The sequence below is a fragment of the Devosia sp. MC532 genome (assembly GCF_016461625.1).
In the GTDB taxonomy this organism is placed as follows: Bacteria; Pseudomonadota; Alphaproteobacteria; order Rhizobiales; family Devosiaceae; genus Devosia.
Window position 1 is genome coordinate 1 of the sequence record NZ_JAEMNZ010000005.1, and the last position, 57671, is coordinate 57671.

Sequence of the window (57671 nt, forward strand, 5' to 3'; positions counted from 1 at the left end):
CACCCCGATCCCTGACCAGCCTGACAGCCTCGAGCTTGAACTCCCGGCTGAACTTGCGTCTCTCCATAAAAACTCTCCAGTTCCAAAAACACCTTAACTCGGTGTCCTCAAAACCGGCAGCAGCTCACATATACTGAATCAAAATCGGCAGTACTGACACTCAAGCCCCAGTCACCGCAGAGCCATAACTCAGCCCAAGACCACCACCAGACTGCACTTTTGGGATGGAATTGCGAAAGGCAAGAACACTACAGACCACGTCTGAGAGTTCTAGAACGCAACAATTTCAATGAAAGAAAATGGCGCGAGAGACGGGCTCGAACCCGCGACCTCTGGCGTGATAGGCCGAAAATTAATCAATTGCAACAACGCAGTATTCAACTTTTTTTGCGGCTCACAAGCAGCATCAAAGACGTCAAAAGTTGAACCCGAATTCCATGCTTGCCATTCAGTCTTGCCTAAGCCTTTCGCAAACGTTTGATCTGTTGAAGCTCCGACCCGTATCAATAGCTGAGGCAAAGACCGCTAGCAGATGCTCATGATCGTCCACTAAAGAAATCTCCCTCCCGGAGCAGCTAGGCGCTTATTCCCGCTACATCACTGCCTGGAAACTGTGCACGACAATGCGGGCTCAGAACGTCAATGACACGCTAGATTTGGCATTAGCAGCTTCAGGGTGTGATCAGGCGCATGTGCGGCATCGGCCGCGCTTGCTGAGTGACAATGGCCCCAGCACCATCGCCCAGGAACTTGCCGACTATATCGCAGCCAATGACATGGATCATGTCCGAGGCGCTCCGCTTCATGCCCTGACACAGGGCAAGATCGAGCGCTGGCACCAGACGCTCAAGAACCGCATCCTACTCGAAAACTATTTCAGGTCCGGTAATCTCGAAAGTCAAATCGAGGCATTCGTCGAGCACTACAACCATCGGCGCAATCACGAGAGACTCAACAATGTGACACCTGCAGATGCCTAATTTGGCAGAGCATCTGCCATCATCAAAAATCGCCAAATCATCAAGCGCAAAACAATCCAGCATCGAGGCTTGATGCACCATAGGCTTGCCGCATAGCATCAACCGAATGACGAGCCGTGCTCTCTGCTAATCAAAGCCCAATCTGAGCCAAAGCATTTGACGACGGACACCCGTTTCAAAAAACCTGCGTGATTGATACCGTCGTGCCCATCGTCGGTCACCATATCTGCAGCGGTGCTACTCTCGTGCGGCCCATAGAAGGCCGCGTTTCAGGATGGTGCGCACGTGGGGCAATTCCAGCTCATCAGCCGTGTGCCCGAGCGAGGAATAGAACACGCGACCTTTGTCATGCGTGGTGGTGAAGACGACCGGCATGGTCACATCCTTGCGCCAATGATGCACTTCGCCGGAAAACACCGTCGTCGCCAGCACGTCTACGGCCGGATCGTAGTTGAGATAATACTGCTCTGAAGTGTGCTCAAAACTCTCAATCCCGGCCATGATGGGGTGATCGGGCCGCGTGACGTTCACCCGGTAGGTCATGATATTGCCGGGATGCTGTACCCAATAGCAGCTTGCTGCATAGCGAAACGGAACACTGGCGCGGAACGTCGTGGCGAGCCCCATGTGGTAGCCTGCCAAGCCCGTGCCCGCGCGAATGGCGGCGATCAAGACCTCCATCTTGTCGGGCGCAAGAGTACCGTCGGTAATGACCGGCACAATCAGATCATTGCTGCCGACGTCTGGATCGCCGAGCCTGTCGTAGTCATCGGTAACGACGACCAAAAAGCCTTCCTCCTCTAGTAGTGCCTTTACGACATGAGCCCCCCGTTCGGGCGTATGCAGCGGCAAGCCGCCCCAAACCACCAAAGCTTTTTTCTGTCTCATCTCATCCCTCACAGGCCCAGTCCAACGGCTTCAGTTCGGTGCACCCCACGCGGTACGAAGGCGAAGCTATCTTCAAGGCGCAACAGCTTTGCGGCAAGGTGCACGACGGAAAGCCACATCTCAGTTCCTTGCAGACCCGGCACATGGCCATCGGCAAAAGCCAATCCTTCGCCGTCCACCCAGCGCTCTGACACGCTGGAAATAATGATCCGCGCGATGGCCTCCGCTTCGACGCGCCTATGGTCGGTTTGAGCCAAGCACAAGAGGAGCGGATGAATGGTATCAAGAAGGTTACACGCCGTGTATGTTTCACCCGAGAAACCGTTATAGTTTCGGTAGTTGGCAATCACCGCATCGATCACCTGTTCGGCCCGTGGTACAGGAATGCCGAACTGAGCATAAGTGCCTCGCGTTAGACGATAGAAACCGTTGACCGGCTGCAGCAAGCCTTCGCTGGTGGGGTACCCCCAGAGGCCAGTAGCCCTATCCTGATGCAATGCGAGCCAACCAAAAAGCGTCTCATTGATGCGGGTGGCCTCGAAGTATCGCGCATTCAAATAGAGTGCGGTGCCAATCGCATCCACTGCCGCGCCACTTGACCAAGCGTGTGTGCGCCACGGCAGGTGATTGAGCCAATGGCTCAACTCCGGTGCCGAAAGGTCAACAGCACTGATCTCATGGCGCGGCTGACTGCCAAGAAGTTCTAGGGCGTAACCCACCGCCAGAACATTGTAGAGCGCCAGTCCATCTTCGCGGAGAGGGCGTTTGGGATCAGGATTCTGAAAGGGGTCAGGAAACAGTCCGGTTACAGGATCTTGTATCCGCTGCAACTGCTCAATCAGATCAGAACGATTGGCATCAGGAAGGTCTTCGCCAAAGGAGTTTACAATCTCGATGGCGTCGCAGAGGTGGCGAATACTACGCCGCTTTTGCCCACTTCCATCATAGGAGAGATATTCCCCGTCCTGCTGATTATGGAGTAGAACTTCGCGCCATTGATCCTGAGCGCGTCGGCTCAAAGCCTCAACTTGATCGCGTGTCTCGGCTCGCTTGCCTTGGCCCCGATACCGCAGAACTTTTGCCGGGACACCGCCAACAATAGCATTCGGTGGAACATCTTTGTTGACCACCGCCCCGGCGGCAATGACGGCCCCCCGGCCAATGGTTACGCCGTCAACAATGACGCAGTTCGCACCGATCCAGACATCATCCTCAACCGTGATGCCGAGGCTTTCGTGCTTTTGCAGGTAGATGGGCACTTGTGGGTCATCGTAGCCGTGATTGAACCCCACAAGACTGGCGTGACTGGCGATCCTTACCGCATTGCCACAATGCACCTTGCCGGAAATTGTCGCGAAGCTGTTGATCGTGCAATGGGCACCAAAGTGGACATCGCCGCGGACCAGGGCGTTTCCGGCAATCCAACTGTGTGCACCCAGCACGAGGTTGGTCGTGAAAATGGCTGCGGTGTCCGCGATATAGGCCGTTGGATCGACCTCTGCCCCTGCGTGGCGCTGTAGGTGAGCAATACGAGCCCGATGCTCATGGCTGGTGATGTCTTCCGGTGTCCGATCCCAAGTCAGATACTGAAGGCGATCGTAGGCCCACTTTGCGGCGATAGGATCTTCCTCTCGCCGCGACGCTGTATGTCCTCCCGAGTGCATGTGACTAAGCCGTCCGCTCTAGTAGGTCTTGAGTGATTTCGTATTGGAGCGGCTTGCCCAGCACGTAGCGCTCAACCTCATCGGCCACCATGATGCCGAGCCTCGTCCGTTCTGTACCAACGGCACCGGCGATGTGTGGCGTTAGGAAGACATTGGGCAGAGTGTAGAAGGGGCTATCGTCCACTGGAATTTCAGGATCGGTCACATCAAGAATAGCATTAATGCGCCCCGTCTTGACCTCCTCCAGAAGCGCCGCTTCATTCACCAAAGACCCGCGCGCAGTGTTGATGAAGGTGGCGCCGTCCCGCATGAGCGCGAACTGCTCCCTCCCCATCATCCCGGATGTCGAGGGCAATGCGGGAGCGTGCAGACTGACAACGTCCGAACGCGCCATCAGCGTATTGAGGTCGGTGAGTTCAACCTCCTGCGCAAGTGGGTCATTGGCCGAAACGAAGGGGTCGTAGAGCAAGACCGTCACGTCGAAGGGCTTGAGCAGTTGGATCACCCGCCTGCCGATGCGTGATGCGCCGATGACACCAACGGTACGCATAAAATTGCCAATAGGCTGATCTTGCAGGGCAAGGCTGGTGTTTCGCGAGTGGTCGTCTCGGTAGTAGTCGCGCAGATCGAAAACGCGCTTGTTAGCAAACAGAATGGCTGCCAGTGAGAATTCAGCAACCGGCACAGCATTCGCCTCGGCGGCGTGTGTAACCCGAATGCCGTGTTCGTAGGCGTAAGGGGCGATGGTGAACTTTACGGTCCCTGCCCCATGCGCAATGAGGCGCAAGTTCGGTGCTTGTTGCAACACTTCACGCGTCAAAAATGGTGTACCCCAAGCGGTCACCAGCACCTCGGCCTGCTTCAATACATTGAGTGCATCAGAGCTACTGAAAGTGGTCAGTGGCTCGTCATTGATTATGTCGCAACACGCTTCCAGTCGCCGAAGAGTTTCAAGCGTGAAAACGTGACGCGTTCGTGCCGGATCATATGCAAAGGCAAGTTTTGGACGCATTAGGACAACTCCACACCCACCGCGCTGACGTCAATACCGTCTTTGGCAAAGAGCGCATCGAGGTCAGCAATGTTGGGCGCCACTGGCGGATTGGCCAAGGCGTGGTCGGCAGCTGCCCCGACCGGCTGCGCCATAGCCGCCGTCACAAAAACAGTTTCACCTGCTGGCACTTCGCCCAGAAGTTGCGGCAAAATCGTTTTGGAGACGATGAGGTTACTGTTGGGCAATGCTTTGTGTGCTCGCCCTGCCCGTTGCCCGGTTAAATCAAGAATTACGGACACGTCCGTTTCGCTGCTCGCAAATCCCATAGCGGGGGCATCGACATATTTATCAGCGTTGAGATCGGCGCGCGCAATGGCGAACCCACCCTCAATGGTGCTCAAGGCACGAGGGGTGTTGATGCGATGCACGCGGACGTGCCAATCGCCCGATGGAATAAGCCAAGTGTCGACCGTAACGTCACCAAATGGCTTCCACCGCGAGTAAAGCGTTGTTCCGGCAATCTGAGCGCTCACATTGTGTTCGCGAACGCGATAGTGAAGTCCATCGTCGGAAAACGCCAAAGCGCCGTCGAACGCGCCTTGTTTAAAGTTTCGCTCGTCCGTTTCGACCGAAAACCCGTAGCGGCTGGAATAGACGAACTTAGCGTATTTCTCCGTGCCTTCGCGCATCATGAAGTTCTCTTGCCCGCAAGAGAGCGCCACGACATTTCCCGCGGTGTGCTGCATCACCATGCCCGGGTGCTTGAGCGGCACAGGATCATCGGTGAAATCCGCCTCGACCTCTTCTGCACTCCAGAATGGGTGGTCGGCAGGTAGTGCCAGTGGCAGAAAAGCCTTTAGCGCCCAGTATGGGGAGCCACCCGAATTGTAGTTCTCGGACATGAATAGGTTCGGATAACCGTAACCGACCGAAAGCACGCCATTCCCATGGGCAATCGGGAGCTTGCTCCACCAACGGAGGTGGCGCAGGTAATGGCCCTTGATGACGCCCCATGGGAGCGCCTCAAGATCGGCAAAAGCCAGCGCACCCCAGAACCCACCACAGGCGAAGCGATAGGTGAGGCTGCGACCAAAGGCGAGCGTGCCGCCGTCCTCGTCGAACCAATGCTGGATGTCCTGCGCAAAGCGCTCGGCACGAGCCTTGTAATTGGCGACACGCTCGTCGTCGCCGGTTTTGAGCTTGGCGTAGATCAGACCATAAAAGTGCATCGCGAAGGGGATGTAGTGATCCAAGCGACGCACATTTCCGTCGCGATACCAGCCGTCAGCTATGTAGAACTCTTCCAGCTCGCCAAGGAACTGCTCCGTGTAGGTGCGGTCAAATTCGACCCCAACCTCATCGAGCCCTAGATCGACCAAAATGCGGAAGAACTTCCAGTTGTTGGGCGCATAGTCGAACTTGCGCGCGTGCTTGAGATAGTTCGCAAGATTGTCCTTCGCCTTCTGCGGCAAGGGATCCCATACTAGGTGCGGCAACATCTTTAGGGTGAACCCTATCGCGGCCAACTCAACCTGGCGCTGGTCTATGCCATTCACCGTCCCCCAATATTCTGGGTGGTCCGGATCGGTGCCATTGGCTAGCCCCTGACGATAACGCTCCCAGTGATCAAACGCCCCGCCGCCAGCCGCGAGCGGCGTCAGGCCCCAGAGTGGACGCGCAAACCCTTCCAAGTCTGCGGCGGCGCGATCAAAGTGTGCACCCGCTCCATCAAGGCGCACGCGGGCATTGCCCTCCGAAAAATACGGCAGCAAGGGTTCGAAAAGATCACGCAGCGCGGTCTCAATATCGGTGCGCGTCTTCAGTGGGTTACCGAACAGCGGATTTGCAGTTGTTGGATCGTAAGTCATTACACAAAGGCCTTTTGCGGCGCGTCGTCATAAGCGCCTTGAAGTGTGAGCGTTTCAGCAAAATGGCAGGCCACCAGTTGTCCCGTGCCGTTGACGGCACGCAACTCGGGCTTGATTGCTCGGCATTGATCGGCGGCGTATTTGCACCTTGTATTGAACGGGCATCCCACAGGGCGATTGCCGAGATATGGGATTTCGCCGCGAAGCTCTTTGCTCGGCCCTTTGCGCCGAGTGGGATCAGCAACGGGCAAAGCCTCGAGCAGCATATCGGTGTAGGGATGGCGCGGGCGCTCAAACAGCTGTTCGGTTGGAGCGCTTTCAACGATGTGGCCAAGGTACATCACCACCACGCGGTCAGCGATGTAATTGACCACGCCAAGATCGTGGCTGATGAAAATATAGGTCAGCCCCAATTCGGCCTTCAAATCATCCAAGAGGTTCAGGACCTGCGCCTGAATGGAGACATCGAGCGCCGATACGGCTTCGTCAGCAATGACCAGCTGAGGGTTGAGCACCAGTGCGCGAGCGATGCCGATACGCTGCCGCTGCCCGCCGGAGAAGGCGTAGGGATAACGCCCGACAGCATCCGCCGCGATACCGACGCGAGCGAGGATATTGATAACCCGATCTTCCAGTTCTTGGCCTTTCGCCAAGCGATGCACGCGTAACGGCTCTGCTACAAGATCGAAGACGCGCATATGGGGATTGAGCGAGCTCATCGGATCTTGAAAGATCATCCGCATATCGCGGCGCCACGGTTTCATGGCGCGCTTGTCGAGGGCCGTAAGCTCAACCTTTTTGTCTTCAGATTGGTGGTAGTAAACCTTGCCGGTCGTGACCGGCTGCGCCTTGATGATGCAGCGGCCCAGTGTGGTTTTCCCGCAGCCGCTTTCCCCAACGATGGCGAGGGTCTCGCCTTTTTCGACCGTGAGGTTGATATCGTTGAGAGCCACGAGTTCACGCGGCGGGGCGAACATGCCACCGCCAAGCGTGTAGACCTTGGAGAGGTTTTCGACCGTAAGAAGCGAGCTCATGCTACTGCCTCCGAATTGACAGTGCTCAGCAAGTGGCAGCGAGCCACATGGTCCACGCCGATCTCCACCCGAGGGGGGCGAACATTGGCGCACGGACCGAACGCGTGAGGACAGCGGCTCGTAAAGCTACAGCCTTGCGGCCGGTCTTTCGGTGATGGCACGGTGCCTTTGACCGGGCTGAGCCGCGTTCTATCGGCTTTCCTCTGTAACTTGGGCACCGAATTCATCAGCGCCTGCGTATAGGGGTGCCTCGGCGCGGCGAAAACATCGTAGACACTGCCCTGCTCTACGACGTCTCCGAGATACATTATGGCGATATCGTCAGCGATTTCGGCAACGACACCCAGATCATGGGTGATGAAAAGCATAGCCATACCGTATTCGGCTTGCAGTTGGCGCATGAGATCGAGGATTTGAGCCTGCGTGGTCACGTCGAGGGCGGTGGTGGGCTCATCCGCGATCAGCAGCTTGGGGGTGCAAGCGAGCGCCATCGCAATCATGGCGCGTTGGCGCAGGCCGCCGGAGAGTTCGAACGGATAGGCATTTGCGCGTTCACGCGCACCCGGAACCCCGACCTGGTCGAGAATGCTAATCGTGCGTTCGCGAGCCTGTTTCTTATTCACCTGCTCATGCAACAGAATGACTTCGTCGATCTGATCGCCAATCGTGTGGACGGGTGAAAGAGAACTCATCGGTTCTTGAAAGATCATCGATATCTGCGCGCCACGGATTGCGCGCATGGGCGTGCTGTCGGGCCTGAGCTTGGCAATATCGGTCAGTCCGGTAGAACTATCGAACAAGATCTCGCCCGTCCGAATATCGGCGTTGCGGTCGAGAAGCCGTAACACGGCACGAGCGGTTACCGACTTTCCGCAACCACTCTCCCCAACCAAAGCAAGGGTTTTGCCAGGTGTGAGGGTGAGGTCCACTTGCCGAACGGCTTCGATGTCCGGATCGTCGGGTGAGGTGAAAACAATCGACATATTCTGAACTGAGAGAAGCGCTTTATCTGCCATGGGGATCAGCGGCGTCGCGTAAGCCGTCTCCGAAGAAGTTGAAGGCAAGAATGACCACCACCACGCAGACGCCCGGAACGAGCAACCACGGTGCAGAAGCCAAGGTGCGGATGTTTTGCGCTTCCTGGAGCAAGGTGCCCCAGCTGACGATCGGTGGCTGAAGGCCAAGACCGAGGAAGCTGAGCGCTGTCTCTGCCAAGATCATTCCGGGAATGGCGAGGGTCGCGGCGGCAATGATGTGGCTGGTAAAGCTGGGGACCATATGGCGGATAATAATGCGCCAATCGCTTGCGCCATCGAGTTGCGCAGCCGTGACGAAGTCCTCGGTGCGAAGGCTCAAGAACCGCCCGCGCACGACACGAGCCAGCTCAGTCCACCCGATCAACGACAAGATCAGGGTGATGGCAAAATAGGTTTGCAGCGCGCTCCAGTCTTTCGGCATAGCTGCAGCCAGACCGAGCCAAAGCGGGATGGTCGGCATGGAGCGGATGAACTCGATAATGCGCATTACCGCGCCATCAAAACGACCGCCATAATAGCCCGCAAATCCGCCAATAATGATGCCAAACACCAGTGAAAGCGTAACGCCAGCCAAACCGATCGAGAGGGAAATACGCGTTCCGTGGACCAAGCGGCTCAGGACGTCGCGGCCCAGCCGATCAGCACCCAAAATGTAGAACGGATCGCGCTTGTTCTCGACGCCCATGAGCTTGACGGACATCGGGATGAAGCCTGCAAGCTTATAAGGCTCACTCGGGGCAAAGAATTGAACCGGAATGACCTCTTCTGGGTCGAGTACAAAGGAACGACGCAAAGCTTTCGGGTCGACCTCCGTTTTGTAGCCGTTCACATGCGGCTGAAACTGCCAGTTACCATTCTCATCGGTCGTGATGAACTGCAGCCCCTGAGGCGGCGCATAGGTATAGCGTGCGCTATAAGCGGATGGATCAGTCGGAGCGAGAAACTCCGCAAGGGCTGCAATCAGGTAGAAGGCGACGACAACCCAAAGACTAACAACTGCGAGTTGATGACGGCGGAACCGCCGCCACATCAGGCTGAATTGGCTCTCACGGGTCCGAGGCAGTTTTCTTGTGCTGGGTACGTCGCTCATGGTTTCAACGGCCATCTCACTTGCTCCCATAGCGAATACGAGGATCGATCCAGGCCAAGAGCAGGTCTGAGATCATTGTTCCGATCACGGTGAGCACACCGAGGAGCATGATGATCGCGCCTGCGAGATACATGTCTTGGCTGGTCAGAGAGCGCAGCAGCAGCGGCCCTGCGGTTGGTAGGTTCAGAACCACCGAAACGATCACTGAGCTCGACACCAGCGCAGGGAGGAGCCAACCAATGGTCGAGACCAGCGGATTGAGCGCCAAGCGGACCGGATACTTCAGAATGACCTTCCACTCAGGCAGGCCCTTAGCGCGTGCCGTGACGACATACGGTTTCTTCAACTCATCGAGCAGATTGGCGCGCAAAATACGGATCAGCTCTGCTGTTCCTGCGGTCGCGAGCACTAGAACGGGTGCCCAGGCGTGAGACAGAAAATCCCAAACTTTCGGGAGGCTCCAGTGCGCCATCTCATATTCAGATGAGAACAAGCCGCCAATGGTGGTGCCGAAATAGACGAAGCTGAGATACATCAGGATCAGCGCAAGGAAGAAGTTCGGCACGGCAAGTCCGATGAAGCCAACGATCGTGGCGAGGTAGTCGCCGAGCGAATATTTCTTGACCGCGACATAGACCCCGATCGGCAAAGCGATCAGCCACATGACGATGACGGCCAAGCCTTCAACAAGGATCGAGTTTCCGAGGCGGCCCCAGATCAGCGACGTTACAGGGGCTTTCCACTCAAAGCTCTGGCCAAAGTCGCCACGGAACAGAATGCCGCTGATCCATTTCCAGTACTGGACATAAAAGGGTTCGCCGAAGCCATATTGCTGACGCAGAGCTTCGATCATGGCGGGATCGACGCGATCCCCATTGGCGTTCAGCGTTGCAATATACGTCGTTAGATAATCGCCCGGTGGCAGCTGGATGATGGCGAACGCCACAATGCTTACCGCAAACAGCGTCAGCACCATCGAAACCAGTCTCATGCCAATGAAACGCAGCATGGGCGTCTCCTCAGAATTTTGGCCTATTCCGCACGCAGGAACACGGCGGATCGAAAGTGTCCGAGGGAGATGTGGAGGCGCGTACACTCACCCACAGGCACTATGCGCATGTCCTATCCCATCTCTCGGAGGGCTCGCCTCCGTCGTCGGGAGCGAACAAGTTGCAAGATTTCATCGCCAAGCCCCTCGTCGGCTCCACAGTGTGAAGAACACACTGCGGAGCGCTGGGAGGTGACTATTTATCGCCGAAGTACCATTGGAATGGGTCGTAGGGCGCTGGTGTTGGGTAAAGGTATGCGTGCAGCATCGAGTCCGCGATATTCCGCACGTTATTCTTGGCAATGTAGTAGCCTTCGCCAGGCAGGCTGATGCCAATGACCGGGAAGTTTTCCTTAGCGATAGCCAAGATTTGCTTCATCATATCGTTGCGCTTGGCCGGGTCGCCTTCGGCGCGGATGGCCGTGTAAAGGTCCATCTGCTCTTGCGCCCAAGCTGGCGGCGCTTCAGCGATTTCAGGACGAGAGCCCTGGAAGTGCTGAGCCCAGCGATATGCCCAGACGGATTCATCGTTAGCAGCCATGTAGTAACGGGGCTCTTGGATGACATCAAGACCACCGTCGCCTTGCCAAATCTGCGCATCATAATCGCCGACGACGCGCTTATCGTAGTACAGGGTACGGTCGATGTTATTGAGCTCGATATCCAAGCCACCCGCTTCGAGCTGGAGCTGGATCAACTCCATCATATCGACCCATTCACTCTTGAATGAGGAGATCATGTCGATGGTAACGACCAGCGGTGAACCGTCCGCAAAGGTGTAAAAGTCTCCACTGCGCGTTAGACCCGCCGCTTGAAACGCAGCATCGGCAGCCTCAACGTCATATTCTGTGTACTGTTTGGCCATCTCCTCATCGTAGAATGGAGATTCGGGGCGAGGCGCTGCCTGGAAGGGTTCCCCCTGCCCGGTAAACACCACATCGATGATCTCTTCACGATCAAGAAGATGGCTCACGCCAATGCGGAAGTCCTTGCTTTCAAAGAGAGCACGGCGCTTTGGATCGATGTGGTTAAGGTTGAACTGTAGCATGAGCGTATTCATGCTTGAGGGCACATTGGGGCCGAGGCGGTAGTCGCCGGCTTCCTGGCCATCAAAGAACAATGGCTGGTTAGCGACCGTCGCAATGTGGCGATCCTGAAAGTCGATTTCGCCATTCAGCGCCATTAGCGTGATTTCTTCTAGGGAGTCCGATACGCGCATCTCGAGACGATCGATATACGGAAGCTGATTGCCCTCAGTGTCGACCTTCCAATAATACGGATTGCGCTTGAACGTGACACGGGTCGCATCGCCAGTCAGCGGCTCGTCGATCATCCACGCATTCATCATGGGCAGATCAGGGTTCGACCAGCGGATTGTTTCTGTGGCCCACGAGCAGCGATTGCCCATGTGCGCTTCCCAAGTTTCAAATCCTGCAGCCTTAGCGTTTGCTACTGCGTCAGGATTGTACTTTGGATAGAACTGGCCGCAGTAGTCTTTGCTCAGCGACGTAACGGTGAAGCCGTTAATACTGGCCAACTCGTCCATGATCAGCCCATTGGGCTCTTCAAAAACCAAGCTGAATGTCGTGTCGTCGATAACGTCCACCGTTACCTTGTTGGGCTGCTTGATAAAGGTACCGCCGCCATAGGTCGGCTCGCTCATGACCTCAACTGCGAAAGCGATGTCGGCGCTGGTGAATGGGGTGCCATTATTCCACTTCAACCCCTCGCGGAGCTTGAATGTGTAGGTGCGCGCGTCATCGCTTACCTCCCAGCTCTCGGCTAGGTTTGGAATGATTTCTTTCCACTCGCGATCGTAACGCACCAAACCGTCATAGGCGACGGTACGCCCGATCCATGCATTGTCGAGACCGCCACGAAGCGCGCTACGCCACGTTCCGCCATAAGTGCCAACGCTTTCGAATGGCGTGATCACCAGTGGGTTCTTCGGCAGGCGGTCTGCCACAGCGGGCAAAGCGCCACTCGCAACGTCAGCATCCAAACTCGGCGCTTGCTGCTGACCAAGGCTCGAACCCGCCATAGCGAACAGCGCAATCATCGCCACAGCGCCTGATAGGCGCACAGATGAGAGCATCTTCATATTACTTTCTCCCTTTTTCGGGCACCACCCGAAGATGTTGCAACCCAGCCGCCAAAAAGCTCACTGGGCATTTCACCCGCCTCCTCTGGCGAGTGCCTCGGTTTCCCGAGGGACGGTCACGAAACAGGCACTCCTCAACGCCAGTTTCAGTGCAAGCATGGGCTCGCTTTGTAATTCAGAGGGCTACAGCCCCCGGTCGTCCGCAGACCATTTGGAGCGCGGCAACATCGTTACGTTAGGGTTGATTTGCGCGAAAAACAAGTAATTTGCGCAAAGGGCGCAAATTACGCAAATTAGTGCAATTTGTGTTGTCACAAGAAAGCAATAGGAACAAAAAAAGCCGCCTTTCCGATGAAGAAAATGCGGAATTGGGAAATTTATTTTAAACCTATTTGGAGGTTACGAGCTGACTATGGCCCGAAAATCAGCCGCACAACGCAAGTCCAATAAACGCTGTTCTCCGGCTACTCGATGGCGGCGACGGTATCGCCTTCAATCAGCGTGACACCAATTTCCACCTGCTGCACAGCAGGCTCGCCATCGAATTTTTGTCCTAAAAGACGCATCACAGCGCGCCCCATGGCAACGCGATCCACCTGAACTGTGCTGAGCCGTGGGGTGGCCATGCTTGCGATCGGAAGATCATCAAAGCCGACAATAGAGAGGGGATGCCGCGCATGTCCCTCACCACCGCCCAGAGCATCGACCAAAGGCATTGCTGCGATGTCATTCCAGCAAAAAACTGCCGTGACGTCGAACTCCCCGTGCCTCAAGGCGGCCACCAATTCTGCATTTGTGTAGTCATTCGTCGTCACAATGGTCGGCACGGCATCCGCCACCTCCGCCATCGCCGCCTCATACCCCCGCTGGCGCTGTATAATCGTAGGGCGTACCTGATGGGTATAGTGCAGAATTTTGCGGTGGCCCGCGTTTAGCAGGTACCGGGTTGCCTGATAGGCACCAAAGAAATTTGCCGGCGTTACAGAGCTAACGACCATTCTCGGATCTAAGCCATTCGCCAGAACAAGTTTTATCTCATTCTCGTTACACCATTGTGCAAATTCAGGCGCTGGGTCGATGCCAGCCAAGACCAGGCCACTCGCCCCAGTACGCTGCAACTGCCGCTGAACAAACACATCATCAACGCTATCCTCGTTGACGAGACGCACATCCAGTTTGATCTCAAGCTCTGCAGCTTGTGCCCGCATCCCTTCAACAATGCCGTGATAAAAACTTGTCAGGTGGCCCGTCGCTCCGCCGAGCGGAACCAAGGCCAGAACATGCCGATCCAAGTTTTCGACGGAATAAACGTGCTTGCTCTTATATCCAAGCTGGCGAGCGACTTTCTGAACTTCCGCCCGCATGACCTCGCTAATACCAATCTCATTGGCGAGCGCACGAGACACTGTCGAAATCGACACTCCCAACTGAACCGCAATGTCAGCCTGGCTTGCACGCTTTGGGGACATAAGCTTGGCACCTCCTGCCGTATGCAATATTTGCGTTTTTTGAGTAATGCAAGAGTTCAAGTTGAGCCGCCCCAACCTCGGCGCGGAAATCCAAATATTACAGGAACTTACAAAATTCTTCGAGGGAGGGAATGAATTCGATTAACTACAGAGGAGTCTACAACTGTATGGCGTGGCCGGCTGACATTCAGACCTTAACTGTCCGGCAGCAGCACTTATGTCTCAGAAATGGGTTTGCAATTTAAGGAGAGTGCTGGTCACGCCTGAGTGACGAAAGACCCAGAATGACGACGGAAACAACAAAGACGCAATCATCCACATAGCAGGGGGTGAAGGACATTCGCTGTGCAACGCGGCAGCACTTTTCCGCCGAAGACGATGCACACAATTGCGCTTGTCGGGGGATTGCAGGAAGCCGGCGCTGTGATGGGCCGCGATTTCCACGTTGTCTATAAGCAGACATCGGGCATTTTACCTGCCTTTTTCCCGAATATGGACAGCCTACGCGAAGATGTTTTCAGCGCCGGACAAGAGCTCACGCGCATCCTGCTTGAACGGATAATTGGCGCAAAACCGTCTCTGCTGCAAACTCTCGCAAGCCCCCAACCTCATTGGCGGCCGCAGCCAGCAGAAGACCTCAGCAATCACGATCCATTGTGAGAGCATTTCTGCTGTACCGATCCCCATATGCGTCACAAGAATTGGTGTGCCCGTTCAACCCTTTACCGACGACCTAATTTCCCGAACACCGCCGCACTCCCAGGCTGCAACTACGCTGCACTCTCCACACCGCGTTCAAAATCACGGAACGGAGTAATCGATTAAATAGCAGCGCCGCAACACACCCAAACCCAGTTCATACAAAGTTCAAAGATCAAAAATTCTATCGAAAATAATTATCGAGAATATAGGCACAACTAATACCAACCACCCGATCCGACATAAACTTACCGATGCAGATCTGACCGCTCATCTACTCAAATGAATACGCTCTGCATCGTTCATTTCTCAGATATTCCAGAGACTTGAACACACCGTCAACGCACCATGCGGCAGGTTGACGCACTGCCATACAAGACTTAGGCTACTGCTGTTAGGACCGATTTTATTGCAAATATTCAAGCAGAATACGGACCGGTTCAGCAAACTGAGGAGGAGTGCTGATCATGAAGCGTGGTTTACGGCTTACTTTACTCGCGACACTAGCAACGACATTAACGTCGAGTTTCGCAATTCAGGCTGCAGTGGCGCAGTCCCCAATTGACTCAATCACCCCCGTAACGGACGAAATGCTGCTCAACCCGCCCGATGGCGACTGGTTGATGTGGCGCCGTACCTATGACGGCTGGGGCTATAGCCCGCTTGATGAAATTACCAAAGAAAACGTTGGTAAGCTGCAGCTGGCGTGGTCTTGGGGCATGTCCCCAGGTGGCCGCACGCAGGAAACACCATTAGTGCACGACGGCGTGATGTTCATCCAGAACTCCAATCACGTCATCCAGGCGCTCAATGCTGCGACCGGCGAATTGATCTGGGAATATGAGCATCCGCTGCCAGATGGCGTTGCCCCGAACGGCGAACGCAACAAGGCGATCTACGGCGACAAGCTGATCTTCGCGACCCGCGACGCCCATCTCGTCGCGATCGACATCAAAACCGGCCAGCTCGCTTGGGATCAGCAGGTTGCTGACCACAAGAAGGGTTACGCATTCACCTCCGGCCCTCTCGTGGCTGAAGGCGTTGTCATCCAGGGCATGACCAACTGCTCGAACGCTCAGCCGGGCGGTTGCTTCTACACCGGTCACGATGCTGACACAGGTGAAGAGCTGTGGCGCTTCCAGACAATCGCCCGTGGCGATACACCAGAAGGCAACAGCTGGAACGGCCTGCCACTCGAAAGCCGTCACGGCGGTTCGGCGTGGATTTCTGGTTCCTATGACCCAGCTCAGGGTCTGTTCTTTGCCGGCGTTGGCCAGCCTTATCCATGGCCAGCAGTGGTCAACGGCCTGCTGCCGAAGAGTGATGATCCAAACGTCACCAATGACGCTCTCTACACCAACGCCACCCTCGCGCTTGATCCTAAGACAGGCGATCTGAAGTGGCACTTCCAGCACATGCCAAATGACTCGCTGGATCTGGACTATGTCTATGAGCGCTTGATCATTGACGCCAATGTCGATGGCGAAGACCGCCAGATGGTCATCACCACCGGTAAGACCGGAATTATCGAAGCTCTGGACCGCACCACGGGTGAATGGCTCTGGCATAAGGAAACGGTTCCGCAGAACGTCGTTCTCGAAATCGATCCTGAAACCGGCAAGAAGACCATCAACCCAGACGTTATCCCGCAGATTGGTGAAACCACCTTCAACTGCCCGGCTGACCCTGGTGGCAAGGCATGGCAGGCAACGTCCTACAGCCCACGCACCGAAACCATCTATCTGCCGCTGGTTGAGTTCTGCTCGAACACCACACCGCAGCCGATCGATCCAGGCACCATCTACACCAGCGGTGGCCGCGCGATCTTCTCGCGTGTTCCAACCCCTGAAAGCGATGGCAACTACGGTCGTCTGGACGCTGTGAAGGTCGCCGATCAGTCGACCACTTGGTCCCACCGTCGTTATGCTCCACTGACCACCTCGACCCTGCCAACCGCTGGTGGCCTGGTGTTCGCTGGTACGCTGGATCGCAAGATGATGGCGTTTGACGACGAAACCGGTGACGTGCTGTGGGAATCCAGCACTCTGAGCAACGCTCTTGAATCCTTCCCGATCTCCTATGAAGCCGATGGCAAGCAGTACATCGCCGTGGTCTCCAACTGGGCATCGGGTCTGGGCCGTCTGCAGTCGCTCACTCCAGACATCAAGCTGCCTGCGCACAACCCGGCCACCGTCTACGTCTTTGCTCTGCCAAACGAATAAGACCTGACGACACGATCTCCGTTTGGGCGGACTTGGCACGCGCTAGGTCCGCCCAGACCACCTCAAGAGGTCCGGAACATGACTAAGACTAAATTGGCTTCGCACCTCGCTTCAGCCGTCTCTAAACTCCCCCGCATCGCTGCGATGCTTTTGGTATGCTGCACGCCTGTTGCCGCTCAACCCGAGCCTGAGTTTTTTGATAGGCCTTACGTCTACGGCCAGTGGGAAATCGGCCGCAAAACCGATGAATCCAAACTGCGTTACTGCGTTGATCCACGAGACGGCGAATGGCAAGTCGCTGCGGCCATTGGCGAGGCTATCGCCAACGCGCTTCTGCTAGAACCCGTCGAAATCGTGGTCGAAAGCGATTTCGAAACCGAAGACATCACCCGCGTCTATCGCCATTTGTTGGAACAATGCAGCCTCTACATGGGCTTTAAACTCCTGCCCGAAGGCTATGATCCGTGGTCCATGCCAACGCGCGGCTTCTACGATGCAAAATATGCCTTCGTCACTGACGACCCGAACATAAAAAGCCTGCAAGACCTCGCGCCTAAGCAGATCATTGGCGCGGCCCTTGGCACAACGGGCCATGTCCGCTTAGCCAATTACAACAACGCGCAGACCTCAGAGCGCCGCTGGCGGATATTCCCAATCGGCACCAATCCTCTGGCGCTCGACGCTGTACTGTCGGGCTCCGTCGATGTCGCTCTCGTCTGGGAGCCATCCTTGTGGGCACTCCAGCAGGCCGATGACAAATATAAAGCGCTCAGCGTGCTCTCATCTGCCCCCCTGCCCGAGACCTCGCTACCGGTCGGCGCACTGATGCTGTCGAACGAAACTTTCCTGCGCAATTCCATCGACGAAGCCGTAGCGGCCCTCGTCAGCGATGGGACAATCGATGCCATTTTGACTGAGTTCAATTTCCCCGGCCAAGGTTCGCGCTAATGACATCATCTCAAGAGGGCATTCGCGTTGCCGACGTGAGCAAACGTTATGGCCGCACGCTGGCGCTTGACGGCGTCAGTTTCGAGGTGAAGCCACGCGAGCTCTTTGCGCTGCTTGGCCCCAATGGCGCTGGCAAAACCACGCTCATGCATATTTTGAGCACTGTCCTGCGCCCCGATAGCGGCACAGCGGAACTGGCAGGCCACAATGTGGTCACCGCACCACTCGAAGCCCGCGACGCACTCGGCATCATCTTTCAGGAACCAAGCTTGGATGATCGCCTGACCCTGCGCGAAAACCTCAATTTGCACGGCTTGGTCTTTGGCATTCCCCGCCGACATAGGCTCAACCGCATCAACGAAATGCTCGCACTGGTGGAGCTGACAGAATGGGCCGACAAGCCCGCCCGTGCACTCTCATCAGGCATGAAGCGTCGCTTAGAAATCGCGCGCGCACTCATGCATGATTCAAAAATCCTGCTGCTGGACGAACCCACAGTGGGGCTTGATGCGCAAACGCGCGAGCGGATCTGGGGCTATATCCGCAAACTACAGGCCGATCGTGGCCTGACCGTTCTGGTTACAACCCACTATATTGAGGAAGTTGAGGCCTGCGACCGGGTCTGCATCATCGATCATGGCAAAGTGCTTGCGCTAGACACGCCCGATGCGCTGCGCGCGGCGCATGGCCAGCAAGTGCTGCATGTCACACCACGGTCCGAAACGGATCGTGCCGCCATCCTGAGCCAATATGCGGACCGGCTGATCTCCCAAACCCCCGTCGAAGTGACGCTGCGGTCCGACGAGGCCTTTGTTGAGACCTTCCTAGGCGCTTACGGCACGAGAGTGTCAAACTTCGTCAATGCCATCCCAAGCCTTGAAACCGTGTTTTTGACTCTCACCGGACGCGAGTTGCGCGACCGGGCGGCGACCGCGCGTGAGCGCACAGCAGCCTTTGGCAAGCGCGGCGGGGAGCACACACGATGAGCATGCAAGAAAAGTCACTGCCAACACGCTATTCCTCGCGCTTCCTGATCCAGCTCAGTGGGCTTTACGGTCTCTGGATGCGCGAGGTCATGCGCGCCTTTCGCGATAAGGGACAATTGATCGGTGGCGTCAGTCGCCCGATCTTGTGGGTGCTGATCCTCGGCATTGGCCTCAACCCCTATTTCCGCGGTGAAGTGTATGGCTCGGTTACGTTTGTCGTACCCTTCACCTATCTCCAGTTTATCTTTCCTGCCGTGGTCGCATTGAACATCATGTTCACCTCGGTCCAATCAGCTGTCTCGGTCATTTGGGACCGGGAGTTCGGCTATCTTCGCGAAGTGATGGTGTCGCCACTCTCTCGTGCCACCGTTCTCTTGGGCAAAATCCTCGGTGGGGCGACGGTTGCCGTTCTTCATGGCTGCCTTGTGCTCATTCTCGCGCGCTTTGCCGACGTGACTCTTACCTTTCAGCAAACACTCCATGCCCTTGGTTTAATGTGTCTTTTAGCTTTCACATTAACAACACTTGGGGTTGTCATCGCCAATCGCATCCGCACCTTTGAAGGCTTCGGCATCTTCTCAAATGCGGTGATCTTGCCGCTGTATTTCCTCTCCAGCTCGATCTTCCCGCTCGATCCGGCCCTCTCCCAGGCACAAACCAAAATCACCTATCCTGAGTGGCTCGTGACCTTGGTGCAGTGGAACCCACTCACCTATGCGGTGGACGCTTTGCGTGGCGCGCTGATCAATTACAACCAGTTCGACCCGCTGATCGGCATTTCGATCCTTGTGGGCAGCGGCGCTGTGCTCTTCGCTATCGCACTCTATGATTTCAGCCGGAACTAGCCGCCATGTCTCGCTATAAGCGTGCGCTGCAAACATTCGGCCCAGTCACCGCAGTGGTCGCTCTTCTGGTCGGCGTCTCAACGCTACCGCCAGACACCTCTCTGCGCGACATTCAAAACGTCGGCACGCTAAGAGCCTGCGTTCCCACCAACTATCCGCCGCTGGTCACGAATGATCCAGCCGCGCCCGGCGTTGATATTGAAATCCTCAATGCCGTGTCGGCGAAGCTGAATGTTACGCTTGTCTTGAGTCCCAGCGCTGAGATGGGCCGTGACTTCAATCCGCTGAATTGGAACCTCAACCGCGCTAAGTGCCAGATCGTAGCAGGCGGCGTGGTTGCGTCTAGCCAAACACGGTCCTTCCTCGAAACTTCGCCCTCTTATGCGCAAACCGGTTGGGCGATCGTTTCCAAGGAGCCACTGCCTACGCTTATGGGCAAAACCCTTGGTGCCCTAACCCTGGTCTCTGGCCTCAACCGCATCGAGTTGGCAGGGTATCTCCGCAATCAGCAAAGCACTGTGCGCGTTGTTCCCACCGAGGCGGCCTTCGCGGACAACATCAATAGTGGCACTTTTGATGGCGGTGTCACTGAGGCACTTCTCGCCAGCCAACTGGCGACCGAAAACAATTGGCATGTGGCACCAGTCTCAGATGCGCTCGCCAGCTACCCGATCGTTCTCGGCTTGTGGAAGGGTGATCTCACGCTCAAGCATCAGGTCGATGCAGCGATCTTGGATATGAAGGCCGATGGCACGATGGATGCCATTTTGGCCAAATATGGCGTCAATCAACAAACCACCGGTGCGTCTCTCTAAAACGAGACGCTCCGGTCACGTCCCCACAACAAAACTGACGACGGCGTTCCACGCTGGAGACAGCAGAAAACGCGTCACCCCGAGGGCCGTGATAGCAAACAGCGCCCAACTGCTGATCAGCGTCATGCGGTCAGAAAGCTGCGCCCCAAAAATCTGGAGGAGAAATCGCCCGGCCAAGCTCGGCAGCGGCAGAAGCGCCAGAACAGCCATCGCCAAATAAATCCGTGCCGCAGTGCGCAAAAACGCTGCAAACGTAATGCCGGCCGTGTGAGGCAATGAGAGCAAGACCGGGGTGATGAGCTGCATCGCCAGCCAAGCCAGCGCCACCATGGTCAGACTGCCGCACAGTGTCAGCAGGACCAAACCAAGCTTGCCGGATTTGAGCTCGTGCCCATTGACGACAACGGGCTTGGACCACCCAAACCCCGTCAACACGAGCGCTAACAGGCCCGGCAAATCCGTATGCACAGCGGGGTTGAGCGTAGTACGCCCGTCATAGCGCGGGCCCTTATCGCCCAGTTTGACGGCAAGATAGGCGACCGCAAAACCTTGGATTGGAAATGCGATCAGCGCAGCGATAATCCGCACAGCAATGAGCTGCAGGTTCAGTTCCCAAGCAATCATATTCTGGTCTGCCTACAGCCCAAGGATCGTAGCGGTCTTGGCTTACTTCTGCATCACCAGTTCATATAGCGCGTCGCTATTTGCTGGCAGGTCCATGCCATCCTTATAGCCATTCACCTTGAGGATATAGGCCATCAGATCAGCATAGATTGCTGGTGCATAACGCCCGGGCGAGCTTGGAGGCATCGTGCCGACCATGACGTCGAACAGTGCGCCGGCAGGAGCGCCGTCCGCATATTTCTCGTCAAAGCTTGGGCCACGCAGGACCGGACCACCGAGGAGACCGCCCTTGAGATCGTCGCCATGGCACTCGGCGCAATCTGCTTCATACTTCTTCTTACCGCGCGTTGCCTGCGCTTCAGAATAGCTAACGGGGCGCTCTGCTTGCGCAACGAGGATACGGTCCACGCTCACTTCGGTTGTGGCCGGGGCTGGCTTCAGGCTGGCTGGGGACCAGGCTGTAAGCAGTACGGCGGCGGAAGCGGCGATCCCAACGCCGACAACTCGACGCAAAATGCTTGATGATCCAATAGTCAAAACAACCTCCCTAGTCTGTGCAACCCGTCATTACGAAGCGCTGCCCGGATAGACTAGAATGGTAGTTTGCCTATGTCGAGCAATGTTTTAGCGAATTCTTGTGCTGCGCCAGAGGCATTTAAATGTATCCCCCCGCCGTCCCGGCCGACTAATATGCGCCCCAAGGGCAAGGCCCATTGAACACAGTTCATAGACCCGAGTTTCGAGGTTCTTACTGCCTCAGGCGACCCGACCCAGCCCAAAATCGCCGCAACCGCGCACTCGGCGTCACTATCGCCCTGCTCCTATTTAATTATCGGGATATCTCAGGCCACCAGACGCCCCTTGGCGGCCCCAGACTTGTACAACCAAATGCCCCCCATACGCCCATCGCGGCCCCACAAAAGCCAAGACAGGCCAAACCCCAATCCCATCTCATAAACGTGGCCCACAAAAACTCTTACGCGGAACTCCATAGTTTAGCTTGTCCCGCGACAGATTTCGTAAGCCTGCAGGCAATTTAATTGACAGTAAGAGCCCGGCCTGCCGCGTCGAACAAATGGACGGCGTCAGGCGGGATTTTGGCCGAAAGTGTTTGGTGCAATTCCAGCTCTGGCGCGCCATCAATTTTGAGCGTGACCAGATCGCCATTTGCAAGCTCGACATAGGCAAGAGCGTATTCGCCAAATTGCTCGATCACAGTCAACCTACCCGAGAGGTCGCCCTGCCCTTCGGCGGCCACCTGCAAATGCTCTGGCCGGATGCCAAAGGTTTTGGCTTCGCCGAGCTTGGGATGATCGAGGCGTACCGTTCGGCCCCCCGGCAAGCTAAACCCGCCAGATGTCGGGGTGATCTCGATAAAATTCATTCGCTGGCTGGCGATAAAGCCGGCGACGAAAGTGTTGACCGGATGGCGATAGAGCTCAAGTGGCGAACCAACCTGTTCGATCTTTCCGGCATTGAGCACGACGATGCGATCGGCCAAGGTCATGGCCTCAACCTGATCGTGGGTGACATAAATCATTGTCGCATCGAGCGCATCGTGCAGCTTGGCAATCTCAATGCGCGTTTGAGCGCGTAATGAAGCGTCGAGATTGCTCAACGGCTCATCAAAGAGAAAGACCTTGGGGTTGCGGACAATGGCGCGCCCGATGGCCACGCGTTGGCGCTGCCCGCCGGACAGCGCTTTGGGCATGCGGTCGAGATAGGGCTCGATTTGCAGAATGCGGGCCGCTTCGCGCACCCTTTGCTCGATCTCTGCCTTCGGCGTTTTGGCTAGTTTCAGGCCAAAAGCCATGTTGTCGAAGACGCTCATATGCGGATAAAGCGCGTAGGACTGAAACACCATGGAAATGCCACGCTGCGGCGATGGCACATCGTTGACGACTTTCCCACCGATAGAAATTTCGCCGCCCGAAATCGGTTCGAGCCCCGCGATCATCCGCAACAGCGTGGACTTACCGCAGCCCGAGGGGCCGACGAACACGACGAACTCACCGGACTTAATGTCGAGATCGACGCCATGGATGACCTCGAGACTCCCATAAGATTTCCGTACATTCCGTAGCGTAACGTCAGCCATATCGGCCTCCTTAAACTTCGATCAGCAGTGTTGCGATCTCGAAAGGTCGCAAGGCCAGTTTGACGCTATTGTTGGCGAGCGGCAGAGGCTTGCTGGGGCCTTCTTCCATAAGATTGACCGTGCGGACGGATTTCACCGGCAGGCCAAAACTGATGGTTGCATCGGCCCGGATATTGGCGTGCTCAAACAGCCGCAGGACCAAGCGATTGGACGCCTCGGCCTTTTTGACAGTTTCAAGCGCAACATTGGGCACGTCGACCGAGGCAAAGCTAAAGCTGTCCAATCCCTGCGCCGGCGCAGACGCAATGGTGCGAGCGCCAACGACAGCCAGAGGATTGTTGAAGCGTTCTGCGGCGCGGTGAACTTCGTGCAAATCGGCCACGCCATCATGCACGAGAAGTCCATAACGCAGGCAATGTTCACCCAGATCCGCATCGGGCGCGGGGAAGGTTGACCCGCGCACCAGGGTCAGCCGCACCGATTGCTCGTGGCAATCATAGGCATATTTGCAGTCATTGATCAGCGCCACGCCGAAGTCGGTTTCGCTGATGTCCACCCACCGGTGCATGGAGGCTTCAAACCGCGCGCGGTCCCATGTGGTGTTGCGATGGGTCGGGCGTTTAACGTGGCCGAACTGAATTTCCGAGCGAATTTCGGAGATATTGAGATCAAATGGGAACTGCGCCTTGAGAACCGTCTGGCGCTCCTGCCAATCGATATAAGTATCGAACTCGATCTGCCGCTCGCCGGCAACAAGGGAGATTACTTGCACAATGGTCGAGCTTTGATACTTGCGCTCGATGCGAAGGGCGGCGCGATGAGGACCGGTTTCCGCGACGGAAATCGTCGCAGCCGTATCGGCCAAGGGCCAGAACTGCTCTTCAAAATAGCGGTCTATGTCCCAGGCATCCCACTCCATCGGCTTGTCTTCATAGGCGATGAGGCGGTTGGCTTTCTCGCCTGCGGCCAGGGTATCGCGCTGGCGAGCCTTGTCGAAGATCGAGGTAATTTCGCCGGACTTGGCGAAAGTCACACGCAGAAGCTCATTTTCAAGATGTGTTTTTGTGGCTGAAACAGCCGACCGGTAAGCGCCTTGCTGAGCAACAAGCTGCGTCCGTGTCCACCCAAGCGCAGCCACGTTTGAGACCGGTGCGGCAAAGCTGGATGTGCCATCGGCACGGCTGATTTTCTGAAGAGGTGCGGAGCCAGAGGCTGAAGTGACAGCTGCACCAGCAAGCTGCGCATCGGAACCGAAATCAACGAGATCGCTGCGGATCTGACCGGTAAAGTTGAAAATGGAGAGCGCACCGTCGCCCGACTTTGCAAGGGTTTGGGCAGCGGTGTGCCAAGGCCCATTCTGCGAATTGAGCGTCGAGAAAATCTCGGCATACTCGCGGTCGCTATCGACATAGACTTCCGGGATCGAGGTGCCGGGCAGAATGTCGTGGAACTGGTTGATCAACACCAGTTCCCAGAATTTGGCCAAGGTCTCGCTTGGATACGCATGTCCAGATTGACTGAGGGCCAGCGCGCCCAAAAACTCCAGCTCGCGCAGCATGCGTTCGGCGCGGCGGTTGTTGGCTTTATTCTTGGCGACCGAGGTCAGCGTGCCCCGGTGGTATTGCAGGTAGAGTTCGCCATTCCAGGTCGGGAACTTGCTACCAGGCTTATCCATGGCCGCCCCGAGCCGGTCGAGATAGGGCACAATGCCTTCTAGCTTGACCCGTGGCGCACCGGGAATACCGCGTTCAAGGCGAATACCGCGTTCGATCATCGCCCGTGTTGGGCCGCCGCCGCCATCGCCATAGCCATAGGACATAACGACTTCATTGTGCACGGCTTTGGGCTCGTAACGCTTCCACGCCCCCATGGTCTCGCTCACCGACAGATCGCCATTGTAGGTCGTGAAAATCTGCTCGCTTTCGTATTTCTGAGCTGTGATCAGCTGGGCTTTGGTGACAGTGCCGTCGATGCCGCGCCAATGGAAACTGTCGTAGGGGTGGCGATCGGTATCGTTCCAGCTCAACTTGGAGGTGACAAAGTATTTGAGCCCGGATTTGTCCATGATTTGCGGGAGGTTGGCCGAATAGCCAAAGGTATCCGGTAACCAAACGGTTTTAGGATCGACGCCGAAATGCTCGAGGTGGAAGCGCCGCCCACGCATGATCTGGCGCACCAGACTTTCACCCGAAACAATATTGACGTCTGGCTCCACCCACATGGCGCCTTCGATCTCAAACTGGCCTGATTTCACGCGCTTGAGCATTCGTGCCCAGAGCTCTGGATAATCCTGCTTGAGGAAATCAAAGAGCACGGACTGATTGTACATGAAGATGAACTCAGGATACTCCTCCATGAGGTTCAACACGGTCGCGAAAGACCGACCGGTCTTGTCCCGCGTGTGCATCACGCGCCAGAGCCACCCCACATCAAGGTGGGTAGAGCCAACGGCCGTGATCTGGGGCTGTACCTCAGTATCGACGAGCGCATAAATCTCAGCAGCAATTTTCTCGGCCGCGCCCAGCGACGCCTCAAATTCGGGGGTAAATCCTGCGCGGCGATCCAGTGCCCGCAAAGCCCTGTCGATAATGTTGAGAATGGCTTGGCGGCGCGGGTCGTTTTGATAGAGCCGAATGGCAACGTCGAGTGGTGTTTTTAAGTCCCAATAGAGTTTTTCGGCACGCTCGCTACGGGTATAAAAATCGACGGTAAATCCAACGAGCGGGCGGTCGAAAAAGGTAAAGGCGTTGACCAGAAGCGTGTGCTTTTTACCCGGTTTGGCTTTGCGCTCGATCACCAGTTCTGTGTGATTGCCGTCGAGCGCCTGCGCGATTTGGCCATCAATATAGGCGAGGCACTGCGGATCAGTGGCCCCCGGCCGATCCTGCCACTGGCTCTTGAATTTGAGCACGAAGGTTTTGCCAGCTGCCGCCTCGGGCACGGTAACCTCAGCTGCGAACCACGTGTGGCCCTGCTTTTTCGCCCAGACGGAATGGGAGCCAAAAGTCTCCCATGATCGCCAATCTGCAGAAAGGGCGTCCCCCGCCGAAATATCTGCGCGCTGGATGTGCCACTGCCAACCGACATCGGAAACGGGCGTCAGAATTTTGGCTTCAAGATCTGCGCAGAGGCGGATGAGCTTGCCCTCCATTTTGAGGTCATCATCCAACAAGCCCAGCTTGGTCGATTGGGGATTGGAATAGGTCATCCTTTAACTCCGACACCGGCGAACCCTGTGTTCATGTTCCGCCTGAGAAGAAAATACACGCCGATCGCCGGCGCCGCGTAGATGATTGAAAACGCTGTAAGAAAACCGTAGTTGATCGCGCCCTGCTGGCCGAAGGCAGCGTAAAGGCCGACGGACATTGGGAAAGCATCCTGCACGCGGGCGAAGATGAGGGGCAGCAGGAACTCATTCCATGCGCCTGTGAAACTATAGAACCAGACCACTGCAATGCCCGCGCGAGACATGGGCAAAACAATTTTGGTGACGATCTGGAGGAGGCTCGCGCCCTCCACATACGCAGCTTCTTCCAATTCAATCGGCACTGTGTCGAAGAAGTTTTTGAGAAGCAGCAGCGTGAACGGTAAGTTCAAAATCGTCAGGGATATGATGACACCGAGCTGGTTGAGCAGGCCAGAGCGCTGAGCGGCAAAATAGAGCGGCACCAGCACGCCAACAGACGGCAACATGCGCAACAGCACGAGGGTCCACAAAAAGGCGTTGCGCCCCGGGATGCGGAGCCGCGAGAGCGGATATGCCGCCGCAATGCCGACGAGAACGCTCAGCGTTGCAGTACCCGCAGCGATGATCAAGGAATTGAGAAACTGTCGTCCAGCGTCCCCACTCACCGCCTCTGCGAAATTGTCGAGCCCAACAGACTTTGGAATTTCCAGAAGGCCGCTGGCATCCGGATTAAAAGCGTTCAGGATTAGCCAAGAAAACGGGCTGACCCAGATGACCGCCATAAAGCTCAGTGCGATGGCCGTCATGCGCGAGGTTGTGACGTTGGTCTCCATTATTTCGGCTCCCGCAGCAGGCGCAGATAGAACAGCGAGAGCACGCCAACAATAATCAACATGGCGACAGAAATGGCGCTGCCGAAGCCCAAGTTCCCGCGCGAAAAACTCTGATTATAGAGGAATAGCGCAAGGGTCTGGGTCTGTGTGCCAGGCCCGCCTCCCGTCATCGCGTAGATGAGCGGGAAATAGGTGAAGGTCCAAATGGTGATGAACAGCATATTGGTCGCAATGTGCGGTCGGATAATCGGCAATTGCACAAGCAAGACACGCTGAAGCGGTGTCGCCCCATCGACTTTGGCCGCTTCCACCACTTCGCGGCTGACGCTATCGAGCGCGGCAGAAAAGAGCAGATAGGACCACGCGGTGCCTTTCCACACATTGGCGATAGTGACGATGGGCAGCGCGTATTCATTGATGAAATTGATCGGCTTAAAGCCAAGCGGCACGACGATCAGCTGATTGATGAGGCCAGTCTGGCTTGTGGTAGCGGACCAGAGAAAGGCCGCCACAATGTCTGGCAGCAACCAGCCCAGCATAATCGACACTTCAATGATGGTGCGCAATTGCGAACGCGTACCACGCAAGACCGCAGCCAGCATAAATCCGAGGACGGACTGCCCCACGATGGCTGAGAAAAACACAAAGACAACGGTGGTCCAGAGAGATTCAAGAAAGCCGCGACGGGTAAACAGCCGCTCAAAATTTTGTAGTCCTACCCAGCTCCACTCGACCGATTTGCGCCCGACGAGGGCCAGATCCGTGAAGCTGAAGGCGATGGCCCAAGCCGTGAAATAGAGCAAAGCGCCAATCAGGAGAGCGGCTGGCAATAGCGCTAGCCCGAGCACCCAAATATTGCTCGTCAGCCAGGGATTGGATTGGTTGGTCATGGAGACACCAGCCCATGTCTAGGACGGAACTAAAGGGAAGTGCGACGGCATCCGGAGGTCAGGTGGATGCCGTCGTCTCGGGAAAAGCTTATTCGTAGGTAATCACATTCTCGGCGCCAAATTCATCGACGAGAGCATCATGATAGGTCGTGATCACCTCATCGACGCTTGCCCCATCGAGAATGTCAGATGTGGCCTGCTGGATAAGTGCGGATACGGTCTGATAACCCGGAATAGTGTCGCGACCTGTGGTGTCCGCTGCCAGCTTTGTGGCTTCGGCCAAGAACGGGTCGGCTGTGTATTCAGGCGATTCAGACACGTCGGTTCGCACCGCCATACGGTGGGTCGTTAACGTCCAAGCCTTAAAGTTTGCCTGATCAAAGATGGTGGTCAGGAGCTTGAATGCGAGTTCTTTGTCAGCGGCCTTAGAGCTGATTCCCATGGCCCAGCCACCGGAAATATTGGTAGTGGCTTTGGTGCCCGGCTCGCCAGAACCCGGCCATGGCGTCCAAGCCACGAGCGCATCACGTTCTTCGCGGCTAGGCGGATTGTTGCAGTCCCAGATACAGGCATCTTCCCAAGAACCAGAGGCCATAATGCCCATATTGCCGTCACGCAGTGCCTGACGCACGGCGACACCAATGTCGGTCGCGTAGTTCAAGTCTGCAGGCTGGAGTTGTTTTTCGACGAATATCTGATGGTAGAGATCGAATGTGCGACGCAGGGCCGGACTATCGCCAATCCATTGATTGGTTTCCCGGTTCAGAAGTCGATTGCGATCCCCCTCGGGGACGTCGGCACCCAGTAGGGCCATATAGACGCCCTGCATAGTGGTGGCTTCGCCCTGCTTTATCCCTGCCGGTATCTGAAACGGATACTGTACGCCTGCGTCTTTGAGTTTTTGTGCTGCATCGAGAATGTCGGCCCAGCTCTTAGGCTGCCACGGCAGGGCAATGCCCGCCTTTTCGAAATTACCCTTGTGATACCAGAGCATGCGCACGTCGGTATCGGTCGGGAATGCGAATAGCTTGCCCTGGTAAGAAGACACTTCCAACAGGCCGGGCATGTAATACTGATATTGGTCCCAAGTCTTGGCGAGATCATCCAACGGTTCGAGATAGCCAGCTGCAGCCAGTTCGGACACCATAAAGCTGTCCATCAGATTGACGTCAGCGGCGGTGCCAGCAGCAAGATCGAGCGCGATACGCTGATCATAACCCTGCCCCGGCAGTTTGATGGCGTTCACCGTCTCGCCGGTGGCCTCCTCAAATGCCTTGATGCCCGGCTCGACGAGTGCGCTGGTCCATTCTGCATACATGAAAGATACTTCCGCCTGTGCCGGCAAAACCGAGGCGGCCAGCAGTGACGCAGCGGCCACCGTGGTCAGAAACCTAGTCCTTAGCATCTACTCCTCCTCAGAAGCTGTCATCTCGTTGGACGACCGTGGACCAGGCCTCACCCAGCCACAGGCCCAGCAAAGCACAAGTATTGCAACGTTGCAATTTCTATTAAAGATTTTTATTTACACTCTATCGGGCGAGTTTTCCTCCTTTAACCTAAGGTCATTAGCGACTCATCTTGAATGTATGTTTGGCATCAGCTCTGTTATATCGTTGCAAAACGCAGGTTGATTTCAGGTCCCCTGCCCTAGACGTTTCGGATCTCACCTATGGCACCGCGCAAACCAACAACGCCCCCGCAGAGCGCCTCCCGCGTGACGCTCAAAACTATTGCCGAAATGACAGGATTAAGCCTGTCGACGGTGTCCCTGTCGCTGCGCGATGGCAGCAAACTCAAACAAGAGACGCGCGACAAGGTCGCGGAGGCAGCCAAGGCGCTCGGCTACGTGCCCGATCGCGCCGGGGTAAGACTGCGAACTGGGAAAACCAATGTCATAGCGCTGGTTCTTGATAGCGCTGAAGACTCAATCGATTTCGCCCGGCAGATGATCCAGGGCATAGGCCAGGGCATTAGGGGAACTCGCTACCACCTGACCGTTATCCCTGAATTTGAGCGCTCGAACTCAGACGAAACCATTCGCTATGTTCTGGAAAACAGAACAGCGGACGGCGTTATCATCACCCACACTCGGCCCCGCGACCGGCGCGTTCAAATGATGATGGACGCCAATTTCCCCTTTGTCAGCCACGGACGGACGGAGTTTTATGCGCCTCATCCCTACCACGATTTTGACTCCCATAGCTTCACGGTTATGGCCGTCGAGCGGCTCGTCGCCAAGGGCTGCCGCTGCATTCGTCTGGCCATGGGGGATGATCGCACGACCTACTTTCACACCGTTCAGACGGCATTTTTGCAGGCAACGGCGAAGGCGGGCGTTGAAGCTTTCGTCCATGAAAGCCTCATGGGACGATCGCCGAACGAGACGCGCGCAATTGGCTCGGCTCTGGCCAAAGAAAGCAAGACGCCCTTCGGGATAATCTGTGACAGCGAAATGCACACAATCGCGCTTGTCGGGGGAATGCAGGAGGCCGACGCTGTGATGGGCCGAGATTTCCACGTTGTCTATAAGCAAACATCGGGCATTTTGCCTGCCTTTTTCCCAAATATGGACAGCCTACGCGAAGATGTTTTTAGCGCTGGCCAAGAGCTAACGCGCATCCTGCTTGAACGGATAAATGGCGAAAAACCGTCTCAGCTGCAAACTCTCGCAAGCCCTCAACCCCATTGGCGGCCACAACCAGCAGAAGACCTCAGCAATCACGATCCGTCGTGAGAGCATTTCTGCCGTAACGAGTAACCCTTTCCCCCTTAGTCACGACTTTCTCGTTCGCGAGCAAATGAACATTACTCGAAGGCAAGAGAACGGCCCCCTGTCATAATTGACACCACAGCTGATACGCCACGTGCACCAACTTAAAAGCATCAATAATTTCAAGGAAATAAATGGCGCGAGAGACGGGGCTCGAACCCGCGACCTCCGGCGTGACAGGCCGGCGCTCTAACCAACTGAGCTACTCCCGCAGCGCTTGCGAACTCTCGTTCGGCGCAACGTGGGCTCTGTATAGGGGCGTGATTTGCCCCTGTAAAGCGGCCTCAAGAAAATTCGCAAAGCTTTTCAACATCTGTGGCGCCGATGGGCATATCGTGGGCACTTGGCTGGCACTTTTGGGCGCCGTGAAGGGCTTGGCCGAGGCCTTCTCGATGGCAGCGCCCGGCAGGAAACAAAAATGGCGCCTTCCAGTGGAGACGCGGTACATTTTCTACGCAGCTTGGGAATCGCGGAACGTGAATCAGATCACCGCCCTGTCCGCTGCGACGAGAATGACGGAGGCAAGAATCTGGAAGCGAGTTGGCAGAACCCCAAAAAGCAAAAAACCGCCGAAGCGGTTTTGTTTTGTCGTTCAGGAGAAGTGAATGGTGGGCGATGACGGACTCGAACCGCCGACATTCTCGGTGTAAACGAGACGCTCTACCAACTGAGCTAATCGCCCGTGCCATTATCACGGAGTGCTTTTTCTAACGCTGACTTGGTGGTCAGAGCACTGGCACCAAGTAAAGAAGACCACTCTTCTTCGCCGCTGGTGAGCGGCAATGGTGGGCGATGACGGACTCGAACCGCCGACATTCTCGGTGTAAACGAGACGCTCTACCAACTGAGCTAATCGCCCGTGCCATTATCACGGAGTGCCTTTTCTAACGCTGACTTGGTGGTCAGGGCACTGGCGCCGCTTGCAGAACCGTTGTTCTTCAGCGACGAGCCACTGAATATGCGGACACGGGTTTCAGGTCAACACCCGAAAAAGTTCTCCACATAACAAAAAGGCCCCGGCTGTGAAGCGCGGGGCCAAATGCCGAGAGGCGAAGTCGCAATCAAGCGTTGATCGCGTCCTTCAGGCCCTTACCGGGCTTGAACTTGGCCTGGTTCGAGGCCGGAATCTGAATTTCAGCACCCGTTGCAGGGTTACGGCCGGTCGAAGCCTTACGCTGCGAAACGGCGAAGGTGCCGAAACCAACCAGACGAACTTCGTCGCCGGCCTTCAGGGCTTCGGTGATAGCTTCGAACACTGCGTCAACCGCTTCGGCGGCCTGTGCCTTGGTGATCGTTGCCTTGTCGGCGACAACGCCAACCAGATCGTTTTTGTTCATAGCGTTTCCTCACAGTGAATGCTCGCCGCCACTAGCGGCTCTTGATGCCTGATAGCCTGCCGCGATCACTCGCAAATCCAGACTATCCGGCCGATCAGTGCCCCGACGGTAGTAGCAGTTAATGGACCGGAAATATGGCTCTCGCAAGCCCCATAACCCCGAAAAGCCCGGTTTCCGGGGGAATATGGTCCCATTTCCACGCCGACATCGGTTTTGCTCGGCTTACGCGCGCCAAATGAATTCGCAGAATTACCAAGGAGATAGGATGCATGGAACGCAGTCCATCCGAGCGACGATTGCCAGCCACGCAGTCAAAAGCAGCCTCGAATTTACGGGCAATTTTTGAAAACAAAATCCATTGAGTCCCTTGGATTCTGGCAGTTTTCGCAGACTCAGCAACACTATTGGAGCAAGGCCAAGACGAGGTCGATGATTCTTGGATTTGAGCCCTATTCCAAAGCCTCAACTGCCGTCTTGGTGCTCGATAGGCTTACTCTTGATTGTCAGCATCAGCGGCAAGGCTGCGAGATAGATCACCATGGCAACCAGCCAGATCCCGCCCGGCCAAGTTCCACGGATGGAATGATAGATATTGCTGAACAGCAATGGGCCAAAGACCGCCGCCAAGCTGACCACGCTCGCCAACACGCCCTGGAGCTGTCCTTGGAGTTCAGAGCTGACTTGGCGGGTTGTCAGAGACTGTAACGCGGGCATCCCAATGCCACCCAGTGCAAAGATCGGCGCCATAATAAAGAGGGCCGCTCCATGGGTGGCAAATGCGAGAGTGAGCATCGCGCCAATTTCAAACGCCATGCCGACAACCAAGGCCCAGCGCTCGCCGAGCTTGGCGACTGCGGGACCGGTGACGAAGGCCTGCGCCAAAGCGTGGAAGAGCCCGAATGCCCCAAGGGACAGACCAATCAGCATGCCGTTAAACGCATAGACGTCTTCAGAGAAGATGGCCCAGGTTGAGCCATAGACCGTGCCGACCAGATTCATAATCAGATAGATGGCGATCAGGGGCAGCAGGGCTTTGAAAGCAAAGGCCCATGCCAATGGCTTGAACGGATTGAGCGTATCCAAGGTAAAGCGCGTATCACGCTGGCCCTTGCGCGACTCGGGCAGGACGAACAGTGCCATCGCGAAATTGACAGTGTTGAGCAGCGCTGCCAGCAAAAACGGCGAGCGCAGCCAGATGTCACCCAGAATGCCGCCAACCACAGGTCCGATGATAAACCCTATGCCGAACATTGCATGGAACAGTCCAAAGCGTTTGGCGCGTTCCTCTTCGGTGGAAATGTCGGTGATATAGGCTGTGGCCACGGCCATGTTCGCACTGGTGATCCCAGCGATGGCGCGACCGAGCACGAGCAACCACAGCTCTGGTGCAAAGGCCATCACCACATAATCGATCGCCGCGCCAGCAAGCGAAATCAGCAGCACCGGACGGCGCCCAAATCGATCGCTCAACACGCCCAAAATCGGTGAGAACAAGAACTGGCAGGATGAGTAAAGCGCCAGCATTACGCCCAATATTGTTGAGATATCAGAAGTATGCCCAACTTCACGCAGCAGCGCTGGGAGAATGGGAAAGATGAGCCCAATCCCAATGGCGTCCAGCATGACTGTTAGCAAAATAACCAGAAGCGCTTTGTTCATCGAAAAGCTCCAGCTCTAGCGTCACCACTCAAACTGGAGTTAATGCAGCGCCAGATTTCTATGCGCTTCACAATTTCTGATCAAGCGGCTCCGCGGCCCTCAACTCTTCACTTTATCAGCCAGGGCCTGAACCACATTAGGGATGAGCCCCGGGAGATCTTCGCTGATCATGCCGGTGCCGCCAAAGGCACTTCCCGCAGCGCCGTGTATCCAGACTCCCGCTGCGGCAGCATCGAACCCGTTCATGCCTTGCGCCAACAGCCCCGCTATTATGCCAGCCAAAACATCACCTGAGCCCGCTGTCCCCAACCACGCAGGTGCGTTATCGTTGACGACGATTTTGCCATCTGGCTCGGCGATGAATGTGTCTGCGCCTTTCAGCACCACAACGGCTCCAGAGTCGCGCGCCGCCTGATGGGCTCGCATGGCCTTGGACGCATCGTTGGCGTCAAACAGCCGTGCGAACTCTCCTTCATGCGGCGTCATAACGACATGCCCAGCCGGTCTTGCCTTTATGGCTGCAAACAGAGTGTCTGGGTCTGATGCGAAAACGGTCAGGGCATCGGCATCCAGAACGATATTGGCCTTGGATTTTAAGCCCGCCAACACCCGCTCCCGAGTACCCTCGCCTACCCCAGCTGCCGGCCCAATCACCAAGGCGTTGATCCGCTCGTCTGCGAGCACCGTGGCAAAGTCCGCGGGAGTTTCAGCGATGCGCAACATAATTGCCGTGACATGGGCGGCGTGTACCCTCAGTGCCGCTTCGCTGCCGACCAGCGTGACCAAGCCTGCCCCGGCGCGGAAGGCACCATAGGCTGAAAGGCGCGAGGCTCCTGTTTGCAGTGGACTGCCGCTGAGGACGAGGACATGCCCACGGGTAAACTTGTGGCCCTCTGGATCAAGCTGCGGCAGTTGCCACAACGCCGGACCGTTCTGAACGGGCTGAACACCAGCGGAGGCGGAAGGCATTGAGTGTGGCAAGTGCTTTCTTCCCTATCATGCGGTCCGGTGCGTCGTGATGAGCACGAAACCCTACCAGCTTGGCAGTTTTACGCGGTCCTGTCCGTTCATTTCCCGCCGAGGGTCAGCACGAAGCGGAACTGAACCGTTCCGTCCCACCACATCGGGAAATTCGTGCCCCATTTATTGTTATAGAGATTGAACCGAAGGCCATGACTAAAATCAGGAATCTCCGGCTGGAACGGAATGAAGTCGCTGCCTGCGGGACAAACCAGTGCGCTATCAATGGGCTCAATTGTCAGATCGATCTGATCGAGCGTGGTGCGCGCCGCCTCGATGGCCTGCAATTGACCGCCACCGGCGCGAACAATATGCGCACTGTCCTTCCACGATGCCATTTTGCGCAGCGACCATGCCGCCGCGCCCGCAGGGGTGAACGCGAAAAATCCGGCTTCGGGCATGCGATTGGCCGGCTTGTCTCGTAGCGTCAGTGAGACCTCGACCGCCTTATGCGAAATGCGCCGAATGGCGATGTCGTGACGCGCCGGAATGCCGACATGCGCTGCCTCAGCCCGCGAAATGGCAGCAATAGCGACCTGCGCATTGGCATCGACACCGATATGAGTGGGCGCGAATGACGCGGTGCGGGCAGTTTTTGCGTTCTGCAGGCCCGGCTTGTCATGGTCGAGGATGGCCCATTCCTGCCGATGCTGAAGATAGCTATCGAGGTGCCTTTGTAGTTCAGCCCAATCATAGGTTTCGTGGCGGTAGCCAAAGAGCGCGCCATGACTGCCCGCGATCTCAATACCCTCCGGCGAGACCACACGAGCAATGTCGCCCGTCGACGGATCAAGATCGGCCACCCAGCCGCCGTCGCTGATTTGATTGCCGGCCCGTGGCGCACGCTGTGCGATCGGAACCAGTTCGGCGAGCGCCTGCGAGGCTGCGGCGCGATCTTCGGCAGACAGGGCCGAGAGCGCATCCTGCATATAGTCGCGCTGTTCCTGCCAAGATTGCTCGGCATATTGGAAGCGATAGTCAATTTTGCGGGCGTGTTCGAACTGGGCCTGATCAAAGGCCTGGTCGTCGCGCAGATAGGTTTTAATATCCACGCCCCAAGTGTGTTCAGCCACCATGGCGAGCCGCCGAGCGAAACTCTCGCGCTCTACAGTCGGCTGATCCAAATTCTCGTAAAATCTCTCTAGTGCTTTGTACTGGCTTAATTTTACCGGATCAGTTGCCGCGCCATGAATCCAACTATCGCCAATTTCTTTGTCGATAATTGGGAAGTCTTCGCGCCGATCCCACATGGCTTGGCCGAACGCATCAAGTGTAGAGGCTTTGATCAACGCCCCTGGGTTCGCATGATGAAGCTCGCGCAGGGCCTCGACGGTCTGCCCGACGCTCTGCGGCCCGACATTGTCATTGGTGTGCGCAAAGCTGAGGCCCAAGTCCGGACCGGCTGGGAAGTCCGTAGCGCCATAGGAATTCTGATACATGACGACAATCTCGCTGCCGTCCTCAGCGCGCCAGCGGAAAATTGGCGGCACGTCTGGGACTGGGCTCGCGGTGTTGACCCCAAGATGGAGGAAGCGAAGCCCTGCTTCGGCCATGAGTGGCACCATGCCCAGCGTGTGACCCGGCACGTCCGTCATTTTTGCGGCAATTGTCGTTTTGCCAAAACGCTTGTCGAGCTCACGCGAAAAGCTCAATGCCGCGCGGAACATTTTTGGGCTCATCAACTCCGTATGCGAGGTGAATGGCAAGCCATGCCAAGCGATGAGACCCTTTCTGATCGCGTCTTCTAGCCGTGCGACTTTTTCTGCGCTTTGGGTCTGGAGGTGATCCCAAATCAGCCAAGCGCCAGTGGTCCAGATGAATTTGGGGTTGGCAGGATCTTCGGCATAAAAATGCGCGCCGGTTGCGATCGCCTGCGGGATAAATTGCTCATGATACTGCTGGCGCACGCGCTTGGCATGGTCGGTGAAGCCAATGTCCAGATGGGTCTTGAAGATCAGATGGATCTGCTGCTCAGATGTTTGCGTCATGAAAATGCCCAGCTCAGCCCACCGTGCCACGCACGACGAGACGGGTGTTTAATGTTTCTTCTAAACTTGGCGCGTCCGGCGCATTGAGCCGCCGCAAAATCAGGCGAACGAGGCAGCGCACGCGCTCATCGAGGTCAAACTTGACCGTCGTGAGGTTGAAGCTTTTCCAGTGTGACTGGGCGATGTCGTCGAAGCCAACGACCTTCACATCCTCAGGGACGCGCAGGTTCAACTCGTGGCGCAATGCGTCTAAAACGCCAAATGCGCCGACGTCATTGGCCGCAAAAATTGCATCAGCGCCCTGCCCGATGCGGAATAGATCAACGGTCGAGCGATAAGCGGTGTCATAGGTGAAATCGCCTGGAATAATCTGCGGATCGCCGAGCCCGCGCTCGCGCATGACGCGCCGGAGGGTCCGTTCACGAGATTCATTGGCGCGCGACTTGCTCAGCCCAGAAAGATAGGCAATCCGCTTCGCCCCAAACCCCTGAAGCAGCGCTACGGCTTGATCAATGCCATTGTGCTGGAAGACGTTCAGGCGGTCGTACAGTGGCTCGGCAACCGGCGTATCGTCTTCATTTTCAAAAGGATAGTTGACGTAGATCGGCACCGCACGACCGAGGAAGCGCACGAGAGTTTTCGGCTTCACATTCTCGACGAAGGCGATCACCGAGTCTGGGTTGAAGCCACGCATATAGGCGAGCAACTGCTCATCCATTGAGTAGTCAGTGCGGGTCTTGAACAGGAGCGTGGCAAAACCCTCGTTCTGGAGCGCCGTCGTCAAAGCGTCGATCTCTTGAGATTCCCAATGACTGCACACGTCTGGAACGATCACGCCAACAAGGTGCGAGCGGCCGCTCACCAGCGCTCGCGCTGCGCGATCGGGGGTGTAGTCCAGCTCTTTGGCGATCCGGAGGATGAGCTCGCGCTTTTCCGGTTTCAACGAGGTGTGAGGATTGAACGCCCGTGAAACAGCCACCCGCGAGACGTTAGCCTTCGCAGCGACCATTTCGGCCGTCGCCCTACCCCGTCCCGGCTCGCCCGCACTACTCACAGACACACTCCACACAGATGAAATCGTGTTCATTTAAGAACAGAACCCTAGCTGAACTGTCAATGCAGACTATCGCAGGACCAAGTTCTCCACACCCCAAAGACGCGACAATGCGATAAAAACACAGCTTTTCCGCAAGTGAACCGGCATCACAAAAGTTAACACTACCATACCTGCCATTGACGAGCAGTGAAAACGTGTTCAATCTGACAGTGTCCGCAAGCCAAGGGAGGCGCGGGCCAACAGCGGCTACCGGAGAATCCGGAGCCACCACATGGGAGGAATCTGCGATGAGCAATCGCCTACGCGCACTTGCGCTCGGCCTCGTCTCTGCCACCGCTATGGCAGTGCCGGCATTCGCCGTTGATCTAGAAATCACCTGCCGCTGCGTCATCGGCGGCGTTAATAGCGCCACCGCGCAATGGATCGAAGAGAGCGTTATTCCTGGCTTCACGGCTGCCAATCCGGGCATCAATGTGAAGCTGAACCAGTTTGGTGGCGAAGACGCCCAGCTCACCCAGCAGCTAGCTCTCGACTTCTCGACCGGCGCAGGCCCAGACATCTCGGGCTTCGACGGCTTCCTGATCCCCTCATTTGCTGAAGGCGGCCTCCTAAAATCTCTCGATGAGCTGATTGGCGAAGATTACGCCAATTGGGAAGGCTGGGACCACATTTCGCCCGGCATTCGCTCCATCCTCTCCTATGACGGCGAAACCTATGGCGTCGGCCTTGGTACGGACGTGCGCATGGTCTTTCTCCGCAAAGACCTTTTCGACAAGGCCGGCATCGACGCCGCTACGTGGAACCCCACCTCTTGGGCCGATCTGATTGACGCTGCTAAGAAGCTCAAGGAAGCCGGTGTCGAAGCGCCACTGCAGCTGAACGCTGGTGTGGCCATGGGCGAAGCGACCACCATGCAGGGCTATTGGATGGCACTGCTGGGCACGGGCGAAGGCGTCACCGATGACGACGGCAAGTTCATCGTTGGCTCCCAGGCCATCCTCGACACGCTCAACCTCTACAAGACCATCTATGTTGATGACGGCCTAGGCGATCAGCGCGCGCAGCTTCTGGCAGACGGTCGCAACCGCACCTTTGCCAATTTCCGCGATGGCAAGACCGCCATGCTGGTGGAAGGCGACTGGTTCTATCGCTCTGTCACCGCGCCCGGTGCAGAGTTTGAAGTCAAAGACCGCGACAATGTCATGACTTGGAAGAAGATGCCCGCTCAAGAACCGGGTAAGGGCATTCGCGGACAAGATGCTGTCTCGATCTCTGGTGGTACGGGCTATGTGATCAACCCGAATACCGATAGCCCGAAAGAAGCTTGGCAGTTCTTGTCCTTCATGATGAGCCAAGAACAGATGACGGCCTTCCAAAGCTTCTCACCGGGCATTCGCTCGCGTGATGACGTGGCGATCCCGGACAATGCGTTCTTGACGGAAACCAGCCAGGCCTTGCTGCCGATCACCACCGCGCGTCCGAACAATGCGCACTACAACGCAGTCAGCCAAGAAATTCAGCGCATGACCGAAGCCGTGGTTTCGGGTGAACTATCGCCTGAAGATGCAATGGCTCAGTACCGCTCGGCAGTCATCGCCATTGTTGGCGAAGAGAACACTGTCTCCACGCTTTAGAACTCCCTAGTGCCCGGCGTCTTTCCTCGACGCCGGGCACACCAGCACATTTCACACTCCTCGCCTTGCCCCTAGGCGTTTTTATCCGTGCCTCGATCCATCGATGGCGGCCGTTTCTTGCCGTCCGCGCGAGGTATTTTGCTTAGCCTCACTCACCTGAGTAGGACCTAAATGACCACCGACGCCAGCGCATCACCACCTAAATCGAAGGGCAAAAACTTCGCCCTACTTTCCAATAGAACCGGAGCGGCATTTCTCGTCCCGGCGGGCCTTTTGGTGTCGGTCTTCGTCATCATCCCGTTTTTTTGGGTGATATGTGTTTCCTTTACCAACCGGACCCTGCTCGGCAAAACCGCCCTCAGTCCAGAGTTCGTTGGCCTCGCCAATTATTTGACGCTGTTCGATCCGGTGTCCTTTTTCCAGCGTGGTCAGTTCGGCTTCTCGCTGATCCTGACCACGCAATTTGTTCTCTGCTCTGCCCTCCTCGGCCAAGCGCTGATCGGCCTCATTCTGGCTTGGCTCATCCAGACCGTTCCTCCGGCCGTCAAGCGCATGGTCGAAACCTTCGTTATCGGCGCGTGGATCTTGCCTGAGGTTGTCATCGGCTTTGCTTGGTTTGCCTTTCTCGACTACGACAACGGCACGCTGAACATGATCCTCACGAGTCTTGGCCTGCCCAAGGGCGACTTCCTGTTACAGCAGCCATTCTGGGTCATCGTCATCTTCAATACGTGGCGCGGCGCAGCATTCTCGATGATGCTGTTCAACTCGGCCTTTGCCTCTATCCCGCCCAGCTATTTCCAAGCTGCTGACGTTGCGGGTGCAAGTTCATTCCAGAAATTCCGGGACATCGGCCTCCCGCTGATCAAGGGTCACATCATCACCGATTTGATCCTGATCACCATGTGGACGTTCAACGTGTTCACGCCGTTCCTGCTGACCAATGGCGGACCGAGCTACAAGACTGAACTTGTCTCCATCTACAATTACCGCGTTGCCTTCCAAGACTTCCAGTTCGGCAAGGGCGCGGCCGTTGGCGTGATCATGATGCTCATCAACCTTGCCTTCGCGCTGATCTATCTCAGCATCGGCAAGAAAAAGACGCCGAAGACGTGAGGAAAGCCACCATGAAAAACCTTCCGTTCCACGCCGTTCTGAGCCGTATCGCCTTCTCGGGCCTCGCCACGATCATCGGCATTGTCTTTGCGCTGCCGCTGGTCTGGTTCATCTTCTCGCCCTTCAACGCGAGGGCTGAACTGGGTCTCGAAATTCCAGATCCCTGGACGCTCTCGAACTTCTTCACCGTCTTTGGCAATGGCTTTGCCATGCAGGCGCTCTGGAACAGCTTTATTCAGGCCGTCGGTGGCGTGATCCTAGTCGGTTGCGCGGCAACGCTGGCTGCCTATGCGCTGTCGCGATCCTCGATCCCCGGCAAGGGCGCTGTGACCTATATCTTGCTGCTGTTCTCGTCAGTCGTATCGGGAACCGCAGCCATGGTGCCGATCTTCCTGATCGTTTCGGCCGCTGGATTGATGGACACCCATCTCGCGGTGATCCTCACCTTTGCTGGAGGCTTGCTCCCGACCGCCATGTTCATCCTGCGCGACTTCATCGATGGCATTCCAAAATCTTATGAGGAAAGCGCCATGGTGGCGGGTGCGTCGCCCGTGCAGGCTTTCTTTGACGTGGCCTTGCCGGTCATTCGTCCGGGCATTGTGGTTGTGGTCGTCTGGGCCTTCGTCAACATCTGGGGCTCGTTCCTCATCCCCTTCATTCTGCTGCGTTCGAGCGAGAACATGCCAGCGTCTGTGGCCATCTATTCCTTCTACTCCGAAGCGGGCACGCCGGTCGTGACCCTGTTGGCGGCCTATTCGCTGATCTACTCGCTCCCCGTTATCGCGCTCTACCTCTTCGTCAGCTGGAAGTTCGGCTTCCGGTTCTTCGGCGGCATCAAGGCTTAACTCCCATGGCATCTGTACAATTCAAGAACATCTTCAAGAGCTTTGGCAGCTTCAGCGCGGTCGAAGACGTCAGCTTTGACATTGCCGATGGTGAGTTCGTCTGTCTCTTGGGCCCCTCGGGCTGCGGCAAGACCACATCGCTGCGCATGATCGCGGGTCTCGAAACTCCGACCTCCGGCCAGATCTTTATCGACGGCAAAGAGGTGACGCACCTCCACCCGAAAGATCGCAACATCGCCATGGTGTTTCAGGACTATGCGCTCTACCCGCATATGAACCTGGCCGATAACATCGCCTACCCGCTCAAGGTGCGTGGCGAAGCGGTCGAAAAGCGCCATGCCCGCGCCAAGGAAGTGGCCAATGTGCTCAAGATCGGTCATTTGATGAACCGCGTCCCGAGCCAGATTTCGGGCGGCCAGCAGCAGCGTACCTCGCTTGCTCGCGCCCTCGTCTATCCGGCCAAGGTTTATCTCTTTGACGAACCGCTCTCCAACCTCGACGCCAAGCTGCGTCTTGAGGCGCGCGGCTTCCTCAACCACCTGCAACGCGACATGGGCATCACCGCCGTTTACGTGACCCACGATCAAGCAGAAGCCATGGCGCTTGCCTCGCGTATTGCTGTGATGGATGCGGGCAAGATCGTGCAGTTCGCCTCGCCCATCGAAATCTATCGTCGCCCAGCCACCACCTTTGTCGCGAACTTCGTCGGCAACCCGCCGATGAACCTTGTCGAAGTCGAAGGCGCGCAGGTCGATGGTCAATTGCGCCTCAAGGCCAGCGATCTCAAAATCGTCGATCTGCCAATGACCGACGCGATTGCCAGTGCCCTCAGCGCCAGCCCCAAGCTTACCCTCGGCATCCGCCCTGAGCACCTCCACATCGCCAAGGCCGGTGACGAAAACACTGTGACGGCAAAGCTCTTTGCCAATGAGAACATGGGCCCCGAAAGCCTCGTGACCTTGGATCGCGGCGATAGCGCGCGCATCACAGCGCGCATTTTCATCGATGATCATCTGGAGCTGAGTGACACGGTGAGCCTGAGCTTTGGCGTGGAACACACGCATTTGTTCGACAGCAGCGGCAAGCGCATTCCGGCCGTTGGGGAATAAGATGCTGACCATCACGCACCACATCACCCGCGCCGACCAAGAGCGGAACCCCTATTACTACATCCCCTATGAGGTGCCCGCAGCCACCTCACGCATCGACGTCACTTTGGCTTACGCCAAGGCGGAAGATGCCATTATTGATCTGGGCGCTTTCGATCCACGGGACACAGGCTATCCCACCGCCGCAGGGTTTCGCGGCTGGAGCGGTGGCGCGCGTGACACCTATTTCATTGCGACGGACGATGCGACGCCCGGCTATATCCACGGCACCATCCAACCCGGCACTTGGACTGTCGTTCTCGGGCTCTATAAGGTGCCGCTTGCTGGCCTTGATGTGACGATAACGATTACTCTAGACAGTAGTGCCCGCCCGCACGCCCCCCAACCGGCTCGCAGTTTCCCGGTGCGCCAAGGCGCTGGCTGGTATCGTGGCGATCTGCACTGCCACACATTTCATTCCGATGCGCGCGGTGCGCCCGAACTGCTGCATGCTGCGGCCAAGCAGGCGGGGCTCGATTTCCTCGCCATCGCCGACCACAACACCATTACCCAGCGCCGCTATTTCCACCCGCAGTCCTCACCGGACTTGGTGTTCATCCGCGGCATGGAGATCACCACGGCCGTCGGCCATGCCAATGTTTTTGGCGTCGACGAGTGGATCGACTTTCGCATGACCAAGCCAAGCGACGCCCATGTTCTGGCAAAGCTGGTGCATGAAAAAGGCGGCCTGCTGTCCATCAATCACGACAAGCCGACAATCCCTTGGGACTATGATTTCCCGGCAGCCGACTGTCAGGAAGTTTGGCAATCCACCTGGCTGGCATGGAATTGGGTCGCCCTCGAAAAGTACCAGCAGCGCCTCGCCTCCGGGCTAAAACTCTCGGCCATTGGCGGCTCGGATTTCCACCAGCCGGATCGCTTGATGCCGGAAGGCCCGCTGGTTTTGGCGCGCCCAACGACCGTGTTTTACCTGCCGGAACTCTCAGAAAACGCGGTTCTAGCGGCGATGAAGTCCGGATACGGATATATTACAGAAAGTCCGACAGGCCCACATCTCGAACTTCGCGCTGGCGACAGCGTCATGGGCGGCACGTGCGATGCCATCTCGGAGATTGAGGTGACCATTCGCGGTGCCGGGGGCGACACTCTCTCGCTCATCGACGCCAGCGGCGAAATCGCTTCCGTCACCATTGAGAGCGACGAGTGGAACGTCACCCTGCCTGTCTCGCCCAAGATATTTATCCGTGCCGAAATCATCGCCAAAGCGAGCCGCGCCGATCTCATCGAGAGTTTCAAAGCTGCGCTCAATGGCAAGGAATTGCCTTGGCAACTCAAGGGCACCGACCTTGAGAGCCAGCCCATTCGCCGCGCGCTCTCCAACCCCATTTATCTCGCCCGCTAATTCCGGACCCAATCCATGCTTATCGGCAACGCGCCCTGCTCTTGGGGCATCGCCTATCCAACGGGCAATTCATACACTTGGGCGAGCTATCTCGATGAAGTGGCCGCAGCAGGCTATCGCGGCACCGAGCTCGGCCCGTTTGGCTTTCTGCCCAAGGACGCTGATGTCCTGCGCGAAGAATTGGCAAAGCGCGATCTGACACTGATCGGCGCAACCCATGTTCATACGTTTGGCGACGCCAAGTCGGCTCCCCAACTCATGGCGACTTTGCGCGAGCTGGCGCCCCTGCTCAAATCCCTAGGCGCAAAACATCTCGTCATTATGGACGAGAGCAATTTTTATCCAGCGGGTCAGGAAGGCGTGTTGGATGAGGCTGGATGGCAAGAGCTCGTGGGCATGGTGCGCGACGCAATTGCGCTGGTCGAGGGCGAATATGGCCTAAAACTCAGCTTCCATCCGCACATCGGTACTGCGGTCGAAAAAGAAGCCCAGATTGATCGTCTCTTGGACGAGACCAGTATCGACCTCTGTTTTGATACTGGCCACCACGCCTTCTGGGACCAAGATGCCCTCGCCTATATGGAGCGCCGCTTCGACCGTATCGCCTATATGCATCTCAAAAACGTCGACCCCAAAGTGCGCGCCCGTGTGCTGTCTGGCGAGCTCTCGATAGCGGCGTCCTATGGCGCTGGCGTCATGTGCCCGTTGCCGGATGGAGCCGTTGATATTCAGGCGGTGATGCGCCTGCTGCAAACGCGGGGCTTTACCGGCCCCATCGTGGTGGAACAGGACGTCGCCACGGACGCAAAAGAAACACCGCTGCAGCTAGCGACACGCAATCTGATCTTTATGAACGAGATCAAGTGACGACCATGCCACGTAAGGGCCACGCGACGAGATCAGTGGCCCTTGACGGGGCGCTGCGACTTAGACCAAATCCTCCCCCTCGATAGGGTAGATGCGATGTCCGGCAAAAAGCGTAGCTTTGTGAGTGCTCAGATGGTTGCCGACCGCGCCGGGGTCTCGCGATCAGCCGTATCACGCACATTCACCGACGGCGCCAGCGTATCCGAACCAACACGTCGGAAAGTTCTCGAGGCAGCGGCAACGCTCGGCTACCACGTCAACCATCTCGCGCGCGGATTGCGCGAAGACAGCAACATTGTCTGTCTTGTGGTGGCGGATATGACCACACCCATCCGCGCGCTGATGGTCGATGAACTGACCCGAAAACTCCAAGCGGCCGGTAAGATCACCATGGTGATCAACACCGAGACGGACACTGCAAGCCTGACGAAGGCGCTGCACCAGACACTAAACTATCGTGCCGACGCCACGGTGGTGTTGTCGGGCACGCCCCCATCATCCTTGATTGAAACCTGTCTCAGCAACGGCCAGCAGGTCATCTTGATCAATCGCGACGAGCGGCTGTCCGGCTCGAGCAATCTGGGCGTCGATAACGCCTTTGCGGGGCGCGAGGCGCTGTTCCTACTCCGCCGTGCCGGCTGCGAACGGATGGGACTGGTTACCTCGACGGCCCGCACGGCCAGCCTTGTCGAACGCGAACGCTTTTTCATAGCGGCAGCAGAGGACGCCGGACTGGCTGTCACAGCCATTGCCGGCGGACCAACCAGTTACGCCTCTGGGCAAGACGCTGCCCGCCGCATGTTCGGTCGATCCAACGCACCGGACGGCGTATTCTGCGTCACCGACTTGCTGGCGCTTGGGTTCATGGACGCTGCTCGGCGCGAGTTCGGGCTCGATATTCCGCGCGATCTTTGCGTCGTCGGTTTCGACAATATTGAGCAATCGAGCTGGGATTCGTACCAGCTGACCACTTTTGCACAGCCTCTGGACGAGTTGAGCACCAAAGTGGTGGAATTGCTCGGCGCTGCGACCCCAAGCAGCTCTGCACGCACCGTGATCGAGCCTATTCCCGTGTGGCGGAAGTCGGTCCGCCCCGGCAAAATCTAAGCTCTTTAAAAACAATACCTTAGTTCGCGATAACTCTTAAACGCTGAAGACACCAGCGATTGCACAGCTGTGCACTAAAGAACTGTCATATGAGCGTTATGTAGCTCCAATATCCATATCCGCACTTCGTAAGCAAATATGCACTTGTGTGCATTGGCTATTAGGTGTTGTCTGTTCTGTGTGAAGAGTGCGCTCTTGGACAGACCCACCATCGAAGAGTGGGCGTCCTTCCGCAATTCACAAGGGAGGAGGCCCATGAGGCGCGTCGTTGAGAGCCGATCTCAACGACTGACCGACATTGATCGGACGCCGCCTCCGCACTTCGGCAGTTTTTGCGCAATGACTTCGACAGTCATTTGGGATGGGAGATTTGAATGAAACGTCGTGCATTTATGCTTTCGGTCGCGGGTCTGGCGGCCGGCATTTCGATGTTGCCACAGGTCAGCTTGGCTGCTGAGGGGACCATTGATTGGTACACCAGCTCGGACAGCAATATTCTCGACTTCTGGACCAACACGGTTAAGCCCGCATTTGAAGCGGCGCATCCAGAATACAAGCTGAACCTTGTGGACGCCGGTGACGGCGCGGGCATCATCGCCATTGGTGAGCGCGCGGTAGCCGCTAAGGCGACCAATACTGATCCACAGGCAGACTTCTTTGAATCGGCTGACCCGCTGCTACCAGCTGGTGCAATCGAAGCTGGCATTTTCGTAAACATCAAGGAAGCTGGCCTATCGAACTACGACAAGGTCAATCCTGCCGGCATCCAGTCCGACTATTCCTTGCCTTATCGCGGCAGCCAAGTGCTCTTGGCCTATGATACCACCAAGCTTGACCCAGCCAACGCCCCGAAAACTTGGGATGAGCTAGTCACTTGGATCAAGGCAAACCCCGGCCAGTTCGTTTACAACCGTCCTGACAAGGGCGGCTCAGGTGGCAACTTCGTCCGTCGCGCCATTCACCAAGCCAACGGCCTCGACCCATCCAAGTTCACCGTCGATAATTACGACGAGACTTTCGGCAATGAAGCGCTCGGCAATGCGTGGGCTATTCTGTCGGACATCGCACCGTCCCTTTATGACAACGGCGCGTATTCCTCGGGCAACACCCAGTCGATCCAGCTTCTGGCACAGGGCGTTGTGACCATGACCCCGGTTTGGTCGGATCAGATCCTGCAGGCAATCGATCAGGGCGTTCTGCCAGAAACGACCGGCCTCGTGCAGCTACAGGACCTTGCCCTGGTTGGTGGTTTCACGCGCTCCGTCGTACTTGAAACCGGTACCAACCGTGATGCAGCGCTCAAGCTCGCGGACTTCATGCTTTCCGAAGAAATCCAGAGCGCCATTCTGACCGAGCTCGGTGGCTTCCCGGGCGTAAGCTGGGACCATATCTCTCCAGAACTGCGCGAAAAGTTTGCTGACATCATTCCGCAGCAGATCCCAACCTTCCCGGGCGGCGCGTGGGAAGCAGCGATCAATGATGGCTGGTATCGTAACGTCGCTCCAAACGTCGATCGCACCCAGTGACCAACGTCGTGGAAGGGGGAGCACGCCCTCTCATGGAAAAGACCGACAGCAGGAGGCCAACTGGCCTTCTGCTCGTCGCCGTGCCTGTTCTTCTCATGGCTTGGCTGATCATTTGGCCGATCTTTAGCGCTATTGGGCGCACCATCTGGCGCCCAGACGCCAATGGCGAAACCGGCTTTACGCTTTCAAGCTATGTGTTCTTTTTCTCAGATCAGTACAGCATCAACAATTTGATGATCACGCTGTGGACGACGGGCGTTTGTGCCCTGTTCCTGCTGCTCATTTGCTTGCCCATCGCCATATACCTGCGCTTCTCAACCGGCAAAATCCCGGCCTATGTGCAGGCCCTCGCGATTTTCCCGATGTTCGTCCCATCGATCATTCTGGCCTACGCGTTCATCCGCGTTTTGGGGCCGAATGGCATGGTCGACATTCTGCTCAATTCGGTTGGTCTTCCCAAAATCCGCACGCCATATCTGACCCCGTGGGGTCCGGTCATCGGCATGGTTTGGGATAATATTCCGCTCACCGTTCTGATCTTGCTTTCCGGCCTTGGCAGCGTTTCCAACCAGTCCATTGAAGCCGCGCGCGATGTTGGGGCCAAGCGCTTGCAAGTGCTTTGGTACATCATTCTGCCGCGCATTTCGAATTCGGTCTTGGTCGCGATCTCCTTCGCTGTGCTGGGCATTTTCTCAAGCTTCACCCTGCCCTATTTGCTGGGTCCAGCTTCGCCAGAAATGATGGGCCCGTTCATGAACCGCACCTTCCGCGAAGTGAACGACCCGATCAACGCCATCACGCAGGCAGTCATCACCTTCTGCTTCTGTATCGCCTTCGGGATGTTCTACGTGCGCTCCGTCGCGCGCAATCAGGGGAAGTGACATGACCACCATCGCTCCCACGCGCCCTCGCCTTGACTGGACCGGAGTCGTTTTCGCGGCCGTTCTGTCGATTGCGATCATCTTTCCGCTGCTCGTTGTCGGCACTTGGGCTTTCACCGAGGTCTGGCGGTATCCGAACGTCATCCCGCAACAATTTGGTTTCCGCTTCTGGGGCCAAACTTTAGGGCGCCCCGACGTTTGGGCCGCGCTGACGCTGAGCTTGCAACTCTCGACCGTCGTCACCTTGTTGTCTGCCGCAATATGTCTGCCCGCAGCCTATGCTTTTGCGCGGCTCGACTTTCCGGGTCGCTCGATCCTGTTTTTCTCGTTTCTCGCCGGTCATGCCTTCCCAAAATTTGGTCTGCTGATCGCCATTGCAGCGATTTTTCTCCAGCTCAATCTTATTGGCACCTTCTGGGGCGTGGTGCTGATCCAGCTCGTCGGCACTCTGCTGTTCATGATCTGGATTCCCGTGGCGGCATTCCAATCGGTGGATCGGCGCATGGAAGAAGCGGCACGCGACGTCGGCGCAGGCCCATTCCGGGTGTTCTGGTCCGTCACGCTCCCGCAGGCCGGTCCAACCATCGCCGCTGCGGTGCTGTTGAGTTTTGTCGGTACCTTCTACGAAACCGAAGGCGCTTGGCTCATCGGCGCACCAGGCATCCGAACCATGCCGGTTCTGATGATTTCCTTCATTAACAATCAGATGGTCATCCAGTTTGGCGCGGTACTGTCCGTGCTGCTGTGGGTACCCTCGTTTATCGCTCTTATCTTTGCCCGCCGGGTTATCGGCGGCGGCGCCTTCGCGCGCGGCTTCGGGGGCTAGGAAACCATATGTCCGTTCTCAAGATCACTGATGTCACCAAGCTCTTTGGCTCCTCCATTGTGGCGGTCGACAAATTCTCGCTCGATGTTGCCGATGGCGAACTGGTGTGCCTCCTCGGCCCTTCTGGGTCGGGTAAATCAACCCTGTTGCGCATGGTTGGCGGGTTCGAACGCGCCTCCTCAGGCGTCATCTCCATCGACGGCGAAGACATCACCTACCTCGCGCCTGAAAAGCGCCCCACAGGCATGGTGTTCCAGAGCCACGCGCTGTGGACGCATATGAATGTGTTCAACAATCTCGCCTTTGGCCTCAAACTGCGCAAAACCCCTGCCAAAGAGATCAAAGAGCGCGTTGAGGGCATTTTGGAGCTCGTTGGCCTGCCGGGCTACGGCACGCGCGGAGTAGGTCAACTCTCCGGTGGCCAACAGCAGCGCGTGGCGCTGGCGCGTTCGCTCGTCCTCGAGCCAAAAATTCTCCTGCTCGACGAACCATTCGCCAGCCTCGATCAGCATCTGCGCGAACGTCTGCGTGAAGAAGTGCGCGATATTCAGCAACGCCTCAAAATCACAACGCTTTTCGTCACCCACGGCCAAGACGAAGCCCTTGCCATGGCGGATCGCATTGTCGTCATGCGCGATGGCCGGACTGAGCAGATTGATCGGCCAGAAACGGTCTATCGCGAGCCACTGACGCCTTTTGTGGCTGGCTTTATCGGCCAGATGAACCTCGTGGACGGCAGTGTAACCAACGGTCAATTTGAGCGCTCTGGCTTCACAGTTGCTCTGCCCATCCCCGATGGCGCGGCAACCCTAGCTATGCGTCCTGAAGCGCTGGATCTCGAAGTTTCAGAAACTGGCTGCGCCGTCGTCCATCGCGTCACCGATTTTGGCACGCACGGGCTCGTTGACGTCCATTTGAGCGACAACACGCGGATCAAATCCATGGTCAACCATCCAGACCTCTTCAGCAACGGCCAGCGCGTCACCCTCAAGCCCAAAGCCATCGCGGCCTATCGCGACAATGCGCGGGTGTATCGAAGCTAAATGACCTTCCCACTTTACATCGAAACCAACGGCCATCGGACGTGGCTGAAATGGCACCGAGGGCGACGCAAGGCGGATGATCCCGTCTTTGGCGCGAGCCGCATCATCGAAGCCATGCGGATTGGGGCGAGTGTCGAAATCGACCTCGTCATCCACGCCGATCACGGCTGCGCTGTGTTGCACAATTTTGAACTATCGGAAGAAACCACGGGCCGCGGCTTGGTTCGCGAGACGTCCGCTGCCGTTCTGCGCCAGCTCAATCTGCGCGACAACAGCGGCACGGCTCTCCCGGAAAAAGTGCTTCTGCTCGAAGACCTTTGCGCCCTCCTCGACACAGAGCCCGCTCACCCCGAAGCCTTGCTGCAACTTGATTTCAAAGAAGGGCATGCGGCGCTCGACGAGGAAACGGTGCGCAGTGTTGCCGCAACGATCAAAAATCATGCTGGAGCAATGATCCTCTCGGGAGGCGACTTTGCGGCGATCGATTCGCTCGCCAATGCAACTCCGGGCCTCAAGATTGGCTATGACCCTTGTCATGGCGACAGCCTTGAGCAGCTTAAACAAAGCGGCGATTACGATGGCTTCATCCAAGACGCCCTCGCCACTGCACCCGACGCCGAATTGATCTATCTGCATCACGAAATCGTCCTTCAGGCCGACCGCGAAGGCTTCGACATGATCGCTGCTGTCCACGCTGACAACCGGCGCGTCGATGCCTGGACACTTAACAAGGTCGACGCACCATCGCTCGAGAAGGCCCGTCGCCTCATCGCTCTTCGCGTTGACCAAATCACCACCGATGACCCGGAGGGGCTGCATTCAGCCCTCACATCATGACCCTCAACTACGACGCTATTTTGGACCGTATGGTCGACGCTGCCCGCGAAGCCGGCGTGCTTACCCAAGGTCATTTTAAGAATTTTCGCGATATTGAGATCGGTGTGAAGGGGCCAGGCGATTTCGTCTCCGACGCGGACCGCCAGTCCGAAACCCTTATTCGCGAACGACTTTTCGCTATCGACCCGAGTTGGAGTCTTACCGGGGAAGAGTTCGCACCCGTCGATGGCGCCGATCCTGAACACCGTTGGCTCGTCGACCCGATTGACGGCACAACGAACTTCCTCTTCGGCCAACACTACACGATCACCATCTCCTTGCGTCGCGGCAATGAGACGGTATGCGGGCTCGTCTACAATCCCGTCTCCGACGAGATGTTTACGGCAATGAAGGGCGGCGGCGCCTTTCTCAACGGCGCAAAACTCGACGTCAGCAAACATGCCGATGTCGGCATGATGTGCATCGGCACGGGCCTCGCGCAACCGAGCCACAGCCTCTACCCCGGCGCCTATGCGCGACTTGACCATATTCGTAACCAAGTGGGTGCGGTTCGCGTCGTGGGGAGCGCGGCAAACTCCTGTGCCTATGTGGCTTGCGGACGGTTGACCGGCTATTACGAAGAGACCGGATTTGTCGATACCGCAGCGGGCATTCTGCTGGTCCAAGAAGCGGGCGGGATCGTCACCGACTGGTGGGGCCGCGGGGAAGAGCACTACGCGAAAACAGGCGCTCTAATCGTCGCAAACCCCGCAACACATGCCTTCCTGCTCAACGAATTCGCAGCAGTACCACCCAAAAACGCTTAGCCAAGCTGCACCACCAAAACCCAGCGCGCCTCCCATGGCCGCTGGGGGATGGGCGTATGGAGCACGCATTTGAAGTGCTCCGCTTGGGCTCCAAAGCATCAAACCATCGTGCGAGCGAATTCACTCTGGACGAACGGAGCGAACGTTTTCAAATCAGCGATGTCATGAAAATAAATGGCGCGAGAGACGGGGCTCGAACCCGCGACCTCCGGCGTGACAGGCCGAAAATTACCCAATTACAACAATGTAATATTCGACTTTTGTTGGCTCGCAACCTGTATCAACAATGTCACAATTTTCAACCGAACACCCTGCTTGCCACCTAGCCTAGCCTAAGCCTTGCGCAAACGTTTACCCTCTTGACGGTCCGGCCAAGTACCAGCAGCTGCCGCAAAGACCTCTAACAGATGCTCATGATCGTTTATTAAGGCAATCGCCCGGCGGGAGCAGCTAAGCGCTCCACCTTTCAACCCGGCATCGCGGCATCGCGGCATCGATAGTGCCGAGGTCTAATACCTAGTGTCGCCAACCGCCCCCATTTCGGCCATAGACCTAAGGAAAGGGCCCTTCTGAAAGCTGCCAATACAGCTTCGGATATCCGGGCAATGATCCAAAACGTCAACGAGCCGTCAAAGCCTGGGAAAGCTAGGGGCCGACATGTCCCCGATCACTATCCCCTTCAACCAAGTCCACCGGCCATATGGTCCGCTTATTCTCGTTGGGATAGTGGTGCTGATGGCTGGTCATTTGCGTAAGTAGCCCTTTTGCCAAGCCCGAGCCGAGATCACGTAGGTCAAGCGAAAATCCGGTCAGACTTGGGGACATATATGTTGCGTGAGGACTCGTCCGCCCAATAATGGCGACGTCACTCCCCGGCTCAACTCCAGCGTCCAGCAACCCCTTATACGTACCCACTGTCATCATTTCATTCAAAACGATAATGGCTGTAGGTCGAGCGATCAAACTCATTGCCTTCTGCGCTAAATCATAGCCACCGGCTTGGGTCGCTGACCCTATCATCACAAAATTCGTGTCGAACAAAATGCCGGCGGCCTCAAGAGATGCTCGGTAATGGTCAAGTAGAATGTGGTTGAGGTTCAATTCCTCGCTGGTCAAAAACAGGGCAATACGCTTGTGCCCATTGCGCACAAGTCGCTCAACAGAACGGGTCGCCATCGCCTCAAAGTCTAAGTCAATCCACGGGTGCCCAGCGTCGGAGTCGCTTCGTCCGAGCGCTATGAATGGGATATGCCGTTGGGCAAGAAAGTCTATTCGCGCGTCATGTCTACGAATTGAGGAAATAATAAGCCCGTCGACAAACCCTCGCTCCACTATGCGCTTAAGGTAGGCTTCCGGGTGTTCTTCCGACCCACACGGCAGCACAACGAGATCAAGGTTGTGCTGAGACAAAACACTCTGCACCCCATCAAACACAGACATGAAAAACGCGTCACCACCAGCAGAGATGTCTCGGCCGGTTTGCATCATGAACCCGATGGTGTTGGTAGAACCCTTGCGCAGCGCTCTACCGGATTGGTTCGGCGCATAGCCTAGGTTTTGAGCTGCTTCCAGAACCCGTGACCGCGTCTCATCATTGACGTCCGGCTTACCATTTAGTGCACGCGAGACAGTGCCAATAGACAATCCCAAATGGTCAGCAAGTCCTCGGATACCAATCAACAGCATTTACCTCGCAGAACGGCGTTACCACCGCCCTATTGACACGATAACGATTCCGAATATAGCGTCGTAAACGTTTACGGAAAAGGCATTCAAGAATAAATCGCCGACCGTTGGAGGATTTCAATTTGCGCTATCGTGCCATTCTGGCCGGGTGCGGAGCTATGTCGAAGGGCTGGCTCCGGGCCATCGCTGACACGCCTTATCTTTCTGAAAACGTCGAGATTGTAGGTCTCGTCGACCTTAATCTTGCCGCAGCCCAAGAGCGCGCAGAAGAGTTCTCATTGGCTGTTCCAGTGGGAAGCGATCTCGCCGCAATGCTCGATCAGCTCAATCCAGATATCGTCTTTGACGTCGTTATCCCACAGGCTAGGCAAAGCCTTGTCGTCACGGCTCTAAACCACGGCTGCCACGTCTTGAGCGAGAAGCCGATGGCCCAGAGCCTCAGCGATGCTCAAGGTTTGCTGGCGCTGTCGACAGATACCAGACTTGTGCACGCTATCATCCAAAATCGCCGCTTCAATATGGGCATCCGCCGTCTCAAGCGCTTCATTGACGACGGGCATTTGGGCGAAATCACCGCAATCCATGCGGACTTCTTTGTGGGCGCACATTTTGGCGGTTTCCGAGAAGCGATGGACAATGTGCTGCTGCTCGATATGGCCATTCACACATTTGATGCGGCACGTTTTCTCGCCGGCAGCAAACCCACCGCGGTCTATTGCCACGAGACCAACCCGAAGGGATCTTGGTACCGACACGGTGCAGCGGCGAACGCCATATTTGAGTTCGAGAACGATCTCACTTTCACCTATCGCGGGTCATGGTCTGCTGAAGGCGCGAACACCAGTTGGGAAAGCGGCTGGCGCATCATCGGCACCAAGGGCACTGTTCTATGGGACGGATATGAAAAGTTCGAAGCTAATATTGTCAGCGGAACAGACGGCTTCTTCCGCCCCCTAAAACCGGTAGAAGTCCCTGCCCCAGCTTTTGTCGAGCAGACCAACGGCCATGCCAGTGTCTTAAGCGACTTTGTCGGCGCTCTTCGCGCAGACACGCGTCCCGAAACCGATAATCACGACAACATAAACAGCCTGGCCATGGTTCTGAGCGCGATCGAAAGCGCTCGTACTCAGTCTCGCGTTCGCATCGATCCCGGAGCTTAAGACCCTTGAGCAATCCCATCAAATCCATTCGCGTCGGCACCATGGTAAAGGCCAGCGAAGGCAAGGCAGCGGAACGCATTGCCGAAATAGCCGACCTCGGCTTTGAAAGCTTCGAGCCTTTCTTTTGGCAGACGACAAATGGCCAGGACTTGGCCGAATTGGGCAAGCGCTGCAAAGATGCCATAGGCGCTCGCGACATCACCATGTCTACAATCGGCATGTTTGGTAACCCCTTGGGCGACCACCCCATGGACGCTGAGACCCTGAATGGCTGGAAAGACTGCATCGATAACGCACACCATTTCGGCGCGACGTGCGTTGCGGGCTTTACTGGCCGCGTGCGTGGGAGACCTCTTGTCGAGAGCCTTGCTCCCTATAAAGCGCTTTGGTCTGAACTGGCCAAGCGCGCTGCCGATAAGGGCGTGAAGATCGCCTTCGAGAACTGCGCCATGGATGGCAATTGGCAAACCGGGGATTGGAACATCGCCCACAATCCAGACGCTTGGGAATTGATGTTCAATGAGACGCCTGATGACAATATCGGTCTCGAATGGGAGCCCTGTCATCAGATGGTCTATCTGATCGACCCGACGCCGCAGGTGCGGAAATGGGCGCACAAGATTTTCCACGTACATGGCAAGGACGCCAGCATCCGTTGGGATGTCATTCGCGAACATGGTGTGTTCGGAAAAGAGCCCTTTGTTTTCATGCGCAGTCCCGGTTTCGGCGACAGCAACTGGACCAACATTATTTCCGAGCTGCGTTTGGCAGGCTGGTGTGGCGCGATAGACATCGAAGGATGGCACGATCCTGTGTATCGCGACGCTCTCGAGATGTCCGGGCAAGTCCATAGTCTCAACTATCTCAAGCATTGCCGAGGCAGCGAGTTCGTCGCCTGACTTTGTCTTGAGGTCTAAGCACAGGCACGAGGAGGCCTGTGCCAATTATGCAATCAGCAGCAAGCGTTGCTACAGGAGGACTAGGATGAAACTATCGACCTTGGCTATGGCACTTGGCGCCGTTGTTCTGACGACGGGCTTTGCTCATGCGCAGGACAAAATCTTTAAAATCTGGTGGTTTGAAGACCCTGCATCGGCGCAGGGCATCACTTGGACTAAGGCGCTTGAGGAGTTCAAGGCGAGCCACCCCGACATCACCGTCGAGTTTGAGCAAAAAACCTTCGTACAGCTGCAAGCTGCCGGTAGCATGATCCTAAACTCGTCCGAAGCGCCAGACCTGCTAGAATACAACAAGGGTAACGCCACTGCCGGTCTGGTTGCCAGCCAAGGCCTGTTGCAGCCCTTGGACGATGCGTTCACCGCGCAGGGTTGGGACAAAATCCTTAACGAAGGCGCGTTGGCGCTGAGCCGCTATGATGAGCTGGGCATCTATGGCTCGGGCAAGATCTGGGGCATTTCTACCTATGGCGAATATGTTTCCGCCTTCTACAATATCGACGCCTTTGAGAAGGCGGGCATTGCAGTGCCCACCACCTTCGAAGAGCTGACCGCCGCTTTCGAAACCTTTAAGGCCGCAGGCACGACCCCTCTCGCGCTTGGTGGCGCTGATACCAGCGGCCAACATGTGCTGGCTTCGCTCGCTTACACCAAGGCCGATCAAACCTGGATCGAGAACTATCAGGGACTGAAGGCCCCACTCGATACCGCGCCCTACCTCTACGCTGCCGACACCATGCTTGACTGGGTAGCGAAAGGCTATGTGAGCCAGGACTCGACGGGCATGAAGGACGCCGATGCTGCGCTCCAGTTCTCCTCAGGTAAGGCGCCAATCTTCATCTCAGGCTCTTGGAACCTTGGCATGTTCAATGCCGACATCAAGGACTTTGAGTGGGGCCAGTTCCTCGTTCCAACCCCGAAATATTCGGTCGGCTCGACCGGCAATCTCTGGGTAGTACCAAAATCGTCCAAAAATCCTGAACTTGCGGCCGAATTCATCAGCCTGCTACTCTCGCCCAAGTACCAGACCGAACAAGCAAATAACGGGGGCGTATCGATTGCCGCGGATCCGGCAACCGTGACCAACCCAGTGGGCCAAAATGCGGCTGCCGTGTTCAAGGAAATCTCTGACAATCAGGGCCTCGGCTTCTACCCTGACTGGCCAGTACCGGGCTTTTACGAGGTGCTGATCCAGAAGGTGTCTGGTCTGCTGCAGGGCACGCTTACCTCCGAGCAGTTCGTTGAGCAGATTAAGAGCACTTACGACGACGCTCAACTGAACCAATAACTGAACAGCACTCACGGGTCGCGTCCACTTCAAGGAGGCGACCCAAGCTCTAGGGAGGCAGGAAAGTGGCAAAGTTGAGCGATGCTTCGGTGGAAGACCGGCGTAGCTACTATCTCTATCTAATACCGGGCGTGCTTGGCTTTATCGCCATTGTCCTCTTGCCCCAATTTGCAAACTTTGGCCTCAGCTTTACGGCGTGGAAAGGCGTCGGGGTGCCAAGGTTTGGTGGCCTGCAGAACTACGAACGACTGTTGAACGACGGTCAGTTCTGGGGCTCGATGGTCAATACTGTGCTATTCGCCATCTCGATGACCGTTATTCCGGTGATCATTGGTCTCGTGCTGGCCGCGCTGTTATTTGATTATATCCGCGACCAATTCGGCGAGCAGCTGTCGAGCTTTTATCGTGCAGCGTTCTATTTGCCACAGATC

Annotated in this window: 47 protein-coding genes, 3 tRNA genes and 1 pseudogene (1 of these 51 running past the window's edge); 25 read left to right on the plus strand and 26 right to left on the minus strand. The window is 56.6% G+C overall.

The window, feature by feature from the left end:
* Positions 1–584 precede the first annotated feature (584 nt).
* Positions 585–1076 (plus strand): annotated as a pseudogene (locus JHC09_RS07735) (integrase core domain-containing protein); the annotation flags it as partial.
* 141 nt (positions 1077–1217) lie between these two features.
* On the opposite strand, the gene JHC09_RS07740 reads toward JHC09_RS07735, so the two are convergent.
* From JHC09_RS07740 to JHC09_RS07785, 10 genes are all read right to left on the minus strand, one after another.
* Entirely contained in the window at positions 1218–1868 is a 651-nt protein-coding gene (locus tag JHC09_RS07740; RefSeq protein WP_199531464.1) for a ThuA domain-containing protein, read from the minus strand.
* Between the two features lie 8 nt (positions 1869–1876).
* Positions 1877–3532, minus strand: a complete 1656-nt coding sequence (locus tag JHC09_RS07745; protein WP_199531465.1) for an acyltransferase — start codon at positions 3530–3532, stop codon at positions 1877–1879.
* Between the two features lie 4 nt (positions 3533–3536).
* Positions 3537–4544, minus strand: a complete 1008-nt coding sequence (locus tag JHC09_RS07750) for a hydroxyacid dehydrogenase (protein ID WP_199531466.1) — start codon at positions 4542–4544, stop codon at positions 3537–3539.
* Entirely contained in the window at positions 4544–6394 is a 1851-nt protein-coding gene (locus tag JHC09_RS07755; protein ID WP_199531467.1) for a DUF2264 domain-containing protein, read from the minus strand. Before JHC09_RS07755 ends, JHC09_RS07750 begins: the two co-directional genes overlap by 1 nt.
* A complete protein-coding gene (locus JHC09_RS16895) occupies positions 6394–7428 on the minus strand; it encodes an oligopeptide/dipeptide ABC transporter ATP-binding protein (RefSeq protein WP_199531468.1) in 1035 nt (344 codons plus the stop codon). The genes JHC09_RS07755 and JHC09_RS16895 overlap by 1 nt, the downstream gene beginning before the upstream one ends.
* On the minus strand, positions 7425–8444 hold the full coding sequence (locus tag JHC09_RS16900) for an ABC transporter ATP-binding protein (RefSeq protein WP_199531469.1): 1020 nt from the start codon (positions 8442–8444) through the stop codon (positions 7425–7427). Before JHC09_RS16900 ends, JHC09_RS16895 begins: the two co-directional genes overlap by 4 nt.
* Positions 8434–9570 carry an ABC transporter permease gene (locus tag JHC09_RS07770; protein WP_199531470.1) on the minus strand — a complete coding sequence of 379 codons (1137 nt, stop codon included), beginning with the start codon at positions 9568–9570 and terminating at the stop codon, positions 8434–8436. Before JHC09_RS07770 ends, JHC09_RS16900 begins: the two co-directional genes overlap by 11 nt.
* A gap of 1 nt (position 9571) precedes the next feature.
* Positions 9572–10564: an ABC transporter permease gene (locus JHC09_RS07775; RefSeq protein ID WP_199531471.1), complete on the minus strand. Its 993-nt coding sequence runs from the start codon at positions 10562–10564 to the stop codon at positions 9572–9574.
* Positions 10565–10799: 235 nt separating this feature from the next.
* Positions 10800–12704: an ABC transporter substrate-binding protein gene (locus tag JHC09_RS07780; RefSeq protein ID WP_199531472.1), complete on the minus strand. Its 1905-nt coding sequence runs from the start codon at positions 12702–12704 to the stop codon at positions 10800–10802.
* A gap of 464 nt (positions 12705–13168) precedes the next feature.
* Positions 13169–14173 carry a LacI family DNA-binding transcriptional regulator gene (locus JHC09_RS07785; RefSeq protein WP_199531473.1) on the minus strand — a complete coding sequence of 335 codons (1005 nt, stop codon included), beginning with the start codon at positions 14171–14173 and terminating at the stop codon, positions 13169–13171.
* 345 nt (positions 14174–14518) lie between these two features.
* Here JHC09_RS07785 and JHC09_RS07790 point away from each other — a divergent pair, with 345 nt between their 5' ends.
* The 6 genes from JHC09_RS07790 to JHC09_RS07815 all read left to right on the plus strand — a co-directional run bounded on the left by JHC09_RS07790 (position 14519) and on the right by JHC09_RS07815 (position 20688).
* On the plus strand, positions 14519–14833 hold the full coding sequence (locus JHC09_RS07790; protein WP_199531474.1) for a hypothetical protein: 315 nt from the start codon (positions 14519–14521) through the stop codon (positions 14831–14833).
* A 506-nt stretch (positions 14834–15339) separates the two neighbouring features.
* Positions 15340–17094, plus strand: a complete 1755-nt coding sequence (locus JHC09_RS07795) for a PQQ-binding-like beta-propeller repeat protein (protein WP_199531475.1) — start codon at positions 15340–15342, stop codon at positions 17092–17094.
* Between the two features lie 78 nt (positions 17095–17172).
* On the plus strand, positions 17173–18042 hold the full coding sequence (locus tag JHC09_RS07800; RefSeq protein ID WP_199531476.1) for a transporter substrate-binding domain-containing protein: 870 nt from the start codon (positions 17173–17175) through the stop codon (positions 18040–18042).
* Entirely contained in the window at positions 18042–19028 is a 987-nt protein-coding gene (locus JHC09_RS07805) for an ABC transporter ATP-binding protein (RefSeq protein ID WP_199531477.1), read from the plus strand. Before JHC09_RS07800 ends, JHC09_RS07805 begins: the two co-directional genes overlap by 1 nt.
* The gene (locus JHC09_RS07810) at positions 19025–19873 is read left to right on the plus strand and encodes an ABC transporter permease (protein WP_248305844.1); all 849 of its coding nucleotides are present in this window, start codon (positions 19025–19027) and stop codon (positions 19871–19873) included. Before JHC09_RS07805 ends, JHC09_RS07810 begins: the two co-directional genes overlap by 4 nt.
* A gap of 5 nt (positions 19874–19878) precedes the next feature.
* Entirely contained in the window at positions 19879–20688 is an 810-nt protein-coding gene (locus JHC09_RS07815; protein WP_199531478.1) for a transporter substrate-binding domain-containing protein, read from the plus strand.
* 15 nt (positions 20689–20703) lie between these two features.
* On the opposite strand, the gene JHC09_RS07820 is transcribed toward JHC09_RS07815, so the two are convergent.
* The 7 genes from JHC09_RS07820 to JHC09_RS07850 all read right to left on the minus strand — a co-directional run bounded on the left by JHC09_RS07820 (position 20704) and on the right by JHC09_RS07850 (position 29725).
* Positions 20704–21312 (minus strand): hypothetical protein, encoded by a 609-nt coding sequence (locus tag JHC09_RS07820; RefSeq protein WP_199531479.1) that lies wholly within the window; start codon positions 21310–21312, stop codon positions 20704–20706.
* A 42-nt stretch (positions 21313–21354) separates the two neighbouring features.
* On the minus strand, positions 21355–21849 hold the full coding sequence (locus tag JHC09_RS07825; protein ID WP_199531480.1) for a c-type cytochrome: 495 nt from the start codon (positions 21847–21849) through the stop codon (positions 21355–21357).
* A 499-nt stretch (positions 21850–22348) separates the two neighbouring features.
* The gene (gene ugpC, locus JHC09_RS07830; protein ID WP_199531481.1) at positions 22349–23410 is read right to left on the minus strand and encodes a sn-glycerol-3-phosphate ABC transporter ATP-binding protein UgpC; all 1062 of its coding nucleotides are present in this window, start codon (positions 23408–23410) and stop codon (positions 22349–22351) included.
* A 10-nt stretch (positions 23411–23420) separates the two neighbouring features.
* Complete coding sequence (locus tag JHC09_RS07835; protein ID WP_199531482.1) at positions 23421–26618, minus strand: glycoside hydrolase family 38 C-terminal domain-containing protein; 3198 nt, start codon at positions 26616–26618, stop codon at positions 23421–23423.
* Positions 26615–27430, minus strand: a complete 816-nt coding sequence (locus JHC09_RS07840) for a carbohydrate ABC transporter permease (protein ID WP_199531483.1) — start codon at positions 27428–27430, stop codon at positions 26615–26617. The genes JHC09_RS07835 and JHC09_RS07840 overlap by 4 nt, the downstream gene beginning before the upstream one ends.
* The gene (locus JHC09_RS07845) at positions 27430–28320 is read right to left on the minus strand and encodes a sugar ABC transporter permease (RefSeq protein ID WP_169193699.1); all 891 of its coding nucleotides are present in this window, start codon (positions 28318–28320) and stop codon (positions 27430–27432) included. The genes JHC09_RS07840 and JHC09_RS07845 overlap by 1 nt, the downstream gene beginning before the upstream one ends.
* A gap of 88 nt (positions 28321–28408) precedes the next feature.
* Positions 28409–29725: an extracellular solute-binding protein gene (locus JHC09_RS07850; protein WP_169193698.1), complete on the minus strand. Its 1317-nt coding sequence runs from the start codon at positions 29723–29725 to the stop codon at positions 28409–28411.
* Positions 29726–29989: 264 nt separating this feature from the next.
* Between JHC09_RS07850 and JHC09_RS07855 the strand changes: the two genes are divergently transcribed.
* Complete coding sequence (locus JHC09_RS07855) at positions 29990–31054, plus strand: LacI family transcriptional regulator (RefSeq protein WP_199531484.1); 1065 nt, start codon at positions 29990–29992, stop codon at positions 31052–31054.
* Positions 31055–31225: 171 nt separating this feature from the next.
* Here the strand turns inward: JHC09_RS07855 and JHC09_RS07860 are convergent.
* The 8 genes from JHC09_RS07860 to JHC09_RS07895 form a co-directional block, all read right to left on the minus strand.
* A tRNA-Asp gene (locus tag JHC09_RS07860) sits at positions 31226–31302 on the minus strand.
* Positions 31303–31696: 394 nt separating this feature from the next.
* A tRNA-Val gene (locus tag JHC09_RS07865) sits at positions 31697–31772 on the minus strand.
* A 101-nt stretch (positions 31773–31873) separates the two neighbouring features.
* A tRNA-Val gene (locus tag JHC09_RS07870) sits at positions 31874–31949 on the minus strand.
* Positions 31950–32151: 202 nt separating this feature from the next.
* A complete protein-coding gene (locus JHC09_RS07875) occupies positions 32152–32427 on the minus strand; it encodes an HU family DNA-binding protein (RefSeq protein ID WP_169193720.1) in 276 nt (91 codons plus the stop codon).
* 462 nt (positions 32428–32889) lie between these two features.
* Positions 32890–34086, minus strand: a complete 1197-nt coding sequence (locus tag JHC09_RS07880) for a TCR/Tet family MFS transporter (protein ID WP_199531485.1) — start codon at positions 34084–34086, stop codon at positions 32890–32892.
* Positions 34087–34185: 99 nt separating this feature from the next.
* A complete protein-coding gene (locus tag JHC09_RS07885) occupies positions 34186–35055 on the minus strand; it encodes an NAD(P)H-hydrate dehydratase (protein WP_199531486.1) in 870 nt (289 codons plus the stop codon).
* A gap of 98 nt (positions 35056–35153) precedes the next feature.
* On the minus strand, positions 35154–37094 hold the full coding sequence (locus JHC09_RS07890; protein WP_199531487.1) for a DUF5054 domain-containing protein: 1941 nt from the start codon (positions 37092–37094) through the stop codon (positions 35154–35156).
* A gap of 13 nt (positions 37095–37107) precedes the next feature.
* Entirely contained in the window at positions 37108–38148 is a 1041-nt protein-coding gene (locus tag JHC09_RS07895; protein WP_349236530.1) for a LacI family DNA-binding transcriptional regulator, read from the minus strand.
* Between the two features lie 290 nt (positions 38149–38438).
* Between JHC09_RS07895 and JHC09_RS07900 the strand changes: the two genes are divergently transcribed.
* The 13 genes from JHC09_RS07900 (at position 38439) to JHC09_RS07960 (ending at position 52150) form a co-directional block, all read left to right on the plus strand.
* On the plus strand, positions 38439–39785 hold the full coding sequence (locus JHC09_RS07900) for an extracellular solute-binding protein (protein WP_199531488.1): 1347 nt from the start codon (positions 38439–38441) through the stop codon (positions 39783–39785).
* A 171-nt stretch (positions 39786–39956) separates the two neighbouring features.
* Positions 39957–40901: a sugar ABC transporter permease gene (locus JHC09_RS07905; RefSeq protein WP_199531489.1), complete on the plus strand. Its 945-nt coding sequence runs from the start codon at positions 39957–39959 to the stop codon at positions 40899–40901.
* An 11-nt stretch (positions 40902–40912) separates the two neighbouring features.
* Entirely contained in the window at positions 40913–41746 is an 834-nt protein-coding gene (locus JHC09_RS07910) for a carbohydrate ABC transporter permease (protein ID WP_199531490.1), read from the plus strand.
* A 5-nt stretch (positions 41747–41751) separates the two neighbouring features.
* On the plus strand, positions 41752–42855 hold the full coding sequence (locus JHC09_RS07915; RefSeq protein ID WP_199531491.1) for an ABC transporter ATP-binding protein: 1104 nt from the start codon (positions 41752–41754) through the stop codon (positions 42853–42855).
* A 1-nt stretch (position 42856) separates the two neighbouring features.
* A complete protein-coding gene (locus JHC09_RS07920) occupies positions 42857–44257 on the plus strand; it encodes a CehA/McbA family metallohydrolase (protein WP_199531492.1) in 1401 nt (466 codons plus the stop codon).
* A 15-nt stretch (positions 44258–44272) separates the two neighbouring features.
* The gene (locus JHC09_RS07925; RefSeq protein ID WP_199531493.1) at positions 44273–45124 is read left to right on the plus strand and encodes a sugar phosphate isomerase/epimerase; all 852 of its coding nucleotides are present in this window, start codon (positions 44273–44275) and stop codon (positions 45122–45124) included.
* Positions 45125–45220: 96 nt separating this feature from the next.
* Positions 45221–46231, plus strand: coding sequence for a substrate-binding domain-containing protein (locus JHC09_RS07930; protein WP_182393825.1), 1011 nt, complete (start codon positions 45221–45223; stop codon positions 46229–46231).
* Positions 46232–46605: 374 nt separating this feature from the next.
* The gene (locus JHC09_RS07935) at positions 46606–47757 is read left to right on the plus strand and encodes an extracellular solute-binding protein (protein WP_182393826.1); all 1152 of its coding nucleotides are present in this window, start codon (positions 46606–46608) and stop codon (positions 47755–47757) included.
* A 32-nt stretch (positions 47758–47789) separates the two neighbouring features.
* The gene (locus tag JHC09_RS07940) at positions 47790–48638 is read left to right on the plus strand and encodes an ABC transporter permease subunit (RefSeq protein WP_199531494.1); all 849 of its coding nucleotides are present in this window, start codon (positions 47790–47792) and stop codon (positions 48636–48638) included.
* Between the two features lies 1 nt (position 48639).
* Positions 48640–49464 (plus strand): ABC transporter permease subunit, encoded by an 825-nt coding sequence (locus JHC09_RS07945; protein WP_169193706.1) that lies wholly within the window; start codon positions 48640–48642, stop codon positions 49462–49464.
* Between the two features lie 8 nt (positions 49465–49472).
* On the plus strand, positions 49473–50507 hold the full coding sequence (locus JHC09_RS07950) for an ABC transporter ATP-binding protein (RefSeq protein WP_199531495.1): 1035 nt from the start codon (positions 49473–49475) through the stop codon (positions 50505–50507).
* On the plus strand, positions 50508–51344 hold the full coding sequence (locus JHC09_RS07955; RefSeq protein WP_199531496.1) for a glycerophosphodiester phosphodiesterase family protein: 837 nt from the start codon (positions 50508–50510) through the stop codon (positions 51342–51344).
* Positions 51341–52150 carry an inositol monophosphatase family protein gene (locus JHC09_RS07960; RefSeq protein WP_199531497.1) on the plus strand — a complete coding sequence of 270 codons (810 nt, stop codon included), beginning with the start codon at positions 51341–51343 and terminating at the stop codon, positions 52148–52150. Before JHC09_RS07955 ends, JHC09_RS07960 begins: the two co-directional genes overlap by 4 nt.
* A 645-nt stretch (positions 52151–52795) precedes the next feature.
* Here JHC09_RS07960 and JHC09_RS07965 read toward each other — a convergent pair.
* A complete protein-coding gene (locus JHC09_RS07965; RefSeq protein WP_199531665.1) occupies positions 52796–53830 on the minus strand; it encodes a substrate-binding domain-containing protein in 1035 nt (344 codons plus the stop codon).
* A gap of 128 nt (positions 53831–53958) precedes the next feature.
* Here JHC09_RS07965 and JHC09_RS07970 point away from each other — a divergent pair, with 128 nt between their 5' ends.
* The 4 genes from JHC09_RS07970 to JHC09_RS07985 form a co-directional block, all read left to right on the plus strand.
* Positions 53959–54996 (plus strand): Gfo/Idh/MocA family oxidoreductase, encoded by a 1038-nt coding sequence (locus JHC09_RS07970; protein ID WP_199531498.1) that lies wholly within the window; start codon positions 53959–53961, stop codon positions 54994–54996.
* 5 nt (positions 54997–55001) lie between these two features.
* Positions 55002–55895, plus strand: a complete 894-nt coding sequence (locus JHC09_RS07975; protein WP_199531499.1) for a sugar phosphate isomerase/epimerase — start codon at positions 55002–55004, stop codon at positions 55893–55895.
* A gap of 85 nt (positions 55896–55980) precedes the next feature.
* The gene (locus tag JHC09_RS07980) at positions 55981–57240 is read left to right on the plus strand and encodes an extracellular solute-binding protein (protein ID WP_199531500.1); all 1260 of its coding nucleotides are present in this window, start codon (positions 55981–55983) and stop codon (positions 57238–57240) included.
* Between the two features lie 65 nt (positions 57241–57305).
* On the plus strand, positions 57306–57671 hold the 5' end (the start) of the coding sequence (locus JHC09_RS07985; protein WP_349236531.1) for a sugar ABC transporter permease. The gene runs 543 nt beyond the window's last position; the window shows 366 of its 909 coding nt (coding positions 1–366); it begins with the start codon at positions 57306–57308; the stop codon falls past the right edge of the window.

Coding starts and splice junctions, on each gene's coding strand:
- JHC09_RS07740 (WP_199531464.1), bottom strand. CDS start 1,868: ATGAGACAGAAAAAAGCTTTGGTGGTTTGGGGCGGCTTGCCGCTGCAT.
- JHC09_RS07745 (WP_199531465.1), bottom strand. CDS start 3,532: ATGCACTCGGGAGGACATACAGCGTCGCGGCGAGAGGAAGATCCTATC.
- JHC09_RS07750 (WP_199531466.1), bottom strand. CDS start 4,544: ATGCGTCCAAAACTTGCCTTTGCATATGATCCGGCACGAACGCGTCAC.
- JHC09_RS07755 (WP_199531467.1), bottom strand. CDS start 6,394: ATGACTTACGATCCAACAACTGCAAATCCGCTGTTCGGTAACCCACTG.
- JHC09_RS16895 (WP_199531468.1), bottom strand. CDS start 7,428: ATGAGCTCGCTTCTTACGGTCGAAAACCTCTCCAAGGTCTACACGCTT.
- JHC09_RS16900 (WP_199531469.1), bottom strand. CDS start 8,444: ATGGCAGATAAAGCGCTTCTCTCAGTTCAGAATATGTCGATTGTTTTC.
- JHC09_RS07770 (WP_199531470.1), bottom strand. CDS start 9,570: ATGGCCGTTGAAACCATGAGCGACGTACCCAGCACAAGAAAACTGCCT.
- JHC09_RS07775 (WP_199531471.1), bottom strand. CDS start 10,564: ATGCTGCGTTTCATTGGCATGAGACTGGTTTCGATGGTGCTGACGCTG.
- JHC09_RS07780 (WP_199531472.1), bottom strand. CDS start 12,704: ATGAAGATGCTCTCATCTGTGCGCCTATCAGGCGCTGTGGCGATGATT.
- JHC09_RS07785 (WP_199531473.1), bottom strand. CDS start 14,173: ATGTCCCCAAAGCGTGCAAGCCAGGCTGACATTGCGGTTCAGTTGGGA.
- JHC09_RS07795 (WP_199531475.1), top strand. CDS start 15,340: ATGAAGCGTGGTTTACGGCTTACTTTACTCGCGACACTAGCAACGACA.
- JHC09_RS07800 (WP_199531476.1), top strand. CDS start 17,173: ATGACTAAGACTAAATTGGCTTCGCACCTCGCTTCAGCCGTCTCTAAA.
- JHC09_RS07805 (WP_199531477.1), top strand. CDS start 18,042: ATGACATCATCTCAAGAGGGCATTCGCGTTGCCGACGTGAGCAAACGT.
- JHC09_RS07810 (WP_248305844.1), top strand. CDS start 19,025: ATGAGCATGCAAGAAAAGTCACTGCCAACACGCTATTCCTCGCGCTTC.
- JHC09_RS07815 (WP_199531478.1), top strand. CDS start 19,879: ATGTCTCGCTATAAGCGTGCGCTGCAAACATTCGGCCCAGTCACCGCA.
- JHC09_RS07820 (WP_199531479.1), bottom strand. CDS start 21,312: ATGATTGCTTGGGAACTGAACCTGCAGCTCATTGCTGTGCGGATTATC.
- ugpC (WP_199531481.1), bottom strand. CDS start 23,410: ATGGCTGACGTTACGCTACGGAATGTACGGAAATCTTATGGGAGTCTC.
- JHC09_RS07835 (WP_199531482.1), bottom strand. CDS start 26,618: ATGACCTATTCCAATCCCCAATCGACCAAGCTGGGCTTGTTGGATGAT.
- JHC09_RS07840 (WP_199531483.1), bottom strand. CDS start 27,430: ATGGAGACCAACGTCACAACCTCGCGCATGACGGCCATCGCACTGAGC.
- JHC09_RS07845 (WP_169193699.1), bottom strand. CDS start 28,320: ATGACCAACCAATCCAATCCCTGGCTGACGAGCAATATTTGGGTGCTC.
- JHC09_RS07850 (WP_169193698.1), bottom strand. CDS start 29,725: ATGCTAAGGACTAGGTTTCTGACCACGGTGGCCGCTGCGTCACTGCTG.
- JHC09_RS07855 (WP_199531484.1), top strand. CDS start 29,990: ATGGCACCGCGCAAACCAACAACGCCCCCGCAGAGCGCCTCCCGCGTG.
- JHC09_RS07875 (WP_169193720.1), bottom strand. CDS start 32,427: ATGAACAAAAACGATCTGGTTGGCGTTGTCGCCGACAAGGCAACGATC.
- JHC09_RS07880 (WP_199531485.1), bottom strand. CDS start 34,086: ATGAACAAAGCGCTTCTGGTTATTTTGCTAACAGTCATGCTGGACGCC.
- JHC09_RS07885 (WP_199531486.1), bottom strand. CDS start 35,055: ATGCCTTCCGCCTCCGCTGGTGTTCAGCCCGTTCAGAACGGTCCGGCG.
- JHC09_RS07890 (WP_199531487.1), bottom strand. CDS start 37,094: ATGACGCAAACATCTGAGCAGCAGATCCATCTGATCTTCAAGACCCAT.
- JHC09_RS07900 (WP_199531488.1), top strand. CDS start 38,439: ATGAGCAATCGCCTACGCGCACTTGCGCTCGGCCTCGTCTCTGCCACC.
- JHC09_RS07905 (WP_199531489.1), top strand. CDS start 39,957: ATGACCACCGACGCCAGCGCATCACCACCTAAATCGAAGGGCAAAAAC.
- JHC09_RS07910 (WP_199531490.1), top strand. CDS start 40,913: ATGAAAAACCTTCCGTTCCACGCCGTTCTGAGCCGTATCGCCTTCTCG.
- JHC09_RS07915 (WP_199531491.1), top strand. CDS start 41,752: ATGGCATCTGTACAATTCAAGAACATCTTCAAGAGCTTTGGCAGCTTC.
- JHC09_RS07920 (WP_199531492.1), top strand. CDS start 42,857: ATGCTGACCATCACGCACCACATCACCCGCGCCGACCAAGAGCGGAAC.
- JHC09_RS07925 (WP_199531493.1), top strand. CDS start 44,273: ATGCTTATCGGCAACGCGCCCTGCTCTTGGGGCATCGCCTATCCAACG.
- JHC09_RS07930 (WP_182393825.1), top strand. CDS start 45,221: ATGTCCGGCAAAAAGCGTAGCTTTGTGAGTGCTCAGATGGTTGCCGAC.
- JHC09_RS07935 (WP_182393826.1), top strand. CDS start 46,606: ATGAAACGTCGTGCATTTATGCTTTCGGTCGCGGGTCTGGCGGCCGGC.
- JHC09_RS07940 (WP_199531494.1), top strand. CDS start 47,790: ATGGAAAAGACCGACAGCAGGAGGCCAACTGGCCTTCTGCTCGTCGCC.
- JHC09_RS07945 (WP_169193706.1), top strand. CDS start 48,640: ATGACCACCATCGCTCCCACGCGCCCTCGCCTTGACTGGACCGGAGTC.
- JHC09_RS07950 (WP_199531495.1), top strand. CDS start 49,473: ATGTCCGTTCTCAAGATCACTGATGTCACCAAGCTCTTTGGCTCCTCC.
- JHC09_RS07955 (WP_199531496.1), top strand. CDS start 50,508: ATGACCTTCCCACTTTACATCGAAACCAACGGCCATCGGACGTGGCTG.
- JHC09_RS07960 (WP_199531497.1), top strand. CDS start 51,341: ATGACCCTCAACTACGACGCTATTTTGGACCGTATGGTCGACGCTGCC.
- JHC09_RS07980 (WP_199531500.1), top strand. CDS start 55,981: ATGAAACTATCGACCTTGGCTATGGCACTTGGCGCCGTTGTTCTGACG.